At 66.6% G+C, this 57671-nt stretch carries 32 protein-coding genes and 3 pseudogenes (2 of these 35 only partly in view); 7 read left to right on the top strand and 28 right to left on the bottom strand.

Annotated elements, in window-relative coordinates; all coding sequences use genetic code 11:
• The 10 genes from ACPTTF_RS37280 to ACPTTF_RS37235 all read right to left on the bottom strand — a co-directional run.
• A protein-coding gene (locus ACPTTF_RS37280) for an amino acid adenylation domain-containing protein (RefSeq protein WP_423372488.1) crosses the window boundary here: on the bottom strand, positions 1–2806 show its 5' portion. The gene continues 1109 nt to the left of window position 1, outside the view; the window shows 2806 of its 3915 coding nt (coding positions 1–2806); the start codon lies at positions 2804–2806; the stop codon falls past the left edge of the window.
• On the bottom strand, positions 2794–4410 hold the full coding sequence (locus ACPTTF_RS37275) for an MBL fold metallo-hydrolase (protein WP_423372487.1): 1617 nt from the start codon (positions 4408–4410) through the stop codon (positions 2794–2796). The genes ACPTTF_RS37280 and ACPTTF_RS37275 overlap by 13 nt, the downstream gene beginning before the upstream one ends.
• Positions 4411–4420: 10 nt before the next feature.
• Positions 4421–17830, bottom strand: coding sequence for an amino acid adenylation domain-containing protein (locus tag ACPTTF_RS37270; protein ID WP_423372486.1), 13410 nt, complete (start codon positions 17828–17830; stop codon positions 4421–4423).
• Positions 17827–21150: a type I polyketide synthase gene (locus ACPTTF_RS37265; protein ID WP_423372485.1), complete on the bottom strand. Its 3324-nt coding sequence runs from the start codon at positions 21148–21150 to the stop codon at positions 17827–17829. The genes ACPTTF_RS37270 and ACPTTF_RS37265 overlap by 4 nt, the downstream gene beginning before the upstream one ends.
• Positions 21147–25544, bottom strand: coding sequence for a beta-ketoacyl synthase N-terminal-like domain-containing protein (locus ACPTTF_RS37260; protein ID WP_423372484.1), 4398 nt, complete (start codon positions 25542–25544; stop codon positions 21147–21149). Before ACPTTF_RS37260 ends, ACPTTF_RS37265 begins: the two co-directional genes overlap by 4 nt.
• Positions 25545–25852: 308 nt before the next feature.
• Positions 25853–26863, bottom strand: coding sequence for a TauD/TfdA family dioxygenase (locus ACPTTF_RS37255; protein WP_423372629.1), 1011 nt, complete (start codon positions 26861–26863; stop codon positions 25853–25855).
• Positions 26864–26941: 78 nt separating this feature from the next.
• A complete protein-coding gene (locus tag ACPTTF_RS37250) occupies positions 26942–28303 on the bottom strand; it encodes a diaminobutyrate--2-oxoglutarate transaminase family protein (RefSeq protein WP_423391207.1) in 1362 nt (453 codons plus the stop codon).
• Between the two features lie 108 nt (positions 28304–28411).
• Positions 28412–29362 carry a UDP-glucuronic acid decarboxylase family protein gene (locus ACPTTF_RS37245; RefSeq protein WP_423372482.1) on the bottom strand — a complete coding sequence of 317 codons (951 nt, stop codon included), beginning with the start codon at positions 29360–29362 and terminating at the stop codon, positions 28412–28414.
• 136 nt (positions 29363–29498) lie between these two features.
• Complete coding sequence (locus tag ACPTTF_RS37240) at positions 29499–30218, bottom strand: thioesterase II family protein (RefSeq protein WP_166959123.1); 720 nt, start codon at positions 30216–30218, stop codon at positions 29499–29501.
• Positions 30209–30502 carry a hypothetical protein gene (locus tag ACPTTF_RS37235; RefSeq protein WP_423372481.1) on the bottom strand — a complete coding sequence of 98 codons (294 nt, stop codon included), beginning with the start codon at positions 30500–30502 and terminating at the stop codon, positions 30209–30211. Before ACPTTF_RS37235 ends, ACPTTF_RS37240 begins: the two co-directional genes overlap by 10 nt.
• Positions 30503–30988: 486 nt before the next feature.
• On the opposite strand from ACPTTF_RS37235, the gene ACPTTF_RS37230 reads away from it, so the two are divergent.
• Complete coding sequence (locus ACPTTF_RS37230; RefSeq protein WP_166959127.1) at positions 30989–31708, top strand: response regulator transcription factor; 720 nt, start codon at positions 30989–30991, stop codon at positions 31706–31708.
• Positions 31708–33213 carry a HAMP domain-containing sensor histidine kinase gene (locus ACPTTF_RS37225; RefSeq protein WP_423372480.1) on the top strand — a complete coding sequence of 502 codons (1506 nt, stop codon included), beginning with the start codon at positions 31708–31710 and terminating at the stop codon, positions 33211–33213. The genes ACPTTF_RS37230 and ACPTTF_RS37225 overlap by 1 nt, the downstream gene beginning before the upstream one ends.
• A 104-nt stretch (positions 33214–33317) precedes the next feature.
• Here ACPTTF_RS37225 and ACPTTF_RS37220 read toward each other — a convergent pair whose 3' ends face one another.
• The 3 genes from ACPTTF_RS37220 to ACPTTF_RS37210 all read right to left on the bottom strand — a co-directional run bounded on the left by ACPTTF_RS37220 (position 33318) and on the right by ACPTTF_RS37210 (position 36108).
• The gene (locus ACPTTF_RS37220) at positions 33318–34421 is read right to left on the bottom strand and encodes an AraC family transcriptional regulator (RefSeq protein ID WP_423372479.1); all 1104 of its coding nucleotides are present in this window, start codon (positions 34419–34421) and stop codon (positions 33318–33320) included.
• 139 nt (positions 34422–34560) lie between these two features.
• Entirely contained in the window at positions 34561–35016 is a 456-nt protein-coding gene (locus tag ACPTTF_RS37215) for a carboxymuconolactone decarboxylase family protein (RefSeq protein ID WP_166959133.1), read from the bottom strand.
• 300 nt (positions 35017–35316) lie between these two features.
• The gene (locus ACPTTF_RS37210) at positions 35317–36108 is read right to left on the bottom strand and encodes an HAD-IIB family hydrolase (RefSeq protein WP_423372478.1); all 792 of its coding nucleotides are present in this window, start codon (positions 36106–36108) and stop codon (positions 35317–35319) included.
• Positions 36109–36267: 159 nt separating this feature from the next.
• Between ACPTTF_RS37210 and ACPTTF_RS37205 the strand changes: the two are divergent.
• Positions 36268–36772: pseudogene (locus ACPTTF_RS37205) on the top strand (IS5 family transposase); the annotation flags it as partial.
• 350 nt (positions 36773–37122) lie between these two features.
• Here ACPTTF_RS37205 and ACPTTF_RS37200 read toward each other — a convergent pair.
• From ACPTTF_RS37200 to wecB, 5 genes are all read right to left on the bottom strand, one after another.
• Entirely contained in the window at positions 37123–37860 is a 738-nt protein-coding gene (locus ACPTTF_RS37200) for a hypothetical protein (RefSeq protein WP_423372477.1), read from the bottom strand.
• A gap of 106 nt (positions 37861–37966) precedes the next feature.
• The gene (locus tag ACPTTF_RS37195; protein ID WP_423372476.1) at positions 37967–40972 is read right to left on the bottom strand and encodes a glycosyltransferase; all 3006 of its coding nucleotides are present in this window, start codon (positions 40970–40972) and stop codon (positions 37967–37969) included.
• Positions 40969–41361, bottom strand: a complete 393-nt coding sequence (locus ACPTTF_RS37190; protein WP_423372475.1) for a hypothetical protein — start codon at positions 41359–41361, stop codon at positions 40969–40971. The genes ACPTTF_RS37195 and ACPTTF_RS37190 overlap by 4 nt, the downstream gene beginning before the upstream one ends.
• A 16-nt stretch (positions 41362–41377) precedes the next feature.
• Positions 41378–42634: a glycosyltransferase gene (locus ACPTTF_RS37185; RefSeq protein WP_423372628.1), complete on the bottom strand. Its 1257-nt coding sequence runs from the start codon at positions 42632–42634 to the stop codon at positions 41378–41380.
• A 2-nt stretch (positions 42635–42636) separates the two neighbouring features.
• Entirely contained in the window at positions 42637–43791 is a 1155-nt protein-coding gene (wecB, locus tag ACPTTF_RS37180; RefSeq protein ID WP_423372474.1) for a non-hydrolyzing UDP-N-acetylglucosamine 2-epimerase, read from the bottom strand.
• Between the two features lie 47 nt (positions 43792–43838).
• Between wecB and ACPTTF_RS37175 the strand changes: the two are divergent.
• Positions 43839–44119 (top strand): annotated as a pseudogene (locus tag ACPTTF_RS37175) (DDE-type integrase/transposase/recombinase); the annotation flags it as partial.
• Positions 44120–44453: 334 nt separating this feature from the next.
• Here the strand turns inward: ACPTTF_RS37175 and ACPTTF_RS37170 are convergent.
• Both ACPTTF_RS37170 and ACPTTF_RS37165 read right to left on the bottom strand, forming a co-directional pair.
• Positions 44454–44696, bottom strand: a complete 243-nt coding sequence (locus ACPTTF_RS37170; protein WP_423372473.1) for a hypothetical protein — start codon at positions 44694–44696, stop codon at positions 44454–44456.
• On the bottom strand, positions 44689–44934 hold the full coding sequence (locus ACPTTF_RS37165; RefSeq protein ID WP_423372633.1) for a hypothetical protein: 246 nt from the start codon (positions 44932–44934) through the stop codon (positions 44689–44691). Before ACPTTF_RS37165 ends, ACPTTF_RS37170 begins: the two co-directional genes overlap by 8 nt.
• Here ACPTTF_RS37165 and ACPTTF_RS37160 point away from each other — a divergent pair.
• From ACPTTF_RS37160 to ACPTTF_RS37150, 3 genes and pseudogenes are all read left to right on the top strand, one after another.
• Positions 44894–45061 (top strand): annotated as a pseudogene (locus tag ACPTTF_RS37160) (IS6 family transposase); the annotation flags it as partial. The gene ACPTTF_RS37165 and the pseudogene ACPTTF_RS37160 sit on opposite strands and share 41 nt — an antisense overlap.
• A 450-nt stretch (positions 45062–45511) precedes the next feature.
• On the top strand, positions 45512–47146 hold the full coding sequence (locus ACPTTF_RS37155) for an AMP-binding protein (protein ID WP_423372472.1): 1635 nt from the start codon (positions 45512–45514) through the stop codon (positions 47144–47146).
• Positions 47146–48300, top strand: coding sequence for an AraC family transcriptional regulator (locus ACPTTF_RS37150; RefSeq protein WP_423372471.1), 1155 nt, complete (start codon positions 47146–47148; stop codon positions 48298–48300). Before ACPTTF_RS37155 ends, ACPTTF_RS37150 begins: the two co-directional genes overlap by 1 nt.
• Positions 48301–48596: 296 nt before the next feature.
• Here the strand turns inward: ACPTTF_RS37150 and ACPTTF_RS37145 are convergent, their stop codons facing one another.
• The 8 genes from ACPTTF_RS37145 to ACPTTF_RS37110 form a co-directional block, all read right to left on the bottom strand.
• Positions 48597–48824 carry a hypothetical protein gene (locus ACPTTF_RS37145; protein WP_423372470.1) on the bottom strand — a complete coding sequence of 76 codons (228 nt, stop codon included), beginning with the start codon at positions 48822–48824 and terminating at the stop codon, positions 48597–48599.
• Between the two features lie 29 nt (positions 48825–48853).
• Positions 48854–49543 carry a response regulator gene (locus ACPTTF_RS37140; protein WP_423372469.1) on the bottom strand — a complete coding sequence of 230 codons (690 nt, stop codon included), beginning with the start codon at positions 49541–49543 and terminating at the stop codon, positions 48854–48856.
• A 113-nt stretch (positions 49544–49656) separates the two neighbouring features.
• A complete protein-coding gene (locus ACPTTF_RS37135; protein WP_423372468.1) occupies positions 49657–51099 on the bottom strand; it encodes an efflux transporter outer membrane subunit in 1443 nt (480 codons plus the stop codon).
• A gap of 4 nt (positions 51100–51103) precedes the next feature.
• Positions 51104–54247, bottom strand: a complete 3144-nt coding sequence (locus tag ACPTTF_RS37130; RefSeq protein WP_423372467.1) for a multidrug efflux RND transporter permease subunit — start codon at positions 54245–54247, stop codon at positions 51104–51106.
• A 20-nt stretch (positions 54248–54267) separates the two neighbouring features.
• Complete coding sequence (locus ACPTTF_RS37125) at positions 54268–55425, bottom strand: efflux RND transporter periplasmic adaptor subunit (RefSeq protein ID WP_423372466.1); 1158 nt, start codon at positions 55423–55425, stop codon at positions 54268–54270.
• A 268-nt stretch (positions 55426–55693) separates the two neighbouring features.
• Positions 55694–56437 carry a hypothetical protein gene (locus ACPTTF_RS37120; RefSeq protein WP_423372465.1) on the bottom strand — a complete coding sequence of 248 codons (744 nt, stop codon included), beginning with the start codon at positions 56435–56437 and terminating at the stop codon, positions 55694–55696.
• Positions 56438–56489: 52 nt separating this feature from the next.
• On the bottom strand, positions 56490–56930 hold the full coding sequence (locus tag ACPTTF_RS37115) for a hypothetical protein (protein WP_166959203.1): 441 nt from the start codon (positions 56928–56930) through the stop codon (positions 56490–56492).
• A 57-nt stretch (positions 56931–56987) separates the two neighbouring features.
• Positions 56988–57671 carry the final stretch of an efflux transporter outer membrane subunit gene (locus ACPTTF_RS37110; RefSeq protein WP_423372464.1) on the bottom strand. It continues 792 nt past the right edge of the window, so 684 of the gene's 1476 nt are visible here — the last part of the coding sequence; its start codon lies off the right edge, out of view; its stop codon occupies positions 56988–56990.

The raw sequence follows: 57671 nt of genomic DNA, 5'->3' as shown, positions 1-57671 counted from the left end.
GCATGGCCGCCTGCCGAGCGGCGGGCGCCGCGTCCGCCAGCGACGTGACGCCGAGCGGAATCGCCAGCGGCGGCGCCGCATGCGATTGCTGCCATGCGCCGGCGACGCGTTCGAAACCCAGCCGCAGCGCGTCATGATGGGTCGCGACCGCCGCCAGCGCGTGCTCGAGCACGTCCGGCCGCAGCGACGCGGGCACCTCGATCATGGTCGACTGGTTGTAGTGGTGCGGATCCGCCACGTCCTGCGCGAAGAACCAGGACTGGATCGGCGTCAGCGGGGCGGGGCCGACCACGGGTTCCTGCGGAATCAGGATCGACGGCGCCTCCACCGCAACCTGGGCAAGCGCGGCGATGGTCGGATGCGCGAAAAACTGGTCGGCGGTGAATTTGAGGCCGACCTGCTGGGCCAGCGACATCACCTGAATGAGCAGGATCGAGTCGCCGCCGAGTTCGAAGAAATTGTCGTGCACGCCGATCGGCTCGTGGCCCAGCACCTCGGACCAGATCTTGCCCAGGCGCGCTTCGACGTCATTGGCCGGTGCGACGTACGCGGTTGCGCTCGGCACGGGCGCCAGCTCCAGCGCGGCGAGCGCCTTGCGGTCGGGCTTGCCGTTCGGTGTCAGCGGCAGGCGTTCGAGCGTCACGATCGAGGCCGGCACCATGAACTCGGGCAGGCGTTCCTTCAGATGTTCCCGCAGGCCGGCGACGCTGGCCGTCGCCGTGGCGACGCAGGCCACCAGCTGCTTGTGCTGCGGCGTATCCTCGCGTACGAACACGATCGCGTCGGTCACGCCGGCGTGCTGCCGGAGTGCCGCTTCGATTTCGCCCATCTCGATGCGATAGCCGCGAATCTTCACTTGCGTGTCGCGGCGCCCGGTGACTTCCAGGTTGCCGTCCGGCAGCCAGACGCCGAGGTCGCCGGTGCGATAGAGGCGCTCGCCCGCTTCGAACGGGTGGTCGACGAACGCGGCGGCGCTCAGGTCGTCGCGGCCGACATAGCCGCGCGCCAGCGCGATGCCGGACACGCAGATCTCGCCGGTACACCCGTCGGGGGCCAGCGCCCCGTGCTCGTCGAGCAGGTACAGGTGCGTGTTGTGGATCGGGCGGCCGACCGGCAGACGGGCGCCGTAGGCGATCGCCGGGTCGACCACGTAGTCCGCGATGCACACGGTGGCCTCGGTCGGGCCGTACGAGTTGTGGCACACGCGGGTCCGGGCCAGTTCGCGCAGATCCGCCACGCGCGCGTTGTCGCCCGCGCTGATGACCCGCTTCACGGCGCCGAGCGCGTTCCAGTCGAGCGACGCGAGATAGGCCGGCGTCGCGTTGACGGTGGTGACACCCTGCTGCGCGATGTAGTCGACGAAACGCGGCACGTCCCGGATCACGGCAGTCTTCGCCAGCACCAGGCGCGCCCCCGCGAGCAGCGTGACGAAAATCTCCATGATCGAGCCGTCGAAGCCCGGGGAGTAGAACTGGACGAACCGGTCGTCGGCATCGAAACCGAAGGCGTTCACATGGGACTGCGCCATGTTCAGGAGCCCTGCATGTTCGAGCACGACACCCTTGGGGATGCCCGTGGACCCGGACGTGTAGATGATGTACGCCGCGTCGCCCGGCGCGACCTCGACCTGCGCTGACGCCGGTGCGGGTTCCAGCGTGTCGAGCTGAAAGTCGAGCGCGAACATCGGAATCGCCCAGAAATCGGCGAGCAACGGCAGGTATTCCGAGTTCGTCAGCAGCGCCTTGACCTTCGCGTCCTCGATCATGAAGCGCAGCCGCTCCCGCGGAAACTCCGGGTCGAGCGGCAGATATACCGCGCCCGCCTTGAGCGCGCCGAGCATGCCGACGATCCAGCGCTCGGACCGGTCGGCGACCACCCCCACCACGTCACCGCGCTCGATCGCGTATTCCGCGAGCAGGAAGCCCGCCAGCCGGGACGCCTGGTCGTCCAGCTGCGCATAGGTCAGCGATGCGTCGGCGGTCACCACCGCGATGCTGTCCGGCGTGGCCGCGACCCGTTGCGCGAACTGCGCGAGGAAGGTGCCATCCACGGCAACGGGTGCCGCATGCGCAAGCAGGCGCGCACGTTCCTCGTCATCGAGCAGCGAGACCGTGTCGAGCGGGGCGTCCAGCGCGCCGAAGCCGGCCACGACGTTGCGCAGGTGCCGCGCGACATGCTGCAGATAATGCAGCGTGAAGACCGTCTGCCGGCCCGTCAGGACGATCTCGTAGCACGCACGATGCCGGATCTCGATCGACAGGTCGTAGTCCCCCTCCGTCCACGCTTCGTGCAGGCCGTCGAAGCGCACGCCGACGTTGGTCGCCGGCCGTTCGCCGCGCAGTTTGTGCGCGAGGGCCGCGATCGGAAAATCCTGATACGAATAGCTGCACTGCACGCTGTCGCGCACCTGGTTCAGGTACGCGCGAACCGTGGGGCCGGGCTGGGCGGCGTCGAGCAGCGGGACGGAATCGGCGGAACCGTTCGCGGCTTCGGCGATCAGGCGCGGCGTGTCCACGAACAGGCTGGCTGCGCCGTCGTAGCGCCCGAGCACCCGGAACAGCGCCGCCAGCAGCACGACGAACGCGCCCAGCTCGTTGCCGGCAGCGAGCTTCGCCAGGGTCTGCGCCGCGTCGCCGTCGAGCGGGAACGTCAGCGCCGGCGCGGGGCCGAGGGGCAACGCATACGCCTGCCATGCCTGCTGAAGACGGAAGTCTTCGTCGATGCGACCGAGCGCCTCGTTCCAGAACGCGAGGTGTTCCTGGTATTGCCCGCTGGTCGACAGCGCGTTGAGATTCAGTTCTGACAAAGCACGATCTCCCTCGTCGCGTACAGGATTTCGGAGGCGATGCCCTTGGCCTTGCAGTGCGCGACAAACTGGGTGGACTGGATATGGCTGGGCGAGTTTTCGTCGAAGGTGTTGTCGAGGAGGTGGTTGAGCCACGGCTCCTGCCCCATCGCGTAGACATACGCCGCGTTGAACGGGAAGTCGTCCACCAGCGCGGCCGCCTCGCCGAACTGGCAGCCCCGCGCCCGGCGCGACCGGTCGAGGTCGCGCGGCAGCGCCTTGGGAAACAGCGGGCCGTAGACCCATGACGGCGGTGCGCCCTCGGTTTCCATCCCGACGAACAACGTGTCCGGCTTGCCGGCGAGGCGGAAGACATGCTCGTAGAGGCGCGGGTCCAGGTTGCACGAATCGGCGATGCACAGCACCGAACGCGTGCCGAAGCGGATCATGAAGCTCTGCTTGCTCTGGATCGCCAGATCGTTGTGTTCGCCCAGGAACGGAATGGCGGTGATGACGCCGTTGGGCAGCTTGATTTCGTCTGCATCCCTGACTTCCAGCACATCGTCGAAACCGAGCTTGCGCAACGCCAGCGCCATTGACGGATCTTGCGGGAACCCGTCGAGATTCCTGCCGACCACCACGGTCTTGATCTTGTGGCGAAGCTGCAGCAGCGTTTCGAGGACGATGTGATCGTGATGGCTGTGCGTGATCAGCACGTAGTCGATCTGGTCGGGTAAGTCCGCGAACGTATAGCGCGGCAGCGCGGTGTCGTAGCCGTAGCTGATCACCGGATCGATCAGGATGCTCATGCCTCGGCTTTGCACCAGCAGGCACGCGTGGCCGTAATAGCGGATGCGGATGTCGTCGCCGTCGAACGAACGATCCGGTTTCGGCGCTGGCGCCTCCTCGACGAAGAACGTGCGGAACAGCGGCTCGTCCTTCTCCTCCACGCGCATCAGGTCGACGATTTTCGCGTAGCTGCCGGGTGTGTCGCGCATCCGGAACAGCGCATCGAGCGCGCGATCGTCGAAGGCCATCTTGCAAAACAGCGTGCGCTCGTCGCTGAGCCGGGGCGTGCTGAGAATGAACGGCCGGGGCGTGTTCTCGTCGATCGCCGACAGCGCGATGCTCTGGGCATCGCGCGCATAGAACGGGCTCGCATACAGCAAGCTCTCGAAGAGCCGGAAGGACGGGTTGTGATTCAGGTCGTAGTAGATCTCGACATAGCCTTTCAGCACGTCCGGGATCTCGGGATAGATCGGGTCCGACGCCATCCCCTTCGCCTGTTCCAGCAGCAACGTGGAGAACGCCTTGTAAGCCTTCGCCAGTTCCAGTTGGCGGGTCGCGCGACCGGTGGTCTGCTCGATCAGCGCGCGGATTTCGTCGACGCGCTTGCCGCCCAGGTCGAGAAACGGGCCGCCGCGCATCGCGGGATCCTTGCAGGCGGCCGCATGCATCATCGGCGACGCGGCATAGGACTGCAGCAGCGGCAGGAACCGCTCGGCCACGTTGAGTGCGGCGGTCAACGGCGGCAGCGTGTGAAACCACGCGTACCAACCGTTGATCAGCGGTTCGAACTGAATGTTTTGCCGCAGGTAGACGTGTGTGTTGGACGAAATAGTCAACGAAGGCTCCTTAGAATGCGCTGAGTTCGACGGTCGGCTGACGGGTTTCGGCGTGCAGCGCACGGTGTCCCAAGGTCAGGTTCCGGATGCGAACGCCCGGATCGGCAAGCACTTCGCCGATGACGGACGTCAGCTCGTCGGCAAGGCCTTGCACCAGGGCCTCGCTGAACCGCCCCGCGTGATAGACGACGCTGATCGCGAGGCCCTCGGCGCGCGGCTCGGCCAGGAACCAGAAGTCCGTCGCGGCTTCCGTGTCCGCGCGTTGCGGATCGTGGTCCGGCTGCTCGGCAATGTGCACTTGTCCTGCGTAGCGATCGACGGCGCCCTCGCGCTGGTTCTGCAGCGTCAGGCCGATGTCGAAGAGCGGGTTGCGTCCCGCAACGCGTTTGATGTGCAGTTCGTCGAGCAGGCGATCCAGCGGATACAGCGGATGGGAGAACGCTTCGAGGGTGGTATCCCGCACCCGGGTCAGCAGCGTGTCGAAACGGTCGTCGCCGGCGACGCGATCGCGCAGCGCCAGTACGTTCAGGTAAGGGCCGACCTGCGACTCGAGTTCGGGCAGCTCGCGGCCCGCGACCGGCGTGCCGACGACGATGTCCTCCTGGCCGGAACGGCGGTAGAACAGTGCCTTGATGGCGGACAGCAGCGCGACGAACAAGGTCGCGCCGTGACGCTTGCCGAGCGCATCGAGCGCCGTCGTCGCGGCGGCGGGCAGTTCGAACCGCCAGGTTTTCCAGCTCGGTGCGGCCAGCTGCTCGACGTCGCCCGGCAGTGCCAGCGCGCGCAGGCCGCCGCCCAGCTTGGCCAGCCAGTAGTCCTTCATGCGGGCGCCGTCCGGCCCGGCGAGCAGGCGGTTCAACCAGCCGGCGTAATCCTTGTACTGGATCGAAAGGGCGGGCAGCGGATTGTGCCGGCGCTGGACGAACGCGTCATAGAGCTTCGACAGGTCGTCGAGCAGCACCTCCGTGGACCAACCGTCGCTCACGATGTGATGCATCGTGCAGAGGCAGATGTGCCGGACTTCGGACAACCTGAGCAGCTTGACGCGGAAGAGCGGGCCGGCGGCGAGATCCATCGGCGCGAGCCGTTCGCTCTCGTAGATCGAGATGGTCTGGGCGTCCCGGTCCTCGGCATCCTGCAGATTGACGACCTCGACCGGGAAGGCCGCTTCGCCGGGCGGCAGCACCTGCTGGACCGGCTGATTGCCTGCCAGCACGAAACGCGTGCGCAGGATCTCGTGACGTTCGCTCAGCGCGCGGAACGCACGCACGAGCGCATCCACGTCGAGCACGCCCTCGAACAGCAGGGACGTGGGCAGCGGCCCGCCGGCTTGCCCCGCATTGAGGCGATCCTGGACCCACAGCCGGGTCTGGGCGGGGGAGAGTTCGTAGTGCGTCTGCGCCGGCAGCGGCGTCACTGGCACGTAATCGATCGGCTGCGTATCGGCGATGCGCTTCGCGAGACCCGCAATGGTGGGGTGCGCGAACAGGCTGCGGATTTCCAGTTTCGCATGCAGATCGCGACGGATGCGCGCGACGACCTTCGTCGCGGACAGCGAATTGCCGCCCAGCTCGAAGAAATTGGCGGTCGTGCTGATGCGGGCCTGGCCGAGCACTTCCTGCCAGATGGCCGTCAACTGCGCTTCGAGCACGTTGGCGGGCGCAACGTGGGCCGGGCCGTCGCCGGGTTCGGTCAGCCTGGTGCGATCGAGCTTGCCGTTGGGCAGGGTCTCGAACGCGGTCACGACGACGAACGCCGACGGCACCATGTAATCCGGCAGCCGCTGCCGCAGATGGCCGCGGACCGCTTCGATCAGTTCGGCTTCGGGGTGCGACGCGCACAGCCATGCGACGAGTTTCGCGCCGTCGTCCACGCCGCGCAGCGCCACGACGGCGGCGTCGACCAGCGGGTGCGAGGTCAGTACCGCCTCGATCTCACCGGGTTCGATGCGCAGGCCGCGCAGCTTGATCTGATGATCGATACGGCCGAGGAACTCGATATTGCCGTCGGGGCGGTAACGCGCGAGATCTCCGGTACGGTAGAGGCGCGCCCGCGGGTCGGTCGAGAACGGGTCGGCGATGAACTTCTCGGCGCTCAGTTCCGGTTCGCCGTGGTAGCCGAGCCCCACCGGCGTGCCGCCGATCAGCAGTTCGCCCGCGACGCCGAGCGGCGTGGGCTGCATGTGCGCGTCCACGATATGAAGGCGAGCATTGGCGATGGGCCGGCCGATCGGGACGATGCGGTGCGGGTCGTCGCGCCGGCACTCCCATGCGCTCACGTCGACGGCGGCCTCGGTGGGGCCGTAGAGGTTGTACAGCCTGACGTCCAGGCGCTCGAGGCAGCGCTGCTGCAGGTCGTAGGGCAGCGCCTCGCCGCTGCACACGACGCGGCGCAGCGACGCGCAGTGCGCGTCCAGGTCCGGATGGTCGAGGAAGGCACGCAGCATCGACGGCACGAAGTGAATCGTGGTGATCTGTTCGCGCGCGATGAGTTCGGCCAGATAGTCGGTCTCGCGCTGTCCGCCGGGTCGGGCGAACACGAGGCGCGCGCCGGTGACGAGCGGCCAGAAGAACTCCCAGACCGAGACGTCGAAGCTGAACGGGGTCTTCTGCAGGACGGCGTCGTCGGCGTCGAGCGAGTAGGCGTGCTGCATCCAGAGGATGCGGTTGGTGATCGCGCGATGGGTGTTGAGCGCGCCCTTGGGCCGGCCGGTGGAACCGGACGTGTAGATCATGTAGGCGAGGTTGTCGCCGCTCAGATCAGGCTCGGGGTTGGCCACGGCGTCGGGATCGAGGTCGAGTTCGCTGGAATCGACGACGATCAGGGCAGCTTCGGTGTCGGGCAGCGCGTCGCGCAGATGTTGCTGGGTGAGGAGCCAGCGCAACTGCGCGTGCTCGATCATGAAGCGCACGCGCTCGGCGGGATAGTCGGGGTCGACGGGGACGTAGGCGCCGCCGGCCTTGAGGACGGCGAGCAGCGCGACGATCATGTCGAGCGAGCGTTCCATGGCGACGCCGACGAGGGCGTCGGGCCCGACACCGAGGGCGATGAGCCGGTGCGCGAGGCGGTTGGCGCGCACGTTGAGTTCGGCGTAGGTGAGCGTGTCGTCGTCATGGACGGCGGCGACGGCATCGGGCGTGCGCGCGACCTGCTGTTCGAACAGGCGGTGCAGCGGTTGCGCGGCGGCCTCGCCAAAATCTGTTTCGGTCCGGTTCCACTCGACGGTCAGCAGGTTCCGCTCCGCTTCGCTCGTCAACGGCAGCCGGGCAACGGCGGCCGACGCATCGTCCGCGAGACGCGTGAGCAGGGTCCGGTAGATCGCGAGGAAACGCTCCACGGTGCGCTCGTCGAACAGATCGGTGTTGTAGTCGCAATCGATCAGGAGTGCCTCCCCCGAGTCGAGGACGTTGACGTTCAAATCGAACGCGGTGTGGCGGATCAGCGGGGCGACCAGGTCGACCGTCAGGCCCGGCAGGCCGGGCAGCGCCGACACGGGCTCCAGATTGAAGACCGCCGATACCAGCGGGGCGGCGTTGAGATCGCGCTGCGCGCCGATTTCGCGGACCAGCTCGGCGAACGGATAGTCCTGGTGCTCGAGCGCGTCGAGCAGGTTCTGCCGGGTGCCGGCCAGGAAGCTGGCTACGGTGGCCTGCTCGGGCAGCGTGGAGCGCAGCGGCAGCAGATGCGTGCAGTAGCCGGCGAGGCGATCGCTGCCGGCCACGGAACGGCCGGTCACCGGGATGCCGGTGACAATCTCTTGCTGGCCGGCGATGCGGTGCAGGAACAGGTTGAAGCCGGCAAGCAGCACCATGTAGAGCGTGCAGCCGTTCTGACGGGCGGCGGTGCGCAGCGACGCGGCCGCTGCCGCGTCCAGGTGCAGCGACACGCGCTTGCCGTGAAACGTCTTCACCGCGGGCCGCGGGTAGTCCGCCGGAAGGTTCAACGGTTCGGCCTGGCGCTCGCACTGCGCGAGCCAGTACGCGCGATTCGCCTTCGTTTCCGGGCTGTGGCGCTGGCCGTCGAGCTCCTTCAGGTATTCGCGGAACTGGAGCGGCGCCGCGGCCGGCGCGGCGCCGGCATACGCCCGGGCCAGATCCTCGAGCAGGATGCCGAACGTCGAGCCGTCACAGATGATGTGATGGGCCGTCATCACCAGCAGGTGACGTTCGCTGTCCAGGCGCACGAGCGCGGCGCGAAAGAGCGGGCCGTTCACCAGGTCGAACGGCTCGCGGCTCTCCTGGTCCCGCCACGCGTCCTGGTCCGCGTCGATCAGCGGAATCCGGAGCGTCAGCGACGGATGCACGATCTGGCCCGACCCGTCCGGCGTCACCGTCGTGCGCAGCGCCTCGTGTCGATCGACCAGGCCCTGGACGGCGGCGCGCATCGCGGCTTCGTCGAGCCGGCCCTTCAGTTCGAGGGTGGTGTTGACGTTGTAGGCCAGCGAGCCGTCGGGATCGATTTCCGACAACACCCACAGCTGGCGTTGCGCTTCGCTCAGCGCGGCGACCGTGCCGTGCTTCGAGTGCGGCCGGATGAAGCCGCCGCGGCGCAGGTCGGCGACGCTGTCCTTCACCGCGCGGATGAACCGGTCGACATCGGCATCCGTATGCGCGGTGGAAAGGAAGCAGGTGCGCCATTCCCAGATGTAGATGCCCTTTTCGAGCATGTGATAGAAGAACAGGTCCAGGTTCTCGGTGAATTCGAAGCGGAACATCGAGCCGAACCACGTGACCTTGATCGGCGCCTCAGCCTCCACGAAGAACGCATTCAACGTGCCGGCGATTTGCGCGGTCCGTTCGTTGAGCGCTGCCTGCAGCGCCGGGCCTTCCTGTTCGATCTTCTCCAGCACGGCCAGCGCGGCCGCCATCGCCAGCGGGTACTGGCAGAACGTGCCGCCGAACGCGGTGCGGTCCGCGACCGGGAACGAGTGGTCGCCGTAGGTCCACATGCCGCCGTCGATGGCGTCCATGAAGCGGGTGGTGCCGGCGATGACGCCCAGCGGCAGGCCGCCGCCGATGATCTTGCCGTACGTCGCGAGATCGGCCCGGATGCCGAACATGGCCTGCGAGCCGCCCGGATGGACGCGGAAGCCGGTAATCATTTCGTCGAAGATCAGCGCGACACCGGCCTCTTCGGTGATGCGGCGCAGTTCCTTGAGGAACGCGACGGGCTGCAGGGACGGGTTGCGACTCTGCACGGGCTCGACCATCACGGCCGCGAGGGTCGACGCCATGCCGCGAATGGCCTCGAGCGCGGCGTCGCTGCCGTAGTCGAGCAGGATCATGTTCTCGACCGAGCCGAACGGCACGCCGGGAGCGATGGTTTCCGTGGCGCCTTCCGCGTTCGCCGCGGCGAGCGTGCCGTCGGCATGGCCGTGATACGAATGCGTGAACATCACGATCTTGTCGCGCCCCGTCACGGCGCGCGCGAGCCGCATCGCGGTCATGACCGCCTCGGTACCGGTGTTCGAGAACGCCACGCGATCGAGGCCGGTGACGCGGGCAAAGCGCGCGGCCACTTCGCCGACGAGGCTGGAGCGTGCGCCCAGTTCGAGCGGGCGTTGCCATTCGCGGCTGACCTGATGCTGGATGAAGTCCGGCGTGTGGCCGAACAGATGCACGCCGAAGCCCATCGTGAAATCGATGTACTCGTTGCCGTCGATGTCCCACAGCCGCGAACCGGCCGCGCGCTCGCCGACGATCGGATACAGCATTTCCTTGGTCGAAAAGCGGAAGCCGACCGTGGCCCGGCTGTCGGCCAGCACCGGGCGGGACGCCTGCACCGATTCCTTCGATTTCCGGGTGCGCGTCGTGTAGCGCACGATCAGCGCTTCGAGATGCTCCTGCTGTACGGCGGACAAGCCGCGCGCCCGCTGTTCGACCGGGCTGCCCCACGGCATCATCGGCTTGGGCGGCCGGTTGCCGGTCGCGGCCGCAGTTGCCGGCGCGGGCTTCGCCGCGGGCGTGGCGGCCGGCACCGCGATCGCGGCCTTGGCTGCGACGTTCGCAACGGTCGTGACGTTCGTGACGGCTTGCGCGGCGACCGTCGCCGGCCGGACGTCGGCGTGGTCGGTCAGCGATGTGCGCAGCAGATCCATCTGCTGGCTCATGACGCGCGACAGCAGCTGATTCTGCTCCCGCAACACGCGCTCGATCGCGGAGCCGCCTTCGGCCGCCACCCATTCCACCGGCGCGGCGGCGGTCGGCACAAGCCCCTGAGCGGACGGCGCGAGCGCCACCGTGGACGGCTCGACCACGGTCACGGCTACGGCCTCGGCCTCGGACGGCGCGGCTTCCGCCGGCAGGTTGTCCGCGATGTATTCGGCGAGCGCCTGCACCGTCGCCAGGTCTTCGAAGAAGCGGCGCATGGCCGTCTTCACGCCGTACTGTTTCTCGATGTGCCGGATGGCCTCGATCAGGATGATCGAGTCGGCGCCCATCTCCAGGAACGGCAGGTCGATGTTGATGGTGGCGGGATCGGCCTGGATCAATTCGCCGATCTTGCCGCGAAGCCATTCGAGAACCTCGCCGCTACGGTCGTGGGTCGGCGTTGCAGCGATGGGTGATGCGCTTGTCTGAGTCATGGACGTGTCCGCTTTCTGAAACCAGGTACGGCTGCGTTGGAAGGGATAGGACGGCAAGGCGACGCGCACGGGCGCGGGTGTTTCGGTTGCGGCCCAGGCGACATCGACGCCCCGGGCATAAAGGCTCGACAGCGTTTCGATCAGCGCCTGCTGCTCGACTTGCGGCCGCTGCATGGCCAGGAACTGGATCCCGGCATCCGGCGCGCAGCACGCGCGGGCCAGGTTGACGAGCACCGGCTTGGGACCGATTTCGACCAGCACGTTGAAACCGGCTTCGGCGAGGCGCTCGACGCTGCTCGCGAACTGCACCGGCTCCCGGCAGTGACGGCGCCAGTACGCGTCGGTGGGCGCCTCGTCCATCACGGCGCCCGTGAGATTCGAATAGAACGGGATGGCCGGGCGCGCGACGGGCACGGCTTGCGCCGCGGCCTGGAAGCTGTCCAGCATCGGCTCGAGCAGCGGCGAGTGAAACGCGTGCGACGTGTTGAGTGGCACGGACCGGATGCCCTGCGCGGCAAACGCGTCGACCAGCAGTGCGATGCGCTCGCGCTTGCCGGAAATCACGATGCTGGCCGGCCCGTTGACGGCAGCCACCGCGACCTCGTGCGGACAGGCTTCGATCGCGCGCTCGACCGTGGCGAGGTCGGTGAAAATTGCCGCCATCTCGCCGTCGCGGGGCAATGCCTGCATCAACCGGCCGCGTTCGGCGATCAGCCGCAGGCCGTCTTCCGGCGAGAAGACGCTGGCCGCGCAAGCCGCCGCGTACTCGCCGACGCTGTGCCCCATCACGGCGTCCGGCACCACGCCGAACGACGCCAGCAACGTGGTGAGCGCGTACTGCAGCGAGAACAGGGCCGGCTGGCTGTAGCCGGTCTGATGGATGTCCTCGGACGGCGCGGACAGCACCTCGAGCAACGGCTTGTCGAGCAGCGGATCGGCCACCGCGCGGCAGCGGTCGATGGCGTCGCGGAACACCGGATACGCGTCATACAGGCGGCGGCCCATGCCGGCGTATTGCGAGCCCTGACCGGTGAACAGGAACGCCATCTTCACGCGAGGGGCGGGCTGCGCCGCGCCTGCAGGTTCCTTGGCCTGGAAGGCGCGCAGCTTGTCGATGGCGTCCTCGACGGAGGTCACCGGCAGCGCCAGCCGGTGTGCGAAATGCGAGCGGCCGGCCGCCGCCGAAAACGCCACGGCCGCGATATCGAGACCCGGTTCGGCTTCGAGCCGCCGCTGATAGCGCCCGGCAAGCTCGCGCAATGCCGCGGGCGTCTTGCCCGACAGCACCAGCGCATGCACCTTGTGTCTCGACGGTGTCGCCCGTTGCGCCGGCACGGGGGCTTCTTCGAGTACCACGTGCGCATTGGTGCCGCTCGCGCCGAACGCGCTCACGCCGGCTCGCCGTGGCCGCTCGCCGCGCGGCCACGCGCTCGCCTCGGTACAGATCTCGACGGGCAGCGCGTCCCACTGCACCAGCGGGTTCGGGCGGCGCAGATGCAGGTGGGCCGGCAGGCGGTCGTGGTTCAGCGACAGCACGACCTTGATGACCCCCGCGATGCCGGCGGCGGATTCCGTGTGGCCGATGTTGGTCTTCACCGAGCCGACCCGCAGCCGCCGGCCCCCGTCACGGCCTTCGCCGAAAACCGTCGCGAGCGCCTGCACCTCGACGGGATCGCCGAGCGGGGTGCCGGTGCCATGCGCTTCCACGTAATCGATGGACGCGGCGGACAGCCCGCCCAGCGCCTGACGGATGACGGCTTCCTGCGCGCGGCCGTTCGGCGCGGTAAAGCCGCTCGATGCGCCATCGTGGTTGACGGCCGAACCACGCAGCACGGCCAGCACGCGATCGCCTGCGGCGAGCGCATCGGACAGGCGCTTGAGCACCAGCGCGCCGCAGCCTTCACTGCGCACGAAGCCGTCCGCCGCCGCGTCGAAGGTCTTGCAGCGGCCGTCCGGCGCCAGCGCCCGCGTGCGCGACACGGCGATGGAGTTGTCCGGCGACAGGATCAGGTTGACGCCGCCTGCGATCGCGAGATCGCATTCGCCGCTTCGCAGATTCTGGCTGGCGAGATGGATCGCGGTGAGCGACGACGAGCAGGCGGTGTCGATCGCCATGCTCGGTCCCTGCACGCCCAGTCCATAGGAGATGCGGCCGGCCGCCGTGTTGAGCGGATTGCCGGTGAAGAAATAGCCGTCGATGCCGCTGCCGTCGCCGTTGCGAAGCTGCAGGTTCGCGTAATCGTTGGTGGTGATGCCGACGAAGACGCCGGTCCGGCTGCCCTTGAGACCGTCGACGGGAATCCCGGCATGCTCCAGCGCTTCGTGACTGACTTCGAGCAACAGGCGCTGCTGCGGGTCCATCGCGGCCGCTTCGCGCGGCGTGATACGGAAGAAGGCCGGATCGAACTGGTCGACGTCGCCGAGGAAACCGCCGAAGCGGCAATACATGCGCCCCGGGGCTTCCGGATCGGGGTCGTAGTACGCGTCGACGTCCCAGCGCTCGCGCGGCACTTCGGAAATCGCATCCACGCCGTCGTTCAACAGCTGCCAGTAGGCGTCGAGGTCGTGCGCGGCGCCCGGAAAACGGCAACTCATGCCGACGATCGCGATCGGCTCCGGCGTGCCGGTCTCGCGGGCTGCAGCGGCCGCAGCGGTCGCCGCGACCGGCCGCGGCGGCACGACCTCCGTCGGCGTCGCGTGCGCGTCCGGCGTCGTGCCGGAAGACTGCTCCGCCAGGAAGTCGGCGAGGGCGTCGACGGTCGGATGATCGAACAGCAGCGCGACCGGCAACGGGATGCCCAGCGCCTGTTCGACGAGCGTGCGCACGTCCAGCGCCATCAGCGAATCCATGCCCATCTCGAAGAAGCCGAGGTTGCGATCCAGCGTCCCCGCTTCGTAGCCGAGCACCTGGGCCACCGCGCGGTCGATGCTGTCCGCCAGCAGACGCTTGCGCTCGCGCGGCGAGGCGTCGCGCCATGCCGGCATCGCCTGCGCGCCCGTGGGGGTGCCGGCCACCCGCACGCGGTCGAGGAAGGGGCGGGGCCCGCGCGCCTCGTACGAGGCCTGGAACAGCGCCAGGTCGAGATCGACGACCGCCGCCTGCGGCACGGCGGGGAGGTGATCCAGCAGGTCGAGCGCGCGATCCGCCGCCAGCGACCGGATGCCGACGCGCCGCAGCAGCGCTTCCGCTTCGGGGAACGTCATGCCGCCTTGTGCCCAGGGCCCCCAGTTCACGCTCAGGGCCGGCAGGCCCAGCGCGCGGCGATGATGCGCGAGCGCGTCGAGGAAGCGGTTCGCGGCACTGTAGTGCGCCTGGTCACGCGAGCCCCATGCGGATGCGATCGACGAAAACAGGATGAAGAAATCGAGCGGGAAGGGCGCGCTGTGTTGATGAATCAGCCACGCGCCGGCGACCTTGGGTTCCAGGACCGCGTCGAGTTCCGCGCGCTCGACCTGCACGATCGGCTTGTAGCCGACGATGCCGGCCGCATGCACGATGCCCCGCAGCGGCACGCCGTCGCGCCGCAGCGCGGCGAAGAAATCGGCGACCGCCACCGGATCCGCGATATCGAGGCGTTCGCAGCGCAGTGTCACATTGCGCTCGCGCAGCTCGGCAATCGCCTGCCGGCTCTCGTCGCTTGCCGCCCCTTGACGGCCGACCAGGATCAGCGTGCCCGCGCCGCGCGCCGCCAGCCATCGCGCGGTGTGCAGCCCGAGCGCACCGAACCCGCCGGTGATCAGGTAGGCCGCGTCCGGATCGACCCGCAGCGCGGCCGTGTCGGTTTGCGCGAGCGGGCTCAGGCGTGCGACATGGCGCACGTCGCGCCGCAACGCCACCTGTTCTTCGCGGTGCTCGCCGAGCAGTTCCTGAAGCAGCGCCTGCGTCTCGTCCGCCGGCGCGGCCGGATCGAGATCGATCGCCGTGCCGAACCATTCCGGATGCTCGATCATCGCACCGCGTGCCAGGCCCGACAGTGCAGCCTGTGCGAGCCCCGTGACGCGGGGTGCCTCGCCGGCTTCCACCGCGTCGCGCGTGACCACCGAGATCCTGGGCCCGATCGAAGACGCCCGCTCGCTGCCGGCCCGCGCGTGCACGAGATGCAGCAGCGCGGTGGACATGCGCGACGCGCCCACGGCTTCGTCCAGCGCCCATAAAAAGACGATGCGCTGCCCGGGCGCGGCCGTCTCGTTCAGCAAGCGCACGAAATGGTCCGGTTGCTCGGGCGCGACCTGCCAGCCCGCTTCCGCGCCGCCGCCATAGTCGCGGCCGGGGCGTACCAGCGCGCACGACGCGCCGTGCGCGCGCAGCAGCGCGGCGAGCCGTTCGCCGACACCGCTTTCGTCCGCGAAGATCAGCCACGGGGACGCGTCGGCGGCGAGCCGTGCCGCCGGCAACGCGGCCTGCTGCTCCCACATCACGTGATAGAGCGGGGGCGCGGCCGGGGCGGCGGTTTCGGCCGGGGCGAACGCGGTCCTGAGCAGTTCCGGAAAGACGTTCAGCACGTCTTCCGGGTACTTGCCGGACGACTTGAGATGCCGCAGCGCGGCGTCGATGCTGCCGGCATCCATGCCGACGACGGGCGACGGGATCTTCTCCAGGCTGAACCGCTGCCGCTCGAACGGATAGTTCGGCAACGTGGTGGCAGGCTGGGCCGGCGCCGGGAACAGCGCGTGCCAGTCGAACTGCCCGCCCTGCACGTACAGTGCCGCGAGTGCGTGCTCCAGTGTCTCGCCGGCGCAGGGCGGCGGCAGCCAGCCGTCGGCGAGCCCCTCCGGCACGTGCGGCGCGTCGGCCTGATCCGGCGCCCCGGCAAGCTGCAGCCAGTACTGCGGGTGCGTCACCTCGTCGGTCACCTCCGCGCCGAGACAGCCGGAAATCAGGCGGACCGATGGCCGTGCGAGCGGCATGTCCTGAAGCGCGGCGCGCAACGCGTCGGCATCCGGGCGGGCGGCCACGAGGCGCAGCGCGTCGGCCACGCTCACGACACCCGCCACGCAGGCCGCGACATATTCGCCGATGCCGTGTCCCGACACGACGGCCGGCCGGATGCCCCATCCCTTCCACAGTTCCGCCCACGCGAACTGGACCGCGAAGCGGCCCGCGTCGGTATCGAGTGCGTCCAGCGGCACCGCGCAACGGTCGAAGGCATCGCGAAACAGCGGTTCCGATGCGTGGAGCGCGCGCGCGACGCCAGTGTCCGGCACGCCGAACCGGGCGCCCAGGCGCAACGCCTTGCCCGTGCGCGCCACGGCCGCCGACGCGCTCCGCCCGCCCGACACATAGGCCGTGCGAAACGGATAGTGACTCCGTCCGGTGGCGGCTGCGCGGCAGATGGCGGCCTGCTCCTGCGGCGTCGCGCCGGCGATCGCGTGCTCGTAGCGTGATGCGAGCGCCGCCAGCGCCGCTTCGGATCTGGCCGACAGCAGCAGCAACTGGCGCTGCGCCGCGTGCGCCGGTGCGACCGGCGGTTCCTCGACGATCGCGTGCGCATTGGTGCCGCTGAATCCGAACGCGCTGACCCCGGCGATTCGCCGGCGTTCCCCGCGACGCCATGCGACCGGATCGGCCGCGACGCGGATCGGGATGTCCTGCCACGGCGTATGCGGATTGGGTCGCGTGAAGTGCAGGTGCGCCGGAATCCGGTCGTGCTCGAACGACAGCAGGACCTTGATCAGGCCGGCGATGCCGGACGCGGATTCGAGATGCCCGATATTGGTCTTGACCGACCCGATCACGAGCGGCTCGCTGGCCGTGCGGCCGGGACCGTAGACGCCCGCCAGCGCTTCGACCTCGATCGGGTCGCCGAGGGATGTCCCGGTCCCGTGGGCCTCGACATAGGAGACGTCGCCGGGCGCGAGGCCAGCCTGGTTCAGCGCACGGCGTATCACCCGTTCCTGCGAATCGCGGCTCGGCACGGTCAGCCCGCCGCCGCCGCCGCCCTGGTCGACCGCTGTGCCACGCACGATGCCGAGTACCCGGTCGCCGTCCGCGAGCGCGTCGGAGAGGCGCTTGAGCACCACCATGCCGCACCCTTCGCCGCGCACATAGCCGTCCGCCGACGCGTCGAAGGTCTTGCAGCGTCCGTCCGGCGACAGCATGCGCGCCTGCGAGAAACTGACCATGACCTCGGGCGACAGCATCAGGTTGACGCCGCCCGCGAGCGCCATGCCGGTTTCGCGCGAGCGCAGGCTTTCGCAGGCGAGGTGCAGGCAGACCAGCGACGACGAGCAGGCCGTATCGATCGCCATGCTCGGGCCGGTGAGGCCCAGCACGAACGACAGCCGGCCCGCGGCCATGTTCAGTGCGCTGCCCGTGCCGGCGTAGCTGCTCGACGGCATCGCCGCATTGGACACCTGGATCGCATGGTCGAAGCAGGTAATGCCGACGTACACGCCGGTGGCGGACTGCCGGAAGCGCTCGGGCGCGAGATGGGCGTTCTCGAGCGCCTCCCACGCCACTTCGAGCAGGAGCCGTTGCTGCGGATCGAGATAGGTCGCTTCGCGCGGCGCGATCCCGAAGAACGCCGCGTCGAACTGATCGACGCGTTCGAGAAACGCGCCGTGGCGGGTCGCCATCTTGCCGGGCGCGGACGGATCGGGGTCGTAATAGCGATCGATGTCCCAGCGTTCGCCCGGCACTTCGGTGACGGCGTCCCGCGCGTTGTCGAGCAATTGCCAGAACGCGTCCGGCGTATCGCTGCGGCCGGGGAAGCGGCAAGCCATGCCGATGATGGCGATCGGTTCGTTGCGGTCCGAGCGCAGCGCCGCGATTTCCGCGCGCCGCTGGCGCAGTTCGTCGAGTGCGGCTTTCAGTGCTTGCGTGGCCTTGGCGTTCATTGGGCGCCGATCTCCTGCGCGATCAGTTCGGAAAGGTCGTCCTCGTCGAGGTCGTCCGATGCTTCGTCGACGACAGGCGCGGGGAGCGACGGTGACAGTTCGCCGAGCACGTACCGGGCGAGCGCTTGCAGGTTCGGATAGGAAAAGAACAGCGTCGCGCGGAACGGCCTGCCGAACACCTTGGTGAGGCGGTCGGTCAGTTCGAGCGCAATCAGCGAATCCAGGCCGAGATCGAGCAGCGATTGCTCGGGCGCGATGGCGTCGGGGCCGGGCAGACGCAAGGTCTCGGCCAGCATCTTCGCGAGCGTGCCGGCGATGAGCTCGAGCCGCTCGCGCGGCGCGCACGCATGCAGCTGGCGCAGCAATGCCGTCTCCTGCTGCGCAGGCTGCGCGGCCGGTTGCGCCAGCTCGGAAAACAACGCCGACCCGGCAGCCGGCGCATCGACCCGGAACAGCGTCGGCCAGTCGATGCGCGCGACCCCGGACTGGGCAACGCCGGACGCCATCAGCCGTTCGAGGGTCGCGATGGCTAGTTCGGGCGACAGCGTGCCCACACCGAGCGCGCCCAGCTGTTCATGCGCGCGCCGTCCGTAGTCGGTGGCGGCGTGGCCGATCTCGGCCCACGGCCCCCAGTTGACGCTGAGCGCCGGTTTTCCCTGCGCGCGCCGATGCTGCGCCAGCGCGTCGAGGAAGCTGTTCGCCGCCGCGTAGTTGCTCTGGCCCGGCATGGTGATCAGCGCGGCCATCGACGAGAACAGCACGAAATGGTCGAGCGGCAGGTCGGCCGTCAGCTCGTGCAGATACCACGCGCCATCGGCCTTGCCGCTGCCGGCGCGATGGAAGAAGTCGTCGTCCTGACGGGCCAGCAGCGCATCGTCGAGTGCGCCGGCGAGGTGAAACACCCCCTTGAGCGGCGGCATCGAACGCGCGATTTCGTCGATCGCGTCCGCGACGTCCTCGCGACGCGACAGATCGGCGCGAATGAAGCGGGCGTCGAGCGTCTGCAGGATTTTTTCGGCGGCGGCGGAAGGCTCGCTGCGCCCGAGCAGCACGACCTTGCCGGCGCCGTTGCCGGCGAGCCAGGCCGCGAGCCGCAGGCCGAGCCCGCCGAGCCCGCCGGTCACCAGATAGGTCGCGTCAGGGTGGAACCTGACCGGCCGGTGGCTGACGAATTCGCGATTGTCGCGGGCGATGCGCGCGACGTGGCGCTGTCCACCGCGAAACGCGATCATGTCTTCACGGCCGCCGGCCAGCACCGCCTGCACGATGTGGGTCGCCGACGGCTGCGCGGGATCGAGGTCGATCAGGCCGCCCCACAGCGGCGCATGCTCCACTGCGATCGCCCGGCCCAACCCCCACAGCGGCGCCTGCGCCACGGCGGTCGATTCGCCATCCAGAACGTTCATCGCACCCGACGTCACCAGCCACAGACGCGCCTGCCGGGCCGACGGCGCGCGCGACGCAAGCGCCCTGACCAGCTGCAGCACGCTCGCGCTGGCGCGCCGTCTCGCGGCGATATCGGCGGGCGCGAGATCGAGACTCCACAGATGGATGACGCCCTTCAGCGGCCGGTCGAGCGCGGGCAGCGCCGCGCTCGCGTCGGCGAAGTGCAGCGCGCACGTATCGCCCGCGCTTTCCAGCAGGGCCGACAGTTGCGCGCCGACGCCACCACGGTCCGCGAGAATCAGCCACTCGCCCTGCGCCGAAGCGCCGGTTGCCGCTTCGACGCTCGACGGTCTCCAGACACGCTGATAGAGCAGGGCGGCGAAGTCGTGCCGCTCGACGGCTCGTCCGGCACGCACCTGCTGCAACCGCAGCGCATCGATCTCGATCAGCAGCCGGCCGGCGAGGTCGTGGACGCGGATATCGCCCTCCAGCGCATGTTGCCCGGTCGGCTTGCGCAGCGTCGCGTGACTCCACGCCTGCGCTGACGACGGCGGCTGATGAACCCGTACCGCACCGATCGAACTGGGCAGGTACAGGTCCCCGGCCTGCAGCGCGTCCGGATCGATGGCGGCCGCGAGCACGCGGCTGCACGCATCGAGAAACGCCGGGTGCACGTGGAATTGCGACGACGCCAGTGCGTCGGCCGGCAGGCTGATTTTCCCCAGCGCCTCACCGGTCGTGCGCCAGATCTGCCGGATCGCATCGAACACGCCGTCGATCTGCACGCCGTACTGCCGGATTTCGCCATTGAAGTCCGCGCCCGACGTCGTTTCGGTGCAGCGCGCCTGCACCTCGGCGGCATCGAATCTCGCCGGCTCGGCGCGCCGTTTGGGCGCGCACATTTCCCGCAGCCGGCGCAGGTGAGGAAGATTGCCCAGGATCAGCTCGACCGGCGGACCGAAATCGAGCAGGCACGCCACTTCGTCCACGCCGATCGACTCGAGGTCCCGCACCAGGTCGACGCAGGTTTCCGGCGTCCCGATGAGGCCGCGCGATTGCGCGAAGCGTTCATAGAGAAACTCGACGAACTCGTCCAGTTCGCGCGCGCCCATCGCGCGCACGTCCACCGACTGGCCACGGCTTTGCGCCAGCCCGTTCAGCAGTCCGATATTGCTGCGGATGTAGTTGCAGAACGGCGCACGCGCCTGCTCGCGCACCCGCGTCGCGTCGTCGCCGACGAACGTGTGCAGCATCACCGACACGGTGCCGGTCGCCGGATCGAAGCCATGCTTCGCGCGCGCCTCGCGGTAGAGGGCGATCTTGTGCGCGAGCTGGTCCCGGTCCTGGTCGAGCACGTGGGTCAGCAGGTTGGCGCCGACTTCGCCGGCGCGGACGAACGTCTGCGGATTGCCGGCGGCGGTCACCCAGACGGGCAGGTCCGGCTGCACCGGCGTCGGGTAGATGCGCAACTGCACCGGCTTGCCGACGCCATTGTTCGCATTCAGCGATCCGCCGCGCCACAGATTCCGGACGGTGCGCAGCGTCGTCAGCATGTCGTCCTGCCGGGTCGCGTATTTGTCAGGCGCGAGCACGAAGTCGTCCGGATTCCATCCGGAGGCGAACGACACGCCCACGCGACCGTTCGACAGGTTGTCCACCATGGACCACTCTTCCGCGATCCGGATCGGGTTGTGCAGCGCGGCGACCACGCTGCCCGCGACCAGTTGCACGCGTCCGGTGACCGCGGCGAGGGCGGCGTGCAGGACGGCGGGATTCGGGTACAGCGAGCCGAATTCGGTGAAATGGCGCTCCGGCACCCAGACGCTGGAGAACCCGTTCGCATCGGCGAAGCGCGCGCTCTCCATCACGAGCTGGTACTTGTTGCCGGACAGCGCCTCTTCACTGCTGGCGAAGAACATCAGGCCGAATTTCATGCGTGGCTCCGATCCGATTCGTGGATTTCGGCACTGGCGCAGATCTGCCATGTCGCGGCAGCGCTCGTGTCCTCGATCCGGTGATAGACGGCAAACGAAAACGGTCCCCAGGACTGGCGGCTCAGCACGGTCTGCACGGCGCGCGATCCATGCGGATGCAGCGGCAACGGCGCATGCAGTGCGAGGTCCTTCAGCGTGGTATGGCCGTCGGCGCCGATCTCCGCGGTGGCCGCCAGCGCCATTTCCACATAGGCGGAATAGGGCAGGACGGGCGGTCCCTTCACGCGATGACCGGCGAGAAAGGCGGTGTCCGGTGCGTCGAGACTCGACTCCCAGATCCACGTGCCGGGCAAATGCGCGTGCTGCGCCATGAGGCGCCCGAGCAACGGATGCCGAGGCGCGCGCGGGTTGAGCCAGAAGCCGCGACGCTCGAACGGATAGGTCGGCAGCGCGAGCCGGCGGTGCGGTGCGGGCTGCTCGACGGCGTGCCAGTTGACGGATGCGCCACGGACGTAGAGCTCGGCGAGCGTGTGCAGGATCGCGTCCCAGGCGGCCGCCTGCGCGCCGATCTCGATGACGATGCCATGGGTGCCCGCCGCAGCGCCGTCCGGGGCCTGCGGCACGTCCGCCAGCGAGGCCGCGGCGCGATGCCCGTCGCCGGTGCTGCTGACGGCGTCCGGCGTGATGCCGAAGGACATCCACAGTTGCGCGAGCGCGCGCTGGAATGCCGTGAAGCCGTCCTCGGCCGCGTCCGGTTGCTGCTGCATCAGCGCGCTGAAAGCGGGGCTCGCCGAGCGCAATTGCCGAACCGCATCGGCGCTGGCGCCGTCGTCTGCGGAAAAGTGAAACGTCACCGCGGGCGGTGTGTCGGCGGCCTCGCTGGCCGAAACGGCATGCAGCCGTGAACGCAACGCATCGAGACTCGATGCGACGATGGCCGCCCGCCGCGTGAAGTGGGTGCGCCCGGTGTTCGCCGTCGACGCGACCTCCCGCAAGCGGACCTCGGGATGGGTGTCGAAATACACCGTGTAGGACGCCGCCAGCGCTTGCAACGCTTCGGGCGTGCGCGCGGAGAGCGTCACGACGTGCGTCGCGGGCGCCGCCGGATCGTCTACGACCACGCCGGCGTGCGGCGCTTCGGACAGGATCATGTGCGCATTGGTGCCGCCGAAGCCGAACGAACTCACGCCGGCCAAACGCGGCCCGTGTTCCGGATGCCAGGGTATGACCTGCTGCGGAATGCGGAACGGCGTGTCGTCGAGCGCGATATGCGGATTGAGCGACCGGAAATGGAGGTTCGGCGGAATGGTGCGATGGTGCAGCGCCAGCGTGGTCTTGATCAGGCTCGCGATGCCTGCTGCCGATTCCAGGTGGCCGATGTTGGTCTTCACCGAACCGATCCAGCAGCGCGCTTCAGGTTGGCGCGATTCGCTCAGCACAGCCGTCAGCGCGTTCAGCTCGATGGGGTCGCCCAGCGGCGTGCCCGTTCCGTGCGCCTCGACGAAGCCGATGTCCCGCGGCCGCACGCCGGCATCGCGCAGCGCGCTGTGAATCACGGCCTGCTGAGCCGGGCCGTTCGGCGCGGTCAGGCCGTTGCTGCGCCCATCCTGGTTCACCGCCGAACCGCGGATCACCGCGAACACGGTGTCGCCGTTCGCGAGCGCATCGTCGAGACGCTTGAGCAGCACCATGCCCACGCCTTCTCCGCGCACATAGCCGTTGGCATCCGCGTCGAATGCCTTGCAGCGGCCATCCGGCGACAGCATGCCCGCTTGCGTGAAGGACGCGCTCAATTGCGGCGCCAGGATCAGGTTGACCCCGCCGGCAAGCGCCGCATCGCTCTCGCCGCGCTGCAGCGCGCGGCACGCGTGGTGAACCGCGACGAGCGACGACGAACACGCCGTGTCGACCGCCCAGCTCGGGCCGCGCAGATCGAGCGTGTAGGCAATGCGGTTGGCGGCGACGCTGAGCGCATTGCCGGTCGCGACATACGGGCCGACATCCGCGTCTTCTTCCTGCGCCAGCCGGACGTAGTCGGAATTGCTGATGCCGACGATGACCGCAGTGCGGCTGCCGGCGAGATGCCGGGGCACGATCCCCGCGTGCTCGAACGTCTCCCACGCCACCTCGAGAAGCAGGCGCTGCTGCGGGTCCATCGTTTCGGCCTCGCGGGCGCTGATGCCGAAGAATTCCGCATCGAACTGATCGACCTGGTCCAGCAATCCCGTGGTCGGAAGGCCGCCGGCGCGTGCGTTCGACGCGCCGACCGCGTCATGGCCCTCCAGCAGGCGCTGCCAGAATGCGTCGGGATGACTGGCGCCGGGGAAGCGGCATCCCATGCCGACGATGGCGATATCCGCGCGTGCGGCGGCAACGGGCGTGTCGTCCGACGCCGCATGCCCGGCGCCGCAGAAATGGCGCGCCAGCAGGGCAATGCTCGGGAAATCGTAGACGACCGTAGGAGAAACGGGCTGCCCGAGCCAGTCCTGCAACTCGCCCGAGAGCAGGATCGCGTCTTTCGAATCGAGCCCAAAGGTGCTGAACGGCGCGTCGGGGTCGAGCTTGCCGGGCGCGATGCCCGACAGATGCGCGACCCGCTCGATGCACCATTGCACCAGTTCCTGCGTGCCGCGCACCGCGGTGGCCGGGCGTGCGGCCTCCCGGGAGAGCGAACGCCGCCATTCGCCCGCGATCGCGAGCCCCTGTTCATCGAGGAAGGCTTGCCGGATTCGGCTGCGCTGGATTTTTCCGCTGGACGTGCGCAGGATCGTCGCCGGTTTCAACAGGATCGCCGCATACAGATCGACATCGTGCACTTCGGCGAGCTGGCGCCGGATCGCCGTGGCGACGGCTTCGGCGTTCAGCGTGTTGAGCGCCTCGCGGCGCACTTCAGCGGCGACGACGACCCGCTCCACGTTATCGACGTTGATCGAGAACGCCGCTGACGCGGCGGGCGCCAGCGCGGGGTGACTCGACTCGGCCGATTGTTCGAGATCCTGCGGGTAGTGATTGCGGCCCGCGACGATGATCAGGTCTTTCAGGCGGCCGGTGACGAAGAGGTGCTCGCCATCGACGAAGCCGAGATCGCCCGTGCGCAGGTAGCGCGCGTCATCGCCGTCCAGCCTCGCGCGGAAGGTGCGCTTCGTTTCCTCGGTGCGGTTCCAGTAGCCGACGCCGACGCTCGGGCCCGTCAACCAGATTTCTCCGATTCGGCCGGGCGGGCAGCGTTGACCGGTCTCCGGGTTCACGATCTGCAGGCGATGCCCCGCCCAGGCGCGGCCGCATGAGACCAGCGCGTGGCGCTTGCCGTGCGCGCTTCTCGTCGCCACGCCTTGCGCAAGATCGTCGGCGTCGAAGTCGGCCACGAGCGGCTGCGAGCGCGCCGGCTGGCCGGAGATGAACAAGGTCGCCTCGGCCATGCCGTAAACCGGGCGCATGGTTTCCGCGTGGAAGCCGCGCGATGCGAATGCACGCGAAAAACGCGCCACCGATTCCGCGCGCACCGGTTCCGCGCCGTTGAATGCCACCCGCCAGCTGCTCAGATCCAGCTGTTCGCCGGCTTCGTCCGAAATCTTGCGTGCGCACAGGTCGTACGCGAAATCCGGCGCCGCGCAATGCGTGCCGCGATACTTCGTGATGGCTTTCAGCCAGCGGTGCGGCTTCTGCACGAACGCCGCCGGCGCCATCAGCACCGACAGCACGCCGAGATAGATCGGCAACAGCACCTTCCCGAAGAAACCCATGTCGTGAAACACCGGGAGCCAGCTGACGAACACGGCCGACGCATCGGCATCGCTGGCTTCGGCGATGACCGCCATGTTGCTCAGGATGTTCGCATGACTGATCATCACGCCTTTGGGCGTACCGGTGGAGCCCGACGTGTACTGCAGCAGCGCCAGCGTCTGCGGCGTGATGTCCGGCGCGCGCCATTGCCCGGCCGGTGCGTCGAAGTCCTGATCGGTCGCCAGGATCCGCAGTTCCAGCGTGTCGGAATAACCGTCCGCGCGATGCGCGATGCCGCCGAGCGTGGCGGCGTCAGTCAGCGCGACAACCGGCCCGGCGTCGGCCACGATCGACTTGAGGCGATCGGCCGGGCGATTCCTGCGCGGTGGATAGGCAGGCACGCCGATCAGGCCGGCGTACAGGCATCCCACCCACGCGCAGATGAATTCCAGTCCGGGCGGATAGACCAGCAGGACACGATCGCCCTGTTGCGCAATCTCTTGCAGGCTGGCGGCGATGCCGCGCGCGCGCTTGTCCAGGTCGCCGTACGTGAGTCGGGCCAGTTCCGATTCGCCGTTATCGAGAAAAATGAACGCCGTCTTATCCGGTTCGATCTTGCCGCGAAACTGCAGTATTTCCGTAACAGTCCTGAATTTTGTATCGGGAAGCATACTCAACCTTCGTTGTCTGCCAAACGTTGATCTGAATGCACGTCACTTGTGAATCCGTGCGTTCATTCTGACGGGCAAAGACAGTCCGTCATGCACGCCATGTGCCGGGCGCATACCGGGTTCACTGTCGCGTCGCGTGACCTCAGGACCAGTCGCGGCGCGCCCGCCAGCCTTGCTTCTTGAATCGGGTTATATTGAGATTAGAGCATCGCGCCAAACCGGCGTCTGCCCTGTAATTCAAGGACACGACGTTTCGTGCGCGTATTCAATCGGACCGGTCATTCATTCGCACGGTCATGGTTTGGCGACTACCTGCCCGACGGCGTTCCCGTGTCGGGGGAGTAGGGATCCAGCAGCGACACGATCACCTTGCGCTCGCCGTCGAAGGGATTGCGCCCATGCGCGAATCGCATGTTGTCGACGAGCAGGACGTCGCCTTGCTGCCAGGGAAACTGGATCGCGCATTCGCGGTACGCGTTGCGGATTTGCCCGATGTCGTCGAGATCGAATGGACTCCCGTCGCCGTAGAACGCGTTGCGTGGAACGCGATCCTCGCCGAACAGGCTGACGATCGAACTGGCGAGCGATGCTTCCAGGTTCGAGAGGTGGAACAGGTGGGCCTGGTTGAAGAAAACCCGGTCACGCGTGACCGGATGGTAGGCCACGCCCTGGTTGATCTGTGCGGTGCATAACGTGTCGTCGTCGACCCATTCGTGCTCGATGCCGTTGTCTGCGCAGAAGGCCGCGACCTGGCTGCGGTCGGTGGTCTGAAAGACGGTTTCCCACGGAATGTCGACGTGCCGCCGGTAGTGCCGGACATAGCGAACCTGCTTCGCCTCGAAGTTCTCCAGGATGCGTGCTCCGATCCGGCGGCTCACCTCCCGCATGTCGGCGATCGGCGTTTCGCCGCCGGCCGTGGGTGCGCAAAGGCAGCAGAATGCGACGCGCAGCGGCCAGCTGCGTTGATACGCGTTTTCGCAATGAAGCGCGATCGTCTCGCTCGGCGGATACTCGGTGGCGGTGAAGATGCCGTTGCCGATCGAGGTGCGCGGCGTGGAACGATAGACGTAGTCGGACTGATGAGCCGACACCGCGTTCGAAAACGCCTCGAATTCGGCGACCGATGACACGTCGAAACCGCGAAACAGGAGCGCGCCATGTTCCAGAAGCCGCGATTCGAGTTCAACCCGATTGTCGTTCACCGCCAGCACGAGATCGTGCCCGCTCACTGGCCCGTTCACTCGCCCGCTCGATGCCGGCTCCAGCAGCAACGGCGAGGCCCCGTCGGCAAGCAGCTTGCGCTCCTTCATGCCCAGCATGGTCAACTCTTCCTTATCTGGATGTGGATCGCGACGCACCGCGGACCGACCGGTCTTCACGGTTACGCTGCGGTGTGCCTATGCGCGGCAGGCCGTTTCCACCGCTTGTTCGAAGCGGTTGAGAATCTCGTGGATGTCCGCTTCCGAGACGATCAACGGCGGCAGGAACCTGAGTACCGCGCCATGACGGCCGCCGGTTTCGATCACGAGTCCGTTGCGCAGGCAATTCAGCTTGATGGCTTGCGCGAGCGCCGCATGGGTCGGGCCGGGTTGGCCATCGCGGCCGGGCAGCACGACTTCGACGCCGATCATCAGGCCGCGGCCGCGGATCTGGCCCAGACTGGGGAAGCGTTCGGCAATACGTTCGAGGCCGGCGACCAGCAGCTTGCCGACCGTGTCCGCGTGCGCCGACAGCCCGTCTCGATCGACGATGCGCATGGTCGACAAACCGGCCACCATCGCGATCTGGTTGCCGCGGAAGGTGCCCGCGTGCGAGCCGGGCGGCCAGGTGTCCAGGCGCTTGTCATAGACCACCACCGACAGCGGATAGCCGCCGCCGAGCGCCTTCGACAACACCAGGACGTCCGGCCGGATGCCGGAATGCTCGATGGCGAACAGCGCGCCGGTTCGGCCGAGGCCGGTCTGCACTTCATCGACGATCAGCGGGATTTCATGCCGCAGCGTCAGCTCGCGCAACTCGATCAGCCAGGCGTCGGAAGCGGGGATGCAGCCGCCTTCGCCTTGCACGACTTCGACGATGACGGCCGCGGGTTTCGTGATCCCGCTCTCGGGATCGGACAGGACCGTCCGGATATAGTTGATGCTGAGTTGATCGGTTGCCGAGCCGTCGGTGCCGAACGGGCAGCGAAAGGCATAGGGGTAGGGCAGGAAATGAACGTCGCGCCCGTTGCTGCCGGCCGATTTCGGCGTGAGATTGCCCGATGCGGCGAGTGCGCCGGTCGTCATGCCGTGGTAGGCGCCGTGGAACGCCATGATCGTCGGGCGGCCCGTATGATGCCGGGCCAGCTTGATCGCCGCTTCGACGCCATCCGCTCCGCTCGGACTGCAGAACTGGATCTTGCCGGTATCAGCGATCGCGTTCGGCAACATCGAGAACAGCTGTTCGACGAACGCGTGCTTGGCCGGCGTCGCCAGGTCGAGCGCCTGTTGCAGTTGACCGGAGGACAGGAACCGCATGACGGCTTCGTTGACTTCCGGGTGATTGTGCCCGAGTGCGAGCGTTCCGGCATTGGACAGGCAGTCGATGTATTCCTGCCCGTCGGAGTCGCGCATGCGTATGCCTTCGGCATGGGTAAACAGCCGTGGAAACGACGTCGCATAGGTTCGCGCGTTCGATTCGACATGCTTGAGATAATCGAGTTTTTCCATGCTTGGGAATCCGGCTTGCAGCGCGGATGATGGACACTGGCGAATCTGCATCGCTTCGTGTCGGCCAATGGTGCAACGGCAAGGGTGCAGCGGTACGGCTGATTGAAGCATGGTCTCCGTATCGCGTCTGCCACGGGAAAGCGGGACACCGGCGTGGCGTCAGGCCGGCACGGTCGAGCGGAAATAGTCGATGGTTCGACGCAGCCCCACTTCGAGCCCGATTGTCGGCTTCCAGTCGAGGTGGGTGCGTGCGAGGTTGATATCCGGACAACGTTGCGTCGGATCGTCCTTCGGCAGCGGCCGGAATACGATTCGCGACTTCGAGCCCGTCAGGCGCAAGATGATCTGCGCGAGTTCACTGACCGCGATCTCATGCGGATTGCCGAGGTTGATCGGGCCGGTGATGTCCGCGGGCGTGTCCATCATCCGGATCAGGCCGCCGACCATGTCGTCAACATAGCAGAACGCGCGGGTCTGGCTGCCGTCGCCATACAGCGTGATGTCCTCGCCGCGCAGCGCCTGCACGATGAAGTTGGATACGACGCGACCGTCGTTGGGATGCATGCGCGGCCCGTACGTGTTGAAGATCCGTACCACCTTGATTTGCACGTTTTGCTGGCGGTGATAGTCGAAGAACAGGGTCTCCGCGCACCGTTTTCCTTCGTCATAGCACGCACGCGGCCCGAGCGGGTTGACGTTGCCCCGGTACGTCTCCGGTTGCGGATGCACGTCGGGGTCGCCGTACACTTCGCTCGTGGAAGTTTGCAGCACGCGTGCGTGCGTGCGCTTCGCGAGCCCCAGCATGTTGATCGCGCCCATCACGCTGGTCTTGGTGGTCTGCACGGGATCGAACTGATAGTGGATCGGCGATGCCGGACAGGCGAGGTTGTAGATCTCGTCCACTTCCACGTACAGCGGAAAGGTCACGTCGTGGCGCAGCGCCTCGAAGCTCGGGTTGCCGAGCAGCGCGGCCACGTTCTGCTTGGTGCCGGTGAAATAGTTGTCGACGCACAAGACGTCATGACCGAGTTCGATCAGGCGCTCGCACAGATGCGAACCGAGGAAACCCGCGCCACCGGTTACGAGGATCCGCTTTCGATTACGTTGCACAATTGCACTCCAGGTTTGACGCGTAGGTAACTGGCGAGCTGCCCCCGGGCACGTTCGGCGGGACCGCGAGGCGCTTCGCTTCGACGATCACGGCACGCCGATCGCGCGATGCGGACCCCGACGTGTGCGATGCCCGTCACGCTTGCAGGGCGGTCGATGCAACGTGATCCGCGCGCCGCAGGCGCGTCGCAATGATGTCGGCCATTGCCCGCATTTCGCTCCGGATAAAGAAGTGATCGCCGTCGATGACATGAAAATCGCAGCGCCCGGTCGTCGCGGCATCCCAGCCTGAAACGGAATCGGCAGGGACCTGTTCATCCGCCACGCCCGCGAACGCGGTGATGTCGACTGCCAGCCTGCGTCCAGGCACGGCCCGGTAGTTTTCGATCATCGTGAAATCCGCACGCAGCGCCGGCATCATCAACGCCATCATTTCGCGGTTGTCCAGCACCGCCTTCGGTGTACCGCCCATCTCGCGCAGCGCGTCGATGAACGCGCGGTCGTCCAGCGCCTGCATCCGTCGAACGGGGCGCTCCTTGCCCGGTGCAGCGCGCGCGCTGACGAACAGATGCCGGAGGTTCGGTCGCGCATGCGCGGGAAGCCGCAGCGCCAGTTCGACGGCAATCGCCGCGCCCATGCTGTGGCCGAGCAGTGCGAAGGGACGATCGAAGCAACTGCCCAGGTCGTCCAGCAACGCGTCGATCAGCGTCGCCATATCCCGCACGGCAGGCTCCGACAGGCGGCTGCCTCGGCCGGCAAGCTCATGACGGTGCACCTCGATCCCGGGCAATAGCGGTTGCAGGCCACGATAGACGGCGGCCGAGCCGCCCGCGTAAGGGAAACAGATCAGACGCATGCGAGCGGGTACTCGATCGGCGCACTTGCTGCCGGGCTGCCGGAGATCGCGCTGCAGGCATTCACGGGTTCGGCGTTGTTCACGACTAAAGGTCCGGTCATTGTTTTCATGGTGATGCGTCGGCCATCTTCACCTGGCGGGAATCGGGCTTGAACACCCGGCGCGGCTTCGCGATGCGCCAGGCGACAGGCTGTTTCCATAGCCGGTTCGTTAGCGCTGTACGAAGGCTGCGAGGCCGCACGCGAGCAGTCGCGGAAGCGTTGATTCGCGTCATGGAAATTCATGGTGCCGCCAGGATTCGGAATGCACCCGACCCGGCTGGGCATGAGTTAAACATGAGGCCGCGTGGATGTATGTCGTAGAAAAACGGGACGTGTGCAGTTCGAGCATCGTCATGCGCGCGGCAGAGAAATGCGGGGGAGTTGACACCGGTCCTGGCGACGTCGCGCTCGGTGACCACGAATTCCTGCACGAATTTGAGCCACATGGCCCGAGTCTCGATCGTGGGCCAATTGGGTTGGGCCGACCAGGCCGCGAGGCCCGGCAAAAGGGGACGGGGCGGAAAGCGCTGCGGGTATTGGCTCACGGCACGGGCGCGATCCAAAATTAAACGAAATGTGATCCCTTCCCCCCGCAAAATTTTGCACAATGGCGGCAGCGCGGCACGTAACCGCGATTCGCCCCCGGGGGAAACCGGCCAGCCGGCCCGGGCCCGGGGCCGGCCCGAACCGAAACCCGACCTCGGCACCCACGTGCCGCCGCCCGCCGCCATGGACCAACCGAAACGCATCCTGATCGTCGAAGACGACGCCGACATCGCCGACGTGCTGAGCCTGCACCTGCGCGACGAGCGCTACGAGGTCGTGCACAGCGCGGACGGCGCGGAAGGACTGCGCCTGCTCGAGCAGGGCGGCTGGGATGCGCTGATCCTCGACCTGATGCTGCCGGGCGTCGACGGCCTCGAAATCTGCCGGCGTGCGCGTGCGATGACGCGCTACACGCCGATCATCATCACGAGCGCACGCTCGAGCGAGGTGCACCGGATCCTCGGCCTCGAACTCGGCGCCGACGACTATCTGGCCAAGCCGTTCTCGGTGCTCGAACTCGTCGCGCGCGTGAAGGCGCTGCTGCGGCGCGTCGATGCGCTCGCGCGCGATTCGCGGATCGACGCGGGTACGCTCGACGTCGCGGGGCTGGCGATCGACCCGATCGCGCGCGAAGCGAGCGTCGACGGCACGCGCATCGACCTCACGCCGCGCGAATTCGACCTGCTGTACTTCTTCGCGCGACACCCGGGCAAGGTGTTCTCGCGGATGGACCTGCTCAATGCCGTGTGGGGCTACCAGCACGAAGGCTACGAACACACGGTCAACACCCACATCAACCGGCTGCGCGCGAAGATCGAGGCCGACCCGGCGGAGCCCGTGCGGATCCTCACCGTGTGGGGCCGCGGCTACAAGCTCGCCGCACCGGGACAGCGGGACGGATGATGAAGCTCACCCTCACCCAGCGGCTGTCGCTCGTGTTCTCGGTGCTGCTGCTCGCGTGCTCGGGCGCGTCGGCGTGGCTGCAGATCCGCGCGAACGATATGCGCGAACAGGAAGTCGTGCAGGGGCTGTCGCGTGACCTGGCCGCCAACATCGTCAACAGCGTGACCCACAGCGCACCGCTGATGGACGCGAACGGGCTGCGCCCGGACGCCGTGCGCACGCTGTTCGGTCAGTTGATGGGCGTGAACCCGAGCGTCGAGGTCTATCTGCTCGACAACGCGGGGCGCATCAAGGGCGACGATGCGCCGCCCGGCCACGTGAAGCGCGACCGTGTCGATCTCGCCCCCGTGCAGCGCTTCATCGCGGGCGAGCCGCTGCCGATCCTCGGCGACGACCCGCGCAGCCCCGACGCGCGCAAGGTCTTCAGCGCCGCGCCGCTGCAGCGCGCGGGGCAGCCGCCGTCGGGCTACATCTACGTGGTGCTGCTCGGCGAGGCGCACGACCAGCTGGCCGCGCGCGTGGACGCCGGCAACGTGCTGCGCACGACGCTGTGGTCGATGGCGCTGGTCGCGCTGCTCGGCCTGCTCGCGGGCCTCACCGCGTTCAGCTTCATCACGCGCCCGCTGCGCCGGCTGACCGACGCGATGCGCCGCTTCGACGCGAACGGCACGCCCGACACGCAGCCGCCGGTGCCGCGTTCGCGTCCGGGCCGGCGCGGCGACGACATCGTCGTGCTCGAATCCGCGTTCGGGCAGATGGCCGACCGGATCGGCGACCAGTGGCGCGCGCTGACGCACCAGGATCAGCAGCGGCGCGAGCTGATCACGAACATCTCGCACGACCTGCGCACGCCGCTCACGTCGCTGCACGGCTACCTGGAGACGCTGTCGTTGAAGGCCGACACGCTCGCCGAGGCCGAACGGCGGCGCTACCTGTCGATCGCGCTCGCGCAGAGCGCGAAGGTCGGCCGGCTCGCGCAGGCGCTGTTCGAGCTCGCCCGCCTCGAATCGGGCGGCGTGCAGGCCGAACGCGAGCCGTTCTCGCTCGTCGATCTCGTGCAGGACGTGTTCCAGAAGTTCGAGTTGACCGCGCAGGCGCGCGGCGTCGTACTGCATGCGCGGATTCCGCCGCGGGTGCCGGTCGTGTCGGCCGATCTCGGGATGATCGAGCGCGTGCTGACCAACCTGCTCGACAACGCGCTGCGGCACACGCCTGCGCATGGCGAGGTCGAGGTCACGCTGGAGCCGCGCGGCGACCGCGTGCTCGTGACCGTGGCCGATACCGGGGAAGGGATTCCGGCGGCGCGGCGCGAAGGGTTGTTCCAGCGGCCGCAGCGGCCGATGAGCGGCGGCGCGGTGACGAGCGGCGGCCTCGGGCTACTGATCGTGCACCGGATGCTGGCGCTTAACGGCAGCAGTATCCGGCTGGTCGACCGGGCCGGGCGTGGCGCGGTGTTCGAGTTCGCGCTGGCGGTGGCCACGCCGGCGATCGGCGACGGACGCTGACTGCCGTCAGCACCGTCAGCACCGTCAGCACCACCAGCACCACCAGCACCACCAGCACCACCAGCACCACCAGCAGCACCAGCCCCCGCGCTCAACCGCCGCGCTCAACCGCCGCGCTTGTTGCGCCGCACGTCGCTCGGCGTCATGCCGGTCCAGCGCTTGAACGCGTGGCGGAAACCCACCGCATCGCTGAAGCCGAGCGTCAATGCGATGTCCTCGGTGCTGAGCGTGGTCGTGCTGAGATAGTCGATCGCGAGCGCCTTGCGCACGCTCGCCAGCAGTTCGCTGTACGACGTGCCTTCGGCTTCGAGCTTGCGGCGCAGTGTGCGCGACGTGATGCACAGGATCGCCGCGATCGCGTCGATATCGGGAAACTGCCCGGGCGTGCGCGTGAGTTCCTGGTACACGCGCCGCGTGACGCCGGCCTGGCTGCGCAATTCGTCGAGCAGGCTCGCGCAGTGCGACGACACCTGCGCGGCGGTAATCGGATTCGCGAGCTGCGGCGCGCGCGTGAGCCACGCGGCCGGGTAGCTGAGCACATGATGCGGCTGGTCGAAGGCGATCGGGCATTCGAGCGCATCGCCCAGCAGCGCCGCGTGCGCCGGCCGCGGCTGCACGAACTGCGCGCGCGCCGGCACGCACCACGCACCCATCACGTCCTTGATGATCGTCACGTGCAGCGCGAACTGCATGTCGATCAGGAAACGGTACAGCGGCTCGTCGAGATCGGGCAGCGCGACTTCGTGCCGGTCGGGAAACAGCCACGACGCGGTATCGCCCTGTTCGACCCAGCGGATCCCGAGCATGCCGTTCGCGAGCCGGTGATATTTGACGGCCGATTCGAACGCGTGCGCGAGCGATTCCGAACACAGCATCGCGTAACCGTACATCCCGTAGCTCGACACGTGCAGCCGGTGGCCGACGCGCACGCCGAGATCGGAGCCGTCGTAGCGGCCGATGGCATTGCGCGCGGCCGTGAGGAACTGCAGCGGCGACGTGAGCGTGAACGGGTCCGCGACGGCGGCCGGCGTGAGGCCGGTACCGTCGAGCACCGCGACCGGGTCGAGGCCGGCTTGCGTCGCCACGTCGAGCAGCACGGCCAGCTTGGCCGGCGTGAAGCGCTGCTGGCGCAACGCGTGGATCGGCTCGACGTCCGGCAGGCGGGTTGCGCGGGCGGTCGTCGGGTTCAAGGGCGCGCTGCGCGGCATGGGAGCATCCTGCGTCCGAATCGATATCGTTTACGGCACGCAATTCTGCTCGGGATCGGTCCCATGCGCCACAGGGTTCACCCTGATACGCGCGCCGGCGCCACCCGGCGCGGCGCGCGTCGGGCGCCGCGAACCGGCTTCAACCCGCCTGGAACACACCGGCCTCCCATGCAAACGGCTTCGCGAGCCGGTTCCACGTGTTGATCTGCGCGACGATCAGCGTGAGCGTGGCCAGTTCGTCGCGATCGAAATGCGCGCGCGTCGCGTCGACGAGTTCGTCGCCGATCGCGTGCTCGCTGATCAGTGTCAGCGCCTCGGCCCAGCGCAGCGCGGCCTGCTCCTTCGGGCTGTAGAGGCCGGGCGTTTCGTGCCAGACGGGCAGCAGGTGGTAGCGCAGCGGGTCTTCGCCCGCGTGAATGCCTTCCTTGATATGCCGGTCGAGACAATAGGCGCAGCCGTTGAGCTGCGACACGCGTGCGCGTACCAGCTCGACGAGCCGGAAGTCGTGGCCGGTGTCGTTCGCGTAGGCCTCGACGTTGAGCACGACGTCGAGCAGCCGGGCGGGGAGTTGTCCAAACGAGATGCGTTCTGGCATGGCGAATGACCTTTGAAAGTGTTGTTGGTTGTCTTGTTCCGGTTTGGCGTGCTGCCGTGGTCGGCGCCATATGTACAGTATTCCTGATTATCAGGCAGCGGGATCGACCGGCGAGAACAGGCGAGATGCGCGCTTGATCCGTTGTGCGGATCAAGCGGCTTCATGGGCGGCGGCGCGCGGCACGTTCGGCCGTGGCGAACCGGAAGCGAAGCGATCGTATCAGGTGCGGCCGGCGACAAGAATCGCCGGATCCCGTATGTTGTTCATGCCGATCACGCGATAGTCGATGTGCGGGCGCGGTCAGCCCCGATCGTCCGCACGCGTGCGCAGAATCGCATCGGCGAACTCCACGAACCCGCTGCCGCCCGGGCCTTGCGTGATCCATCGCGGCAACGCAGGCAACTGCTGCAGATACTCGACCACGGTGCTCATGCCGGCCGTGTGCGTGAAGTAGCCGAACATCGGCGCGTCGTTGGTGGAATCGCCGGAATAGGCGACGCACTCGCGCGCCGAGCCGGCGTCGACGCCGAACGTGTCCGACAGCACACGCAGCGACATCGACAGCTTGTCGTACCCGCCGACCCACCCGATGATCCACAGGTTGTTGATGGTCGCGTCCGCGCCGGCCGCGACCAGCGCGTCGCGGATCCGGTCGTCTTGTTCGCTGCCGGTGCGGGCGTACACGAGCGACGTCAGCCTGAAGTCCTGGTCGTCCGCGTGACGGGCGGCGGGTACGGCCGTCTCGACCTGCCGCGCAATGCGCCGGAGTGCGTCGCTCGCGCCGGCGAGCGCATCGTCCGCATGCCAGTAACGGCGTTCGACGCCATGCCCGTCCGGGCTGCGCCGGATGAAGAGTCCGCCGTTTTCCGCAATCACGCCGTCGACCGGCCACATGCGCGCCATCTGGTCGCACCAGCCCGCCGGCGCGGCAGTCACGGGAATCACATGGATGCCGCGGGCCTGCAGGCGTTCGAGCGCCGCGTAGGTTTGCGCGGCCAGGCGGCCTTGATGGGTCAGGGTCTCGTCCATGTCGGTCAGCACGAATCGAACGGATGAGAAGGAGTCGGTGGGGGCCAGGGCAAGCGGCTGCATTGTCTCGACAGGGGAAGGGCGATCGCCGATTATGAAGAAGGACGCGTGACCGTGCAATGCCGCATGCTGCTAAGAGACGGTTTCAAAAAGGGCCCGTGGGTCTGTTAACTTTCGGGGCGAGCTGCTAACCTCGGCATCGGAACCACCGAGACCAAGGAGATGGGCAAACCGATCATCGACGACGAACTGTGGACATTGATCGAACCATTACTGCCGCCACCCAAGCCTCGGCGCGAGAAGAACCCAGGCCGCTTGCCTGTTTCGAATCGCGCCGCGCTGACCGGCACCCTGTTCGTTCTCAAGACCGGACTGCGCTGGCGCGACCTGCCCGCCGAGATGGGCTGTGGCTCGGGCGACTTGCTGGCGACGACTACGCGATTGGCAGGCTGCGGGCGTATGGGATTGCCTGCACGAGTTGCTGCTCGCGAAGCTGCGAGCAGCAGACGAAATCGACTTCTCGCGAGCCGCCGTCGATTCATCATCGATTCGCGCCGTTGGGGCGGGCCAAAAACTGGGCCAAACCCCACCGATCGCGCGACCCGGTTCCAGGCACCATATCGTCACCGACGCCAACGGCACGCCGCTCGCCGCGATCTTGACCGGCGCGAATGTCAACGACATCACGCAATTGCTGCCTCTGATCGACGCGATTCCACCGACTCGCATATCGAGAATCGTATATCAGTCATGCCTCTATGGTTGTGCGGGGGAGTGTACGACGCGAATTGACGACTTTATTTCGGTGAGGTTGTCGATAAACTCGTCAACTCGGGCGCCGAGAGCCCCGTGCTACGCACGCCTCGAATTGACATCTTTGTTTTGCGCTACGTTGCAAGACAGCGCACTTCGGGCCTTACGACCCCGCACAGATGAGGGTCGGCCGGGATTCGCAACATTTTCGCCCAAGCCGATCGGGCGGCAACATCTTCCGCTGAAAGGCCAGATCGCTCAAATGCAATGGCCGCCATGCGACCGGGGGGCGCCTCGCCTGCCGGCAAGTCGCCCGTCCCGACGTCATTGCCTGGCGGCGAACAGCTCGCATGCGTCGCGGTAAAGCAGCAAATCCAGCGCATTGCATTCGACGAGTTCCCGATAAAGCAGCGGACCAAGCTCCCGCTCGGTATTCTGGAGACGCGCCTCGAGCGTGGACGTGAGATCCGCGGACACGTTCAGCGCCTGGTAATTCACGTCGATCTCGCCGAAATACGGCCGCAGATGGTCCTGAAGGCGTCGCAGCGACGCATCGAATGCTTCCACGATGCCAAAGAATGGCAGCGCCTTCAGGCGCGCAAGCGCACCCAGATAGTCGCTTGGCGTGGCGCGCGACTCGACGATTTCCCTGAGCCCGGCGCCCAGTATAAGCACCTGAAAATTCCGGCACACTGCATTCGCTTCGCGACTGACCACCCATTCTGCGAATGCCGACATGCTGGAATCGCGGGCTGCCTGTGCCGTCGCCGTTGGCGACGCCAGTTTCTGCTGCCTCTCGAAACGATAGACCGAGCCGAATCGATCGATCGGGTGTCGCAGAAACAAGATCGGCAAAAACGTGATGTCCGGGTGTTCGGGCAACGGCAAGCGCGCCTGATGGCTGGAGATGACTCGTAAGCCTGGATTGGCCAGGGCGTAATCGAGCAGCTCCGCCGGGCTTATCTCGGACCAGGGATATTCGCCCTCGAGGGTTCCGCGCTCGTGTTCGGGAAAATTTCGCGCGAGAACGTCATCGATCGTCGTCCCGGCGTTCTTGTACAAATGGTAATGCACGATTATGAAACGCACTTGTCCCAACTCCTTCCATGATCCGTTCAACCGGCAACACGCCCCTCCATCAGCCACGAATGAAGGAGCGCGACAGCGATCACGCCTTCTTGCCAGCGGTGTTCGTAATCCGATACCCGTGGGGCGTCCATTTGCCCCATTTCGCCTCATAGATTGCGCGGTTTTTCTCAAATAGCGCGCGCTTCCTTTCTGCCCCAAGTTTGTCAAAGGAAGCCGAGAGGTAGTGATGGACGAACGCATCCTCCGCACACGCCACGATCAACCCGGCCTCCTGAATCCGTCGGCAATAATCGTCATCCTCGAAAAAGCCGAGCCCGTAGTCTTCACTGATCGGCCCACAGCGCTCATACGTGCTACGCGGCAGCATCGCACAGAAGAATGCGGCGGTTCTGAACTCGAACCACATTCCGAGATTGCGCTCGGTGATCTGTTCGGCCTCGATGTGCATGTCGTCCAGCGTTGAATATCGCGTCTCCACGCGAGCCTCGTTGCCGATATTGTTCGTCAACGGACCCACCAGGCCGATCTCCGGCGAATCTCGCAAATGATTAACCATGCGCCATGCCCAGCCGCGGGTCACAACCGTGTCGTTGTTCAGGATGACGAGATAGTCGCCGCTCGCTACCGCGAGCCCCTGGTTATTGCCCGCGGCGAAGCCGAGATTCTCGCTGTTCAGGATCAGCTTGACGTTCGGGCGGCATTCCGCCCACGACGACAGGAACGCCTGCGAACCATCACTCGACGCGTTGTCGACGATGACGATTTCCAGATCGACATCGTCACTGTGCTTCTCCAGGTTATCGAGACAATTTTTCGTCAATCCGAGATTGTTGTAGGTCAGCACGATCGCACTCACTCGCGGGCGTGGCAGCGCTTGAATGGCTTCCCGGAAATCGTGTACGCGGTGGGCCCAGGTCTGGCTGGCGGCAAAGCGCTTGCGACGGGCGACCATGTCGTCGCCGCCGCGCAGTGCCGCCAGCTCCCCGCGCACTTTCTCGATAAAGCCGTCGTGCGTGTCGGCCACTTCGACCAGTTCGTGAAACTGGGCCATTTCCGGCAAGTCGACCGACACCACTGGACGGCCTGACGCCAGATATTCGTAGACCTTGACCGGGTTGGTCGCGAGCGTGAGCGGCATCACCTTGAAAGGCATGATGCAAACGTCGAACGAATAGAGGAAATAGGGCAATCGCGCGTACGGCACCTCCCCCGTCATCTCCACATTGGAGAATTCCCGCAGTCGCGCACCGACATTTGCCGTATCGGCGCCTACGAGAAGCACCAGCGTGTCCGGGAAAGCCTCGGCAACGTGCGCGACCAGTTCGGCGTCAAACCACTCGGCGATCGCACCGTAATAGCCGATGATCTTTCGACCGCGCGGATCCGTGAAGCGCTCGTCGGGTGCGTCACAGAAATGCGAGTATTGACCTGCATTTCGAACCACCGCGACGTTGCGATTGTATTGGCGGGCGTGTTCCTCGAGCCATGCCGACGTGGCGACCAGCAGGTCGGCACGCCTCATGGTGTGCGCTTCGAGGTCGAGCAATTCCTGCGGAACATTGCCAAACCCTTCGTGATGATCCATGCAGTCGTAGGAAAGACATTGAGACTGCTGGCGCTTGGCAAGCTCGAACCAGTACGCATGCTGCACGAGCGTCAGGCAGCGATCCGTACCGCTCCAGTCGCGGAACTGCGCCATCCCGTCCATCATCTGGGCAATGGCCCGGTCCGTCGGGGCAGCGAAATAGATTGCCGGTGCGCCCTCTACCTTGAGCTTGATCTGATAGAGCGGCAGGCTTTCATCGAGCCGCTCCACGACGAAGCCCGGCTCTTTCGAATCTTCGAAATGATTCGTGAAGTAATAGACGCGATGCCCCGCCCGCGCGAATTCGCGTGCGATATGCTGGGGCCGTTGAATCCGGAAATGCCAATCGATGATGCCGAACACGAAAACGTCCGGCAACAACCGCTGTTCCCGCGGTGCTCGCAGCTGCAACGGCTTGCTCGCAGAAACCACCGGTGCGGCCCCTGCCACCGCCCGCTTCATATGCTTGGGAATATAGGCGAGCGAGCGAGACGCCACGTTGGACAGGCCGCCGTGCACGTATGCGTATTTGACGTCCTGCTGGCGACGCCGCAGCCAGCCGGGGACACGGCGAAATGCTCGCAGCGGCGCCGTCAGGCGCCAGCTCCGCGAGCCGAGCAGCGTATTGATTTCTTCCGTGAGCGTGCGTTCGCGGTACTCAAGGAAATGGACGCGCTCCGCATTCCGGCGTGACGTGCTTTCCACCTCGGCGACGCGGGACTTCTGGCGTTCCAGTTCGGCGCGCGCCTGCGTCAGTTCATGCTTCAGGGCAATCGCCCGTTCGGTGCCCACCGTGTCCGCGGTTGCCAGCGGATCCTGGGGAGCGCCGCCATCGGCGTGTGCGACATCCGCCAGCATGACGGATAGCGCAGCCAGTTGCGGGGGACGTGCGTAAACCAGGAGTACCTGATACCCACGCCAATAGGTCAGATCCAATGCCGAGGTGTTGACAACGGCATGATGCGCCAGCACCCAGTCGTCATTGGGAGCAAGCGGAATATTGACGGTATCGAACGTCACGTCGTGCTCGGGGTGTCGTTCGAACTCGCGGTACGGAAGCAACAACACGACGAACCTGGATGCATAGTTCGCGATCTTCTCGAACACGCTCCACGGACGCTCGAAATGCTCGAGCGTGTTCGACGAGAACAGCACGTCGAACTTCGGCCTGTCCGGCAGCTCGAGAAAATTCTCGTGCGAGAACTTGACGTTGCCGTATTGCCGCCGGGCCCGTTCGATTGCTGGCCCCGAGAAATCGACGCCCGTCACGTCCCACGACAACATCTGCACGAGGGCCGCGGTGCCGTCGCCCTGAGCGCAGCCCCAGTCGCACACGCTCAACTTGTTGCGGCACACCTCGTGCACGAGCCATTGCGGCATCGCCTCGATCGCCACGCGCGCGAAGAAGCGGCTTTGCTCGCGCCCGCCCGCGTCTTCCCAATCGGTCTCGAATCGATGATCCCAATAGGGATTGCTGTTGATCTTCTCTTGATCGCTCATGCAATAGTTCTCGCTGCTGATCGTGCGCTGCCGTGCACGGATTCGGTGCTTTGTTCGACATCCGGCAGGAACACGCCGTACGGTTTTTCCGGGACGAGTGACTTGAAATAATGGACGCCATCGATGCTTTCGAGCGCCGCGATCGTCGAGATTTTCTCGCCCGCGGCGTTGTCGATGCCCGCCTTCAGAATCGAGTCAACATGGCTACCCCGGTGTTTGATCGGACGATGCTTCGCCATCAGTTCAACCGCATCGTCGACATCGTGCGCGACAGCATCCTTCTGCTCGCCGTCATCGGTCGAATCGGCCTGCGTCGAGCCGGCACTCCCGCCTTCGCCGCTCTGCTTGTCTGCAAACAGGGACGCGCTGTACCGTGCCGTCCCTGACAAGGCTGGTTTGGCTCATTCAATTTCCGTCACTAAAAAATTTCCACGACCGCGGCGGCACGGGGGCAACCGCACGTACGCTTCCAGGACGACCTGCGGACGAGCCATCAGCCACGCGTGAACGCGCCACGACAGCTTCGAAGCGCTTGGTCCATGCGACCGCTCCTCGAAACAACTTGATCGTCTCGCTGTCGGGCACCGCACTGGCTTGCACGATTGCCCACAAATTGCGCCAATCGGCTGCTTGCGTGACGTGAACCACGCCATCGCCGTCGCCACGAAGCCGCATTTCGCCGAACTCGGTCGACCAAATCGGTACGCCCATGCTCCGATATTCATAGAACTTGATCGGATCGACCGCTTCGGTCAGGTCGTTGACCTTGAAAGGAATCAGGCCCACCGCAAATTCGCGAACAAGACCGGCAATCTCGGCTTGCGGCCGCACGCCGAGAAATTCGATGTTGGACGGCAGGTCTGCCGGGCGCTCGACAAACTCCGGCCCGACCAATCTGACGGTTACGTCGGGCAACGACATCGCAAGCGACCGCACCAATGGCCAGTCGAACCATTCCGCAATCGAGCCGACATAGCCGATGTATCGGCGCGCGTCGGCACGCGACGGCGCCGGAAGATGGTCCGTCGAATAGCCGTTGAGCACGAGCCGTGCATCGCCCCTGATTGCTCCGATCTCCGCTGCGAGCTGCGAGGACGAGCAATAAACGTTCGTCGCCCGGCGACATACGGCGCGTAGACGCGCCGTCATCGATATTTTGGATAACCCATGATAAAACTCAGGGAAATTGTCCAGAACGTCGACGAACGAAGAATCGTGCTGTACGTGGCCCAGCGCCCACTCGGCCAGCTTGCTGGGACGGCCGATCGCCAACACGCAATGCCTGGCATCCCGTGCGTATTCCGACAACTGAGCGCGAATGGACCGCCACGCGACGACCCCGTTGATCAGGCCGCTCAACGGAAGGGGTTCGATGGGCAGAGCCGCGGGTGTCAGGACCGTTATCCGCTCATGGCGCGGGCCTGTTGCTGCCCCTGTATTGCCATTGCCACGACTCGCGATGCGCTTCAAATCACCCAGGGATGGGAAACGCGTGGGGTACGGATCGATCCAGAGTACGGAGTCAAACCCGCTGTCCGCAAACGCCGCCACCATGAAGTGGGGGCGCTGCGCATAGCTGGCATAAGGCACCGACGAAAAATAGATCAGATGACAACCGCGCGTCTGATCGCCGACGCCACCCGTCCTTTTATCTTCAATCATGCTCACTGATGGTTCGATGCCATCCCCTCAAACTTTTTCACGTTCAATTCGACGCCGCACAACGTGTGTTCAAGCAATGCAACAATCCGGCGGGCCGCCAGGCCATCGCCATAGGGGGATGCACCGCGCGCCATCTCGCTGTATGCGGCCGGGTCGGTCAGCAGGCGCTGCGCGCTGGAGACGATGGATGACGTCTCGGTCCCGACGAGTGCTGCCACACCGAACGAGACTGCCTCCGGACGTTCCGTCTCGTCCCGCAACACCAGAACGGGTTTGCCGAGCGCAGGAGCCTCCTCCTGAACGCCGCCTGAGTCGCTCAGGACGATATGAGCCGCTTCCATCGCCGCGATGAACGACAGGTAATCCAGCGGCGCGCAGAGCTCGACTCTCGGATGACCGCCGAGCATTTCGCGCACGATGGCCGAAACGTTCGGATTCGGATGCACGGGAAACAAGACATCAAGTGTCTCGTCGCGCTCCAGCAGTTCCAGAATCGCGCCGCAAACACGTTTGAGCGGCTCGCCGAAATTCTCGCGCCGATGGGTCGTGACCAACATCATCTTTCGGCCCGCCGCGACTTTCCTCGGCACCTTCGCCGAGTGTTCGCGGGCTTCAAACAACGCGTCGATTACGGTATTGCCGGTCACGAACACGGTATCGGCCGGGACATGTTCGTCCAACAGATTCTGCGCTGCCGACCGGGTCGGTGCGAAATGCCAGCGTGCAAGACGCCCCGTGACCACACGGTTCATTTCCTCGGGAAACGGATTGCGCATATCGTTGGTGCGCAGGCCTGCCTCGACGTGCCCGACGGGAATATTGTGATAGAACGACACCAGTGACGCCGCCAGTACGCTGGTCGTATCGCCCTGAACCAGAATGGCACGCGGTGCAACCTCCCGGACCACCTCATCCAGTGACGTGATCAGGCGAGACGTGAGGCTGGCGAGTGACTGGTTCGGGCGCATCAGGTCCAGATCGTAATCCGACTTGATATCGAATATCTCAAGCACCTGGTCGAGCATTTCCCGATGTTGAGCCGTCGCAATGGCAACGGGCTCGAGATGCGACGAGTGGCGGAGAGCATGCACCAGCGGCGCCATCTTGATCGCTTCGGGACGGGTACCGACCACGACTGCAACTCTGTTTGCGTTCATCGGAAAATTGGATAGGGAATTGGGGGCACGGTGGCTCGTCGGTCATTGCGGCGGCGAACAACGAACCGGGCCTGAACGTTGAGCATCGGCAGCACAAGGAATTGAACAACCGGGCGGAAAATTCACATCAGCCAACCCGGGGGGCGAGAAGGTGATGCAGCGGTTCAAATCGGCGTGCCGGCTTCAACGATTTGCCTCGGTCCACGGTCAGGTTTCGAATTCGTTCATGGGGTGCCGAGACAATCGGAACGCGCAGTGCAAACGCGAGGCGCGTGCCCTGGCCTGCGCGGCCTGGGAAAGGGCGTCGTATGTCCGTTTGGCAGCGTAGACCGATCGATGACTCACTTCACTCGCTTGTCCGTCTACCGTACAACCTGACAGTGCCACTTGACTGTATTAATATATTAAAAATATGAAATAATGCTTCGCCTGATCCAATCCCGTCATCCATATAATTTCTGCGCATTGAAATTATCTTCGCGTAAACGAGACGCGTAGCGATCGCATAATTAACCGCTTTTGCTCGATTGGGCGAGCAATCATCCTGAATTGAAAACCCACCGGATCAGGTTATCAATCGCTGCAGGTGTGAGGCAATAGGTAATCCGAAGTATCCGATGATGTTTACGTTACTGAATATTCCTGATGTGTATTTGTGATGTTTATGTAATATCCATGAAGGAATGTCGGTCATACTTGTTGGTGAGGCCTTGCGCGCGATGGTTTGGCGACGATCGGATGATTTTTTCGAATAAAATCCCGCCAACTTGCCAGTTGGCAGCGAGTTTGCGGAGGAGGGGGTGATTTTTTGGCACGCCCATTAGCGCCAGCCAATATTTAATAAAACCCTCGATTGGGGAATCGCATTTCCATCCGCCAGCTTTCCCGGCGATGAAATCAACCATGGCTGATCCGCTTCAGGAATTCCGGACCAATCTGAGCGCGAGTTTTTTTCGGAAAATTTGACCCTGACCGAGGAGGTCGCTTGTCACGAATCGGAAACGCTTTCCGATCGAACAGATTGTGGCGGTGCTGAAGCAAGCCGAACCGGGCATGCCGGTAGCCGGGTATTGTCAGGTTGTCGCCGAAGCCGGAAGCCTCCATCGCAGTTCTAGCGCCAGCCAAAGTGCCGGTTTCGTTCAACGGCTACCGGTTTCCACCGGACATCATTTGCTACGCTGTTTGGTCGTAGTACCGTTCTCCGCTGTGCCTGCGTATGGTTGAGGAGTCGTTGGTCGTGCGGGGTATCGAGCTCGTGTTGAAGTCCGTCGATTCTCCTAATGGTGTCCGTTCGGGCGAGTGCTGCGAATCGTTGCAGTGTCCTCGCGGAAACAGGCGGGAACAGAATCCATCCCTCCGTTCCACGTGCCGGCAACGTCTCGCTTGTGCTCATTTTCCACGGTATCGGAACGCTGGCCTGATACCGTGTCGCAACACGGCCCGACCAACCTCCAAATGCTTCCTCGTAGAAGGGTCCGGGAGCGATCGGCCATGGGACGACGCTACTCGGAAAGTCGGCAGACATGCTCGAGATGCGCGATACCGATCAAGCGCGAACCGCCGCGTGTCCGTTTCGATCATCTTTTCGGCCGCCCGGATCATTTTCAAAGTGCGCCGCGCGGGCGATAGTCGCCAGTCAGGCGACGGCCCGCGCCCTCCGGCGTGCAGGCAATCGTGCGAACGGCGCGCAGCTGGCGCGCCGTCCCCCGTGGAGTGAGACATGACGAAGAGACACTGGACCGGGTCGTACGGCTCGATCCCCGCCGAGATCGATCCCGATCGCCATCCTTCCGTAAGCGCGCTGCTGGACGACGCGATGCGCCGCTTCGCCGATCGTCCGGCGTTCCATGCGTACGGCCGCACGCTCACCTATGCCGACGTCGACCGCCTGTCGACCGCGCTGGCCGCGTATCTGCAGCAGGTCGTGGGCGTCCGCAAGGGCGATCGCGTGGCCGTGATGCTGCCCAACGTGCTCGCGTTTCCGGTTGCGTTCGTCGCGGTCGCGAAGATCGGCGCGATCCAGGTCAACGTGAACCCGCACTACACGGCGCGCGAGCTCGAGCATCAGCTCAACGATGCGGGTGTCGAGGTCGCCGTGGTGTGCGGCGGGTCGATGGGCACGTTCGCCGAGGTGGTCGGCGGCACGCGCGTGCGCACCGTGCTGAGCGTCGGGCGCGGCGATCTCGGCGTCGTCGATGCGCCGGCCGGTGCATGCGACGCGCTGCCGCCCGGTTCGGTCCCGCTCGCGGAAGCCATTGCCGCCGGGGAATCGCTCGCGTTCGAACCGGTGCCGCTCGGCGGCGCGGACCTGCTGCTGCTCCAATACACGGGCGGCACGACCGGCCTGTCGAAGGGGGCCGCGCTGTCGCACCGCAACCTCGTCGCGAACATCGCGCAGTTCGGTGCGATCGTGCCGGCCGCGCGCGAGCCGGGCGAGGAGGTCGTCGTCACGGCGATCCCGCTGTATCACATCTTCGCGCTGACGGTGAACTTCCTGTCCTACTTCGCGATCGGCGCGCAGAACTGGCTGGTCGCGAATCCGCGCGACATGGACGGCTTCATCGACGTGCTGAAGGCCGCGCGCCCGACGGTGTTCGTCGGCGTGAACACGCTGTACGCGGGGCTCGCCGGCCATCCGCGCCTGACGGAAGTCGACTGGTCGCGGCTGAAGCTGTCGGCCGGCGGCGGCGCGGCCGTGATCGACGTGATCTCGTCGCGCTGGAAGGCGGTGACGGGCAATTTCATCCGCGAGGGTTACGGGCTGTCGGAAACGTCGCCGGTCGTGTCGTTCAACCCGCAGTCGATCGACGCGTTCACGGGTACCACGGGCCTGCCGCTGCCGTCGACCGACGTGAAGCTGCTCGACGACCAGGACCGCGAAGTCGCGATCGGCGAAGCCGGCGAAATCTGCGTGAAGGGGCCGCAGGTGATGGGCGGCTACTGGCAGAAACCGGAAGCGAATGCGGCGGCGTTCACGGCCGACGGCTATTTCCGCACGGGGGACGTCGGCGTGTTCGACGAAGCCGGTTTCCTGCGGATCGTCGACCGCAAGAAGGACATGATCATCGTGTCGGGCTTCAACGTGTATCCGAACGAAGTGGAAGCCGTCGCGACCGCCGTGCCGGGCGTTGCCGAATGTGCGTGCATCGGCGTGCCGGACGCGCGCACGGGCGAGGCCGTCAAGCTGTTCGTGGTGCTGGCGCAGGATGCGTACGTCACGGAGGAACAACTCGTCGCGCATTGCCGCGCGAGCCTCGCGGCCTACAAGGTGCCGAAGCTGATTCGCTTCGTCGACCGGCTGCCGAAGTCGACCGTCGGCAAGATCCTGCGCCGGGAACTCAGCCGCACCGACTGATGGCGTCGGCGCGCCGCGCAGGGCCCGGCGCGCCGAAGGCCCGGAAGGCTCCGCGCGGGCCGCTCAAGTACAATGCGAGCGGTTCGATCGACGGGGACGCGATGACCGGTTCAGATTCACTTTCCGCCCAGCCCGCGCCCGGGCGGGCGCTGCCGTCGCCGAGCGCGACGGTGCCGATCTCGCTCGTCAACGGCTTCCTCGCGAGCGCCGGTGCGCAGCGCGACGTGGTCGAGCGCTACCTGCGCGGAGCCGGCATTCCGATCGAGCTGCTCGGCGAACCGCATGCGCGCGTGACGGAGGAGCAGTTCTCGACGCTGTACCGTACGCTCGCGATCGACCTCGACGACGAGATGCCCGGCATCTTCTCGCGCCCGCTGCGCGGCGGCACGCTGAAGTACCTGTGCCTGAGCCTGCTCGATGCGCGCAACCTCGAAACGGCGCAGCATCGTTTCGGGCAATTCTTCCATATCCTGCTCGACGATTTCTTCGTCGAATCGAAGCGCGACGGCCTCGTCGCGCAGGTGCTGCTGCGCCCGAACGACGCCATCGGCCCGATCGGCGCGCTCGGCCAGGAACTGATGCTCAAGCTCGTGCACGGCGTGTGCTCCTGGCTGATCGGGCAGAAGATCCCGCTGCTGCAGATCGAGTTCGCGTGCCCGCGGCCGCGCCATGCGGTCGACCACCTGTACTTCTTCACCGGCTCCGTGGCGTTCGACTGCGAGCGCACGCTGATGCGCTTCAGTGCCGACTACCTCGACGCGCCGATCCGGCAGAGCAAGCGCAACCTGCGCAAGTTCCTCGCGCGTGCACCCGGCGACTGGATCTTCGAATCGTTCAGCGAACAGCTCGTGTGCCATCGCGTGCGGCAGTATCTGTCGGCAGCGTTGCCCGACCTGCCGGTGATCGACCAGGCGGCCGAGCACCTGCATTGCTCGGTGCGCACGTTGAGCCGCCACCTGGCCGCCGAAGGGACGACGTTCCAGGTGCTCAAGGACGAGTTGCGGCGCGACATCGCGATCCAGCGGCTGACCGATACGCCCGACACGATCGCGGCGATCGGTGCCGACATCGGCTTCGACGATCCGAGCGCGTTCCATCGCGCGTTCCGGCACTGGACGGGGAGCACGCCGGGGACTTACCGGCGGCGCGCATAACGCGTCGCTTCAAGGGTCAACGGAGCCGGTTCCCATAACCGGCTCCCTTCGCGGGTTCCCATGGACGGCTCCCATAGGCGGGGCGCTTCACGAGTCGACGGGACAGGCAGGGCGCCCGCTGCCGAAGCTGCGCACGGTGCTCGCGATCCGGGCGGCGAACTGCTCGATCATGCGCTGTTGCACGCGCGCTTGCCGAGACGCGCATCACGCAACCCGATCTGCCGCTCGTGCGGGCGTGTCAGGAACTGCTTTTTTCACAGGGGGAAGGGCGCTGGCGGTGAATGCGGCGCAACGGGTTACGAGCCCGTCCTGCGCGCCAGTTTGACGAGATCGATGACCGTCGCGACGAGCCCGGCCAGCAGCAGGGCGGCCAGCAGCAGATAGCTCGGCGTCTCCCGGATCACCACCGCGATCGGGTGGTCGGTCGCAGGAGACGAAACGACGAGGATCAGGCCGTAGACGACGAACCACCCGGTCGCGATCGTCAGCACGACAGCGACCGTCAGGATACCGAATGTCTGCACAACGCGCCGCCGCAATCCATGATGCCCGTTCACTGGGTGCTGCGCAGCCGGTAGCCGACACCGCGCATCACCTCCGGCATCCCGGACGCGCCCGCGCATTCGAGCTTCTTGCGCAACCGGCTGATATGGCTGTCGACGGTACGCTCCAGCGCATCGACGTCGGCGAGGCAGGCGTCGATCAGTTCGCTGCGCGTGAACACGCGGTTCGGCGAGCCGGCCAGGTGGGCGAGCAGCCGGAATTCGGTCAGCGTCAGCGAAATGCTGGTTTCCCCGGTGTCCGTGCGGACCGTGGTCAGGTAGCTTTGCGTGTCGATTTCAAGGTTGCCGACCTTGATGAAACGTCCCGCGGCGGTTGTTTCCAGGCGGCGCAGGATCGCACGGATGCGCGCGATCACCTCGGCCGGATTGAACGGCTTCGTGATGTAGTCGTCCGCACCGAAGCGCAGCCCCTGCAAGCGATCGATTTCGCGGTCGAGCGCCGTGATGATGACGATCGGCGTGTCGCCGCGGCGTCGCAGTTCGACCAGGACTTCCCAGCCGTCTTTCTTCGGCATCCTGACGTCGAGCAGGATCAGGTCGGGCTTCAGCACGGGCTGCACGTCGAGCACGGCCTGGCCGTGACTGACGCGGTAGGTGCGATAGCCGTCGTGAGCGAGATAGGCGTCGAGTATCTCGGCGATCTCCGGATCGTCTTCGGCAATGAGTATCAGAGGGTTCATCGGGTTCACCGGAAGTGAGCGTGACCTGCAGGCGGGCCGGCGGCACGGCACGTGCGCCGCCGGCCTTCATCGTGCGTTCAGTCGTCGCGAACGCATGGGCGACGATTCATTGCTCAGTTGTTCGCCACGCTGTTGGCGGGAGGCACATCGGTGTCGATCAGGCCGCCACCGAGCGCCTTGTAGAGCGCGACCGCGTTGCCCAGTTCGGCGTTGCGCAGATCCAGCAAGGCCTGGCGCGCGGCATACAGCTGCCGCTGCGAGTCGAGCAGTTCCAGCCGATCCTCGATGCCGGCGCGATAGCGCAGGTTCACGAGATCGGTACGGCGCTCGGCGCTCTTGACGACCCGGCTCTGCGCGTCGATCTGGCGGCTGAACGTCTCGCGCCCGGCGAGGCCGTCGGCCACTTCGCGGAACGCGGTCTGGATCGCGCGTTCGTACTCGACGACCGCGCTGGACTTGCGCACTTCCGCGAGATTCAGTTCGGAGCGCAGCCGGCCGCCCTGGAAGATCGGCAACGTGACCTGCGGCGCAAAGCTCCACACGTTTTGGCCGCCGGCGAACAGGCTGCCCAGCCCCGGGCTCAGGAAGCCGATCGACGAGGTCAGCGACAGGCGCGGGAAGAACGCCGCGCGCGCCGCGCCGATGTCGGCGTTGGCGGCGACGAGGTTCTGCTCGGCCTGCTGGATGTCCGGCCGGCGGTACAGCAATTCCGACGGCAGGCCGGCCGGCAGTTGCGTCATCACCGGCTGGCGTTCCAGCGACAGCGGGTCGGGCAGGGTCTTCGGCAAGTCGGTGCCGACCAGCAGCCGCAGCGCGTTGCGTGCTTGCTCGACGGCGCGCGAACGCGCTTCGAGATCGGCGCTGGCGCTCGCGACCTGGCCTTCGGCCTGCGCGATGTCGACGCCGCTCGCCTGATCCGCGAGCTTGAGCCGGCGTGCGAGATCGAGCGACTGACGCCAGTCGTTCAGCGTGCGTTCGGACAGCGCGCGCTGTTCTTGCGCGAGGCGCTCGGCGAAATACGCGTTGGCCACGGAGCCGACGAGCGCGATCTGCACCGCGCGGCGGCCGTGATCGGTTGCGAGGTAGCGCGCGAAAGCTGCATCGGACAGCGACTTCACGCGGCCGAACAGGTCGATCTCGAACGCGCTGACGCCGACGTTTACACCGTACTGGTTCTGCGTCGTCTCGAACACCGGCGGGTTCGATTGCGAGTCGGCCGGCGTACGCTGGCGCGTGAAGCTCGCGCCGGCGCCGATCGACGGCAGGCGCGCGGAACGCTGGATGCCGTACTGCGCTTCGGCAGCCTGGACGTTCAGCGCGGCCAGGCGTAGGTCGCGGTTGTTGTCGAGCGCGAGCTCGATCAGGCGCTGCAGGCGACGGTCGCCGAACATCGTGCGCCAGCCGAGATCGGCCGCGTTCGCGTGCTGGTCGGCCGCGGCAGCGGTCGTATAGGCGGTCGGCACCGGCATCGCGGGCTTGACCAGCGTCGGTGCCATCGAGCACGCCGACAGCGCGAGGGCGGCGGAAACGGCCGCGGTAAGAATAAGCAATCGCATGGCATCAACCTTGTTGTTCGTGAGTCACGGTGGCGGGCTTCTTGCGGGATGCCTGCCAGGCCGCGATGCGTTCCTGGATGCTCATCACGAACACGAAGAAAACCGGAACGAAGAAGATGGCCAGCACGGTGGCGGTCACCATGCCGCCGAACACGCCGGTGCCGATCGCGTGCTGCGTCTCGGCGCTGGCGCCGGTCGCGATCATCAGCGGCACGACGCCGAGGCCGAATGCGAGCGAGGTCATCAGGATCGGGCGCAGGCGCAGCTTCGAGGCCTGCACGGCCGCTTCAATGAGCCCCTTGCCTTCCTCGCGCAACTGCTTCGCGAACTCGACGATCAGGATCGCGTTCTTGGCGGACAGGCCGATCACGGTGATCATCCCGACCTTGAAGAACACGTCGTTCGGCAAACCGCGCAGCAGGACCGCACCGATCGCGCCGATCAGGCCGAGCGGCACCACCAGCATCACCGACAGCGGGATCGACCAGCTTTCGTACAGCGCGGCGAGCACCAGGAACACCACGATCATCGACAGCGCCATCAGCATCGGCGCCTGCGACGCCGACTGGCGTTCCTGCAGCGACTGGCCGGTCCACTCGACCGCGAAGCCCGGCGGCAGTTGCGCGGCCAGACGCTCCATCTCGGCCATGGCGGCGCCGCTCGACTGGCCGGGAGCGGCCGTGCCCGAGATACGCGCGGACGGATAGCCCTTGAAGCGCACCATCTGCAGCGGCGTCTCGGTCCACACCGGGCGAACCACTTCGGACATCGGCACCATGCCGCCGGCCGCGTTGCGCACGTACAGCTTCATCACGTTGTCGATCTGCATGCGCGCCGGTGCGTCGGCCTGGATGATCACCTGCTGCATGCGGCCCGCGTTCGGGAAGTCGTTCACGTAGGTCGAACCCATCGCCGTCGACAGCGTGTCGCTGAGCGTCGTGAACGACACGCCGAGCGCCTGCGCCTTCGCGCGGTCGATCTCGAGCCGGATGCTCGTGCCGGCCGGCAGGCTGTCGGGGTACACGCCGGTCACGACCTTGCTTTGCGCGGCGAGCTCGAGCAGCTTCACTTCAGCCGCCTTGAGCGCCGCCGGGCCCTGGTTGGCGCGGTCTTCCAGGCGCATCGAGAAGCCCGAGCTGTTGCCGAGCTCGTCGATCGCCGGCGGCAGCAGGCTCATCACCGTGCCTTCGGTGACACCGGCCATCGCCTGCTGGGCCAGCAGGCCTTCCTCGAGGGTCGACGAGCCGCCGCGGTTCTTCCAGTCCTTCATCACGGACCAGTTGATCGCCGCGTTCGGACCCTGGCCCGAGAAGCCGTAGCCAATCACGGAAATGCTCGACTGGATTGCCGGACGCGCAGCAAGATGCTTCTCCAGCGTCTTGACCACGTCATGCGTACGCTCGGCGGTAGCGTCTGCGGGCAGCAGAAAGCTGGTGATGAAGTAGCCCTGGTCCTCGTCCGGCAGGAACGACGACGGCAGGCTGCGGAAGCCGAACACCAGCGCGCCCGAAATCGCGACGAACACCAGCATCACGCGGCCCGTGCGGCCGACCAGGCGGCCGACGCGCGTCTCGTACCATTTCGTCAGGCGATCGAAGCGGCGGTTGAACCAGCCGAAGAAGCCGCGCTTCTCGTGGTGGCCCGGTTCGAGCGGCTTGAGCATCGTCGCGCACAGGGCCGGCGTGAGCGTCAGCGCGAGCAGCGCCGAGAACAGGATCGACACGGCCATCGACATCGTGAACTGCTTGTAGATCACGCCGACCGAGCCGCTTGCCATCGCCATCGGCAGGAACACGGCGGTCAGCACCAGCGTGACGCCGACGATCGCGCCGGTGATTTCCTTCATCGCCTTCGACGTCGCGTCCTTCGGCGACAGTCCTTCCTCGGCCATCAGGCGCTCGACGTTCTCGACGACGACGATCGCATCGTCGACGATGATGCCGATCGCGAGCACCATGCCGAACATGGTCAGCACGTTGATCGAGAAACCCGTCATCAGCATGACGGTGAATGTGCCGAGCATCGCCACCGGTGCGACGATCGCCGGAATCAGCGTGTAACGCACGTTCTGAAGGAACAGGTACATCACGAGGAACACCAGCACCATCGCTTCGAGCAGCGTGTGCAGCACCTTCTCGATCGAGATCTTGACGAACGGCGACGTGTCGAGCGGGATCGAGTAGGTCATGCCCGACGGCATCGACTTGCTCAGTTCGGCCATGCGCGCGCGGATCGCGTCCGCAGTCTTCACCGCGTTGGCGCCCGGCGCGAGCTGCACGCCAGCGAGGGTGGCCGCCTTGTTGTTCTCGCGGCTCACGAACATGTAGTTCTGCGAACCGAGTTCAACACGGGCAACGTCGCCGAGTACGACCTTCGAGCCGTCCGCGTTCGCGCGCAGGACGACCTTCGCGAACTCTTCCGGCGTCGTGAGCTGGCCCTGCGCGGTGAGCGGTACGGTCACGCGCTGGCCCTGCAGCGCGGGCAGCGCACCGAGGCTGCCGGGCGCGATCTGCACGTTCTGCTGGCCGATCGCAGTCGTCAGGTCGCTCATCGACAGCCCGAAATTGATCAGCTTCTGCGGATCGACCCAGATGCGCATCGCGCGTTCGGAGCCGAACTGCAGCACACGCCCGACGCCGTCGATACGCCGCAACTCCTCGGAAACGCTGCGCGCCATGTAGTCGGCGAGCGCGCTTTCGTCGAAGCGGCCGTTGTCGGAGCGCAGGCCGATCAGCATCAGGAAGCCGGACGATGCGGATTCGACGATCAGCCCGTTCTGGCGCACGGCCGCAGGCAGGCGCGGCTCGACCGACTTGATCTTGTTCTGCACGTCGACCTGCGCCAGCGCCGGATCGGTGCCGGGCTTGAACGTCACGGTGATCTGCGCGGAGCCGGACGTATCGGCCGACGATTCGAAATACAGCAGGTTCTTGACGCCGGACAGTTCGCGCTCGATGAGGCTCAGCACGCCGTCGTTCATCGTCTGCGGCGTGGCGCCCGGGTAGTTCGCGGTGATCGTGACGGACGGCGGCGCGACCGACGGGTAGCGCGCGACCGGCAGTTGCGGGATCGCGATCAGCCCGGTCAGGATGATGAAGAGTGCGATCACCCATGCAAACACCGGGCGGCGGATAAAGAATTCAGCCATGACTGGAGGCTCCTCGTGACTCAGTGCGCGGACGCGGTGGTGGCCGCGTCAGGCGACTTCCAGTCGGTCGCGGCGGCCGGTGCGCCGTCGATCAGGCGTTCCATGCCTTCGACGACGACCTTCTGGCCGGCCTGCAGGCCCGACTTGATGCGGTAGCTGCGGTTTGTCAGCTCGCCGACTTCGACTGCCTTCAGATGTGCGGTGCCCTTTGCGTCGAGCACCCACACCTGCGGCTTGCCGCCGGCGCGCACGACGGCCTGTTGCGGCACCATCACCGCGTTCGCGTAGTGCGCGCGCGGAACGCGGGCCCGCACGTACATGCCCGGCAGAAGCTGGCGCTTCGGGTTGTCGACCAGCACGCGCAGCAGCACGTCGCCGGTGCCCGGATCGACGTTGACGCCCGAGAAGAGCATGCGGCCCTTCACGTCGTAGCGCGTGTCGTCGTCGCGCAGCACCTCGACCGGCAGCCCGTTGCCCGAGGCTTCCGGCTGTGCCGCGAGCGCGCCGCGCAGCGATTCGAGCGACACGGCAGGCTGGCGCACGTCCACGTAGACCTGGTCGATCTGCTGGATGCGCGCCATCGGCTGGCTGTCGCCGCTCGACACCAGTGCGCCTTCGGTCACGAGGGCCTGGTCGATGCGGCCCGTGATCGGAGCTTCGACGGTCGCGAACTTGAGGTCGAGCTGGCGGCGCGCGAGCGTCGCGCGGGCCTGCGCGACGTCGGCGGCGGCCTGGTCGCGTTGCGACACCGAATCGTCATAGACCTGTCGGCTGATCGCGTCGGCTTCGACCAGCGGCTTGAGCCGCGTGGTCTGCACCTTGGCCCGTGCTAGCGCGGCTTCCGCGCGCTGCAGCGCCGCCGCGGCCGTATCCATGTCGGCCTTGAACGGAGCCGGGTTGATCTGGAACAGCGGCTGGCCTGCACGCACTTCCGTGCCCTGCTCGAACAGCCGGCGCTGGACGATGCCGCTGACCTGCGGCCGGATTTCGGCGATCCGCACGGCCGCGACGCGGCCCGGCAGGTCTTCGCTTACGTCGAGAGGTGCGGCTGACACGGTCATTGCGGCAACCGGCACGGCCGGTGCGGCAGCCTGCTGTTCGGCGGGCCCGCAACCCGCCAGCATTGCCGCCACCAGCGCGCACACGGCGCTGTAGCAGGCTCGTTTCTGATTCTTCATGTGGACTCCATGGGACGCAGGCACCCGATGGCCCGCATTTTCGGATCGCAGTGTGCGTGCGCCAGATGGAGCTTTTTGTGCGGAAAGATGGAGGTTTGATGGAGGGGAACGCGAGGCGGGAAGGAGGCGGAAGCGGGGTCGCCACGTCGCATCCAGGTTGCGTGCTCCCATAACCGGGAACCTTCGTGCGCTCCCATGAACGGCGCCTGTCGGCGATGCCGAAGGCGGCCGTCGCGCAGGCAGGCAACGCGAGGATTTCGGCGCCGGCCTATCCGGCCTCGGCGATGACCGCCGCGCCGCGCAACGTCACCGCCCGCAGGTGGCGATCGCGATCGGCCAGCCAGTCTTTCCGCTCGCCGCGCCAGCCGACCGCATGGATCCGGTCCATCTGCCGAGCGGCAATGGTTGCCGCGCAGGCCAGGCCGGACAGCGGGATATCGAGCAGGCGCCAGTTGCCGGCATGCGGTGTATCGACCTCGCGGAATGGCCCCGCGAGTGGCGCCAGCGACGCGAGCGTGGCGCCGTGTCCGCTTCCGCACGCATTCGAAATGCTGTCCAGCCGAAGCTGGTCGCGCGATGCAGGATCGGCGATCGTGCCGGTCTGCGCAATGCCCAGCCCGATCGGGCCGCGGGCGATCGCGATCACGATCCAGATGCCGGCATGGCCGACCACGATGTCGAGCCCGTCCAGCACGTCGCAGCCCGCGATCGCGATATGGTCGGCCTCGCGCTCGATCAGCGTCAGCTCGTCGGCCGCGCGGCCGGCCAGCGTCCCCAGGATCGCGCGCAGCGCCGACCGGCCGATCGCGAAGCGGCGGCCGTGCGCGCGATTCGGATGCGTCCTGGCACGCCGCAGCTCCGTCTTCGACAGGTAGAGATGGCCTCGCTCGCTGCTGACGAGCTGCCATTCGCCGCGCAGTCGCCACAACAGGATCTCGCTAGGATCGGGAAGCCGCGACGGACAGGACGCAAGCGTGTGCGAGCCCGTGATCGTCAGGCTTGGATAGCGCATGCCGGCCCTCGTGTCGGTGGCGAATTCAACGTGGCCTGGCGTGCCGGCCCCGTCATGCCTGTTGTCCGGCCTGCCGCGCGTCATTGCCCGAATGCTGCCGCGTAAGCCGCGCGGCGAGCGAGACGGCCTGCCCGAGCGACGCCACCGCATGATGCGGAATCCCGAATGCCTTGACGGCGATCTCTCCTTGCGCGGCCACTTCCGCGCGCCGGTCGGGATCGGATTCGACGCTGACGAGCGCCTTGCAGACGGCGCCCAGCGCTTCCTTGTTCTGCTTGAGCCAGACCGCGCGATGCTTGCGGTCGTCGTGGCTCTCGTCGGTATCGAGCTCGACGTAGACGATCACGAACGGCTCGCCGTGGCGCATCAGCGTGTCGATCTCGCCTTCCCAGCGGGGCGCGTAGCCCGGTGTCGCGTGTTCGGGGCGAAACACGCAGACCGGAAAGAGCTGGATGTCGTGTAACGCGAAATCATTCGGATTGAGAGCGGGCATCGAGGGTTCTCCGGTGGATGAGCGACGCCGAAGCGTCGGGGGGCTGTGCGGCGGCATTCAATGCGCGTTCGCTGGCGCTGCGCCGGCCTGCGCGACCGGCGGCGCATCGCGCCAGCCGACGCCGAGCGACTTGTAGAGCGCGATCGCACCTTGCACCTGGGCGAGCCGGCTGAGTGCGAGCGCATCGCGTGCGCGGTACGTCGCGCGCTGCGCGGTGAGCACCGACAGGTATTCGCCGAGGCCGTTGCGGTACAGCCGCGTCGCGCGCGACTGCGCATCCTGGCTGCTGTCGACCGCCGCGGCGAGCATGGCCTGCCCGTCGCGCGCCGCGCTGATCGCGACCAGCGCGTCCTCGACATCGCGAAACGCGCTGCGGATGCGCTGCTCGTAGGCGAGCCGTGCGGCCTCGGCGGCCGCGCGCGCGGCGTCGACGCCGGCTTTCGCGCGGCCGCCGTCGTACAGCGTCTGCGTGCCGTCGAGCGCGACCGACCAGGCGACGCTCGCACCCGTGAACAGGTCCTGCACGAGGCTCGCCGTCGTGCCGAGGCTCAGCGGAATCGCGAAATGCGGGAACTGCTCGGCGCGCGCGACGCCGATCTGCGCGGTCGCGGCGGCAAGCCGCCGTTCGGCGGCGCGAATGTCGGGGCGCTCGCGGATCACGTCCGACGGCAACGTGACGGGCAGCGCGGGGGCGACCGGCAGGGTCGCGCCGGGCGCGCTCAGCGTGTCGCGCAGCGTTTC

Origin of the sequence: Burkholderia crassaminum, from assembly GCF_964265005.1 — a bacterium.
In the GTDB taxonomy this organism is placed as follows: domain Bacteria; phylum Pseudomonadota; class Gammaproteobacteria; order Burkholderiales; family Burkholderiaceae; genus Burkholderia.
The sequence above is the reverse complement of the archived record's forward strand: the minus strand, read 5'-3'. Positions and strand labels throughout refer to the sequence as shown.

Excerpts from the sequence above, each read along its gene's own strand:
- ACPTTF_RS37270 (WP_423372486.1), bottom strand. The coding sequence starts at position 17,830 with ATGAACGCCAAGGCCACGCAAGCACTGAAAGCCGCACTCGACGAACTG.
- ACPTTF_RS37265 (WP_423372485.1), bottom strand. The coding sequence starts at position 21,150 with ATGAAATTCGGCCTGATGTTCTTCGCCAGCAGTGAAGAGGCGCTGTCC.
- ACPTTF_RS37260 (WP_423372484.1), bottom strand. The coding sequence starts at position 25,544 with ATGCTTCCCGATACAAAATTCAGGACTGTTACGGAAATACTGCAGTTT.
- ACPTTF_RS37255 (WP_423372629.1), bottom strand. The coding sequence starts at position 26,863 with ATGCTGGGCATGAAGGAGCGCAAGCTGCTTGCCGACGGGGCCTCGCCG.
- ACPTTF_RS37250 (WP_423391207.1), bottom strand. The coding sequence starts at position 28,303 with ATGCAGATTCGCCAGTGTCCATCATCCGCGCTGCAAGCCGGATTCCCA.
- ACPTTF_RS37240 (WP_166959123.1), bottom strand. The coding sequence starts at position 30,218 with ATGCGTCTGATCTGTTTCCCTTACGCGGGCGGCTCGGCCGCCGTCTAT.
- ACPTTF_RS37235 (WP_423372481.1), bottom strand. The coding sequence starts at position 30,502 with ATGAATTTCCATGACGCGAATCAACGCTTCCGCGACTGCTCGCGTGCG.
- ACPTTF_RS37230 (WP_166959127.1), top strand. The coding sequence starts at position 30,989 with ATGGACCAACCGAAACGCATCCTGATCGTCGAAGACGACGCCGACATC.
- ACPTTF_RS37225 (WP_423372480.1), top strand. The coding sequence starts at position 31,708 with ATGAAGCTCACCCTCACCCAGCGGCTGTCGCTCGTGTTCTCGGTGCTG.
- ACPTTF_RS37220 (WP_423372479.1), bottom strand. The coding sequence starts at position 34,421 with ATGCCGCGCAGCGCGCCCTTGAACCCGACGACCGCCCGCGCAACCCGC.
- ACPTTF_RS37215 (WP_166959133.1), bottom strand. The coding sequence starts at position 35,016 with ATGCCAGAACGCATCTCGTTTGGACAACTCCCCGCCCGGCTGCTCGAC.
- ACPTTF_RS37210 (WP_423372478.1), bottom strand. The coding sequence starts at position 36,108 with ATGCAGCCGCTTGCCCTGGCCCCCACCGACTCCTTCTCATCCGTTCGA.
- ACPTTF_RS37195 (WP_423372476.1), bottom strand. The coding sequence starts at position 40,972 with ATGAGCGATCAAGAGAAGATCAACAGCAATCCCTATTGGGATCATCGA.
- ACPTTF_RS37185 (WP_423372628.1), bottom strand. The coding sequence starts at position 42,634 with ATGATTGAAGATAAAAGGACGGGTGGCGTCGGCGATCAGACGCGCGGT.
- wecB (WP_423372474.1), bottom strand. The coding sequence starts at position 43,791 with ATGAACGCAAACAGAGTTGCAGTCGTGGTCGGTACCCGTCCCGAAGCG.
- ACPTTF_RS37170 (WP_423372473.1), bottom strand. The coding sequence starts at position 44,696 with ATGGTTGATTTCATCGCCGGGAAAGCTGGCGGATGGAAATGCGATTCC.
- ACPTTF_RS37155 (WP_423372472.1), top strand. The coding sequence starts at position 45,512 with ATGACGAAGAGACACTGGACCGGGTCGTACGGCTCGATCCCCGCCGAG.
- ACPTTF_RS37150 (WP_423372471.1), top strand. The coding sequence starts at position 47,146 with ATGGCGTCGGCGCGCCGCGCAGGGCCCGGCGCGCCGAAGGCCCGGAAG.
- ACPTTF_RS37140 (WP_423372469.1), bottom strand. The coding sequence starts at position 49,543 with ATGAACCCTCTGATACTCATTGCCGAAGACGATCCGGAGATCGCCGAG.
- ACPTTF_RS37135 (WP_423372468.1), bottom strand. The coding sequence starts at position 51,099 with ATGCGATTGCTTATTCTTACCGCGGCCGTTTCCGCCGCCCTCGCGCTG.
- ACPTTF_RS37130 (WP_423372467.1), bottom strand. The coding sequence starts at position 54,247 with ATGGCTGAATTCTTTATCCGCCGCCCGGTGTTTGCATGGGTGATCGCA.
- ACPTTF_RS37125 (WP_423372466.1), bottom strand. The coding sequence starts at position 55,425 with ATGAAGAATCAGAAACGAGCCTGCTACAGCGCCGTGTGCGCGCTGGTG.
- ACPTTF_RS37120 (WP_423372465.1), bottom strand. The coding sequence starts at position 56,437 with ATGCGCTATCCAAGCCTGACGATCACGGGCTCGCACACGCTTGCGTCC.
- ACPTTF_RS37115 (WP_166959203.1), bottom strand. The coding sequence starts at position 56,930 with ATGCCCGCTCTCAATCCGAATGATTTCGCGTTACACGACATCCAGCTC.